The organism is Ktedonobacter racemifer DSM 44963 (genome assembly GCF_000178855.1).
Taxonomy (GTDB): Bacteria; Chloroflexota; Ktedonobacteria; order Ktedonobacterales; family Ktedonobacteraceae; genus Ktedonobacter; species Ktedonobacter racemifer.
In genome coordinates this window covers 2,337,227-2,394,897 of record NZ_ADVG01000003.1, presented here as the reverse complement: position 1 = coordinate 2,394,897, position 57,671 = coordinate 2,337,227, and the positions used below count along the sequence as shown (strand labels likewise).

Genomic DNA, 57,671 nt, shown 5'->3' with positions numbered 1-57,671 from the left:
GTGGGAGCGGCCAACAGGTAGAGCAAGCCGAAGGCAGGCACCACCAGGTAGGCTTCCAGCATCTTGATATTAAAACCGATGCCAACAATCACCGCAGTGAGCAGCAGCCAACGCAAACGTCCGGTCTCCGCTGCCCGCATCACTGCCCACGCCCCGAGGAGCAGGCACAGGGTCAGTGTGCTATCGATGGTAGCATTGCGATTGGTCACCACGCTGATCGGGCTGATGGCCAGAGCAAGCGCTGCAATCAAGCCAGCCACCACACCGAAGTGGCGCCGCACCAGATAATAGAGCAGGAACACGGACAGCACTCCAGCCAGTGCCTGGGGCAGCAGCACGCTGACCGTATTCAAGCCGAATATTTTGGCACTCAGCACCTGGAACCAGAAACCCACCGGGGGCTTATCCAGCGAAGTGAAGCCGCCGGGATCGTAGGCGGCAAAAAAGAAATTATGCCAGTTGTCCACCATACTGCGCACAGCAGGCGGATAATACGAACCGAAGCCATCCTGGCCCAGCCGGTAGAAGTCCATGAGGACAGCGAGGACGAGAATGCCGAAGAGCGCGAGGCGAGGCCCGTGCACGGAAAAGCGCTTCGGTTCTTGTTGTTCTCTCGGATGTTCAGGTTCCGCCTGAGGATGTGTTGTGGATGCCTCAGCCATAGTTTGGTTCTCCTTTCACGTTTGTTGCCTGGCGTTCCTCTCTGTGAGAAAAGGAGATCATCACACCGGGCAACAGCAAGGGATGGATACCTGCTCCCTGCAGACGAGCGGTCCATTCCACTTATTACTCTAGCAGCCTGTTCTGCTGTTTGTCATCGTGGAATCTCCTTTGATAGAAATGTCTGCAGAGGCGGGGATACATTACGGGAGTACATTACGGGAGTAATTTTGACGTGGGCAGAAGAGGGAAGCGATGGTATACTAATGCGGAAACGGAAAAGCATCGCTCATCAAGGAAGGAGGCTCCGTTGTTATGAAGAAGAAATCTCTTATCCAGTCGCCGCTGCGCTGGTTTCTCCTGCTCTGGATAGGCATGACGGTTGCCGCGTGGCTTGTTGGGAGAGATATACAGAATGCTGTTTCTGGCTCGGAGCAGGTTGCCGTGAAGCCCCCCCCGCCCCTCCCGCTCACCCTGCTCTCTCTCCTGCTGATGGCACTGTATAGCTTCTTGCTCTGGAGAGGACTTTCTGACCGGGTACAGCCCCGGTTCTTCTGGCTGTATTTCCTGGTGCAGGGGCTGCTGGTGTTCGCCATGTCTCTGGTGGCAGGACAGCCCAACCTCGCGCTGAATTTCTACCTGGCACTGACACTGTGTGCCTTAGCTATGTCCAAACGCGTTGGCCCTATGCTCCTGATTGCCACGGGCTCTCTCCTGCTCTTTGCGGTCGCGCTGAGCGTGGGCATCCCTTTAGGCGGTTCCTCTGGGAAGGATCTGGTGGCTGCGCACGCGCGCATCCCTTTAGACGTTTCCTTCGGGAATAACCTGGCGGCGGCGGCGCTCTGGTTCAATGTCTGGAGCCTCTCTGATGGGATGACGATCGTCTTTTTCGTGCTCGGTTACCTGGTTTTGTATTGGCAACAATCTCACTCACAAACGCAACTCGAACGGGCGCATCGCGAGTTACAGGCAGCTCATCGCGAGCTTGCTGCCTCGTCCAGGCAAATTGAAACGCTGACCCTGCTCGCCGAACGCCAGCGCATGGCGCGTGAGCTGCATGATACCCTGTTGCAGGGCATGGCCGGGATCATCATGCAATTGAAAGTCATGTCTGCTCAGATGGACCGGCAGCACTATCGCCAGGCGCAGCAAGCGCTTAGCCAGACGCTCTCCAGCGCGGGCACCGCCCTGGTGGAGGCGCGTCACGCCATTCGTGATCTGCGCGCGAAGACCCCTCGCATTGAGCAGTTCGTCGCCTCCGTTCAGGAAGAGATCGCGCATTTTTCCCAGCTGACTGGGATCGAGTGCCACACCGAGCTCGATGATCTGGGACACACCCCTCCGCAGCACTGCGAGCATGTCCTGCGCGTCATGGGAGAAGCGTTAAGCAACGTCGCACGTCATGCCAGGGCCCGGCACGTGAGCGTCGAAGCGAGGGTCATGGAAAAGTGGCTCTCGATCACGGTGCAGGATGATGGCCAGGGCTTTGATCCTGCAAGCTCGGAACTCCACACCGGTCATTATGGGTTGCTGGGCTTGCAAGAGCGCGCGCAGCTGGTCGGGGGAAGCTTGTCGCTCAGCAGTGCGAAGGGAGCAGGAACTACCCTCCGGTTCCGTGTCCCTCTCGCCCCATCAGACCATCCAGCTCTCCTGCGTGAGCGGGAGGGCTCCCCTGCTTTGGGCGGAGAGGAGCAGACGTATGACTGAGAAGATTCGGGTCGTCATCGCCGACGATCACCCGGTGGTCCGCACGGGCCTGCGTATGATGCTTGGGATGGAGGAAAGGATCGAACTGGTCGGGGAGGCCGTTGACGGAGTCGCTGCGATCCACCTGGTCAGCGAGCTGGTGCCCGATGTGGTGGTGATGGATGTGCGCATGCCCGCGATGGATGGATTGGAGGCGATCGAGCAGATTCGTGCGCAGTTTCCGCACATCGCCATCATCGTGCTGACCACCTACGATGAAGACGAACTGATGCTCCGTAGCCTACAAGCAGGCGCTCGTGGCTATTTGCTGAAAGAAAGCGATGTTGAGGTGGTCTTGCAAGCGATTGAGCGCGCTGCTCGTGGCGAGATGCTGGTGCAGCCAGAGACGATCAGACGTGTCCTGGACTATGCGGCGCGTCGGAGCGCATCAGCGCTCCTCCCAGCAGGTAGCATCCACGAGGTCCAACTGACGGAGCGCGAGCAGGAGGTGCTGAGCGCGCTCGCGGCGGGAGAACGCAACAAGGAGATCGGTGCGCGCCTGGGGATTACCCGCCGCACGGTCGAGTCCTATCTGAACAGTCTCTATGCCAAACTGAATGTGGACTCGCGCGCAGCGGCGGTCATGGTGGCGATCGAGCGCGGTCTGCTTCCTCGGCGAAGAGAAGAAACCTGACCGATGATGGGCTACGTTGGGTGAGGAAAGGAAGGTCTCTGCTTGTGCGGCTGCTTCGATTGTGCAGAAAATCGGAGCAGCCTTTTGCTTGAATCACTTTTCTTCTCAAGGAGAAGCGATGCAGTCAAGCAGAGTGAACTCGAAGCGTGTGGCTGGGTGAAAAGCAATGACTGCTTCTTCATAGGCTCAAAGCCCAGGCGCTTCATTTCTTGACCAGTTCTCTAGCAATGGCTGCAGGGTTGGATAACATTCCGGTTTGTCAAAGGTGAAGATCAGTTTTCCACCCAGATCCTGAATGCGTGGCGCAAACTCGAAGCCCAGGAGGCGCATGATTCCAAAAACCTGGTCCGTATACCCCCAGGTATCTGAATAGTGCTCGCGGATGGCCAGGTCGGTTTCGTGATACAGGAGTCCATCCACCATATGAGGCGCGTCACGAGCGGTGGCACTAATGACTTTGACGCGATAGGGGCCGTATTGATCGGACAGATGGGTGTAAAAACTCACCCCCGGCTCGGTTCCATAGCGCAGGTTCACGGTGGCACCAGGGGTGCGCCTGCCGCTTACTTTAAAGCGTTGCCCATCGGAGGAAGACGTGGTGCCATCGCCCCAATACGCCGCGAATGGATGCTGGTGCTGAAAGTTCACCACTTCCGCTAATGCCTTGGTGTAGGTCTCATCACGCATGCACCAGTCCTCAACCCAGCTGATCCGAGCAAACGTCATCCCCACGCACGCCTCGGCCATCTTCGCTGGTCCCAGGTTGAGCGCTTCGCCCAGGAGCGCCGCGAGCAGTGCGGTCTGGTCTTTGGCTGGCTCGCCGGTTTGCAAATGCGTAAAATGGCGCAAGAACGGTGCCCAGGCATCCACTTCCAGCAGGAGATCGGGCAGTTTAACCCGCGGGAGCAGATCGTACGCCTGCCGCGCCAGTCCTTCTACTTCATCGGGCACAGCTTTGGGCAGAGGTGTGATGACCAGTCTGTCCTTGGCCAGGCGGACATCGGGCAACGCGCCGGTGGTTACCAGCTGTTCCACCGTGTGCAACTGCGTCTTGAGTTCTTCTTGGCGTTCTGCGAGATAGGTGGGCCAATCACGCTCAATGGTGATCTCGGTGGTTCCTTCCTGTTGGTATCGCTGCCACTCGGCATCGGGAAGCAGATAGTCTTCCAGGGCTTTGTACTGCCGGCTGCGCGTGATCCAGATATCGCCCGAACGCAGTCCATTGCGCAGTTCAGAGAGGGCGCACAGTTCGTAGGCATGCCGATCGATCGTCTCATCCTTGAGCACATGCGGCTCCCACTTGCCACTGACAAACGCGGTTGGGACCTGCTTGGGAACCGTGCGCTGCCCCGTGGTGTTCAGCTCCTTCAAGACATCGAGGGCCTGCAAGAGCGGCTCGTTCGCTTTGGTACTCTGAAAGGTGAAGGTGGCCACCAGTTCTTTGGTGTATTTGCGAAATTGGTCATAACGGCCCACCAGTTGCTCAATGGTATCCACCTCGGTGGTCGTCATCAGTTGTTCCGCTTCGTCAACGGTACTCACGAACCGCTCCCAGGACAGGACCGACTCAATCGCGGCGTAGGCGTCCTCCGTCGTCTCCTTTGCCGAGATCAGCGCCTTGCCCACGCGGGCATAGAGCCGGACTTTCTCATGAAGCGCTTTTCGGCTCTGTTTGAGGTGGTTCTCGTGTTTGCGCTCGCCTTTTTTCGCGTGCAATCCCAAGAGCTTCTCGTGCATATCGAGGGCCTGGTCCACAAGCTCTTCTTCCGTGGCCAAGAGAAAGGCAACCAGGGTCGCGTCACGGCGCGTGGCGTCAAACTGATTGAGGCGCTGCGCGGTCATGCGCTCGCCCTCGCGCCGCAGTTGTTGCAAACGATTGTGATGGATGCGGGTGAGTACCCCCGGATCGAGATCGAGATCCCGAATCCAACAAAAGCGTTCCACGATCTTGCGAAAGCTGGCAGGAGAGGCATGTCCCGGAGGTTGGCGCAACCAGGTCAGCAGGGTTTGTCGGGCCGGTGTCATCACCGTCACCAGGGCCTGGAGTTGGGTCCGCTGGACGTCGGTGAGATCTTCGGTCAAGATGCGGTAGACTTGGTGTTGCGCTCGACGACGGACCTCCCAGGCGAGCCGTTCCAGGGTCGTGATGCCCGGACTGAGAATCTGGCGCGCACGCATTTCTGACAGGAGTGCTTCAATCAAGGCGATGCCGTTATCGGTGGTGAGAGCAAGCGGCAGCAACCAGGTGGAGAGTTCCCGATACGCGCTCGCCGAAAATGAGCGGAACCCATAGACCAGTTGCAATTCCGCCAGATGCTCGAAGCGCGTGGCTTCCCGGCCTTGCGCATACTGCATGAGGCTGAGCGGATTGACGCGCAGTTGATCGGCCAGATAGGCGAGCAAGCGCGAAGGGAGGTCTTCGCTGGGAGACCAGGTCCGCCCAGGGAAACGGAGATAGGCGAGTTGCACCGTGAAGCCTAATTTATTCTGCGTGCGCCGCCGCTGCTTGATCAGGGCCAGATCCTCATCGGAGAGCGTGTAATAGCGGGCCAGCAATTGATCACTCAGCTCGTCAGGGAGACGCAGCATATGGGTTCGTTGTGCGGGAGATAATAACTCACGGGTCGGCATGGCTCAGGTGCTCATCTCCTCTCTTTTTCTTCTCTTCCATCTGCTGCCTGTTGTCACCGAAACGGGTGAGCTGATTGTACCACATCTTCCACATGCTGATCCAGGGGTCATTCCGCAGGATTCACGAAAAAAACAGGCGAGAATCTGTATTTTCGCCTGTTTTATCTTGAAAAAGCCCATCTTTTTCGCTCAGAGGCCTCGGTGTGCTATACTGCTAACACCGGTAAAAAACAGGCGAAAAAACAGAAACAGGTGAAAAAACATGCTCAGACCCTCGTTCCCCGCTCCTTCTCCCGAAGCCGTTTTCACCCTCTGGCTGGAGGACCTCCAGGGGTATTGTCAACTTGGGAACGTAGCTGAACAATGTGCTAGAATAGCTTCATGAAAACAAATTCCACTGCTCCGAACTATAAAGGCTTTCGCTTCCCACCTGAAATTATTAGCCACGCAGTGTGGCTGTATTTCCGCTTCTCGCTCAGCTTTCGCGATGTCGAAGAGCTTCTGGCACAGCGCGGAATCGTGGTGACGTATGAAACCGTGCGTCAGTGGTGCCTCCGATTTGGACACCTGTATGCCAACGAGTTGCGCCGTCTCCGTCCGAAAACGGGAGACAAATGGTATATGGACGAGGTGTATCTGAAAATCAACGGCAAAACCCACTATTTGTGGAGAGCTGTTGATCAGTACGGCAACATCCTCGATATCCTGGTACAGAACCGACGCAACAAGAACGCGGCCAAAAGATTCTTCCGCAAGCTCCTCAAAAGGTTGCACTATGTCCCCCGAGTGATCATCACCGATAAATTGAAGAGCTATGGTGCAGCGAAACGCGATCTCCTGCCCGGCGTGGAGCATCGGCAGCACAAAGGATTGAACAATCGAGCGGAACATTCCCACCAACCCACGCGGCTACGAGAGAAGAAAATGCGGCGCTTCAAATCAGCCAAGCAAGCCCAACACTTTCTCTCAGCCTTCGGGCCCATCGCTGGGCATTTCCAGCCGCGCAGGCACCGCTTGAGCTCTAGAGAATATCGTGCTATTTTACAGGGCAGGTTCTTGGAGTGGAACGAGATAGCCGCAGGAAAACTCATCGCATAACAGCCAACCCTCCCCAGTATTTCACTGTCTTTAGTATCTCTCCTCTTCACTGTCTTTAGTATCTCTCCTCTTTATAACTCAGCAGTAATCCGCGTTCCTATAAATAAGTTGACAATACCAGCAGGCCTTCCACCTGGCCGGGTCTGATCTGCAATGGGTGGTAAGCGCGTATGCCCTGCTCTTTGGTGGTTTTCTGCTGCTCTGTGGCCGGGCTGCGGACATCTTTAACCGCAAGTCGATGTTTCAGTTTGGGCTGCTCCTGTTCTCTCTTGGCTCGTTGGCAGGGGGCTGGCTACTTCCCCTCTCATTGTCATGATAGCCAGAGCGATCCAGGGATTAGGAGCTGCGATTGTTTCGCCCGCCGCGCTGGCCCTGCTCACCACGACTTTTCCTGAAGAGCGGGAACGCAACTTGGCGCTAGGCATCTTCGGCTCGGTTGCCGGCATTGGCTTTAGCCTCGGCGGAATCCTGGGTGGAATGTTGACCAGCTTGCTCAACTGGCGCTGGGTCTTCTTTGTGAATGTGCCCGTTGGCCTGCTGGCCTTCCTGATTGCTATCTCGCTGCTCCCAAACTCCACAGGGAACAAGAGGCGTGAACCGCTTGACCTGGCTGGGGCAGTCCTGGGAACAGGCGCGATGGCCTCGCTTGTGCTGGCGCTCTCCCGATTGGCAACGCCTACCTCCGGGCTGGCCCAGACCTTGCTTGTTGGATTGCTGGCAGTGATCCTGGTTGTGCTCTTCATCGTCGTTGAGCAGCGGAGCCAGCATCCCCTTGTGCCATTGAGCGTGTTCCGCCTGCGCAATATCTCTGGCGCAAACCTGGCCGCGTTGCTGACCTCAAGTATTGCGAGCCTGCTTGCGTTTGTTCTGCCTCTGTATCTGCACAACGTGCTGGGCTTCACTCCTATTGCCATCGGACTGGCCTTTCTGCCTGCTGGTGCGGGTGGAATCATTGGCGGTCAACTTGCGGGCTGGGCAATCAAGCGCGCCGGGCTGCGCAAAGCCGCGCTGCTGGGTCCAATCCTGATTGCTCTGAGTTGCCTCCTGCTCACGCGCATCACTGCCTCTAGTGGGGCAACATGGGTCATTGTGGGCTACCTCATCTCTGGCATTGGGATTGTTTGCACAGTAGTTACCACAACCATTGCAGCGACATCACAGATGGAGGCAACATTTCAGGGTCTGGCTGCCGGACTAATTAACACCTCACAACAGCTTGGGGGGGCGCTCGGTGCCAGCCTGGCCAGTATGGTTGCTATCTCAGTGGCCCTCGCGGTTGGCGGCAATGAGAAAATTGCCACGACAACGGGCGATCAGGCAGCTCTCTACCTTACCCTGGGACTGGCATTGCTCACGGGTCTTCTCGCAGCTCTACTCATAAAAAACCCGGCAGCAATACCCGCCAGCCAGGATGAGCACAAGCAAGAACTCGACAAGATCGCAAGCTAGCACAATTCAGGCATACCCCGGAGCAGCGTCTGGCTAGCTCCCGGGGTTATACCTGAGCTGAGGAAAAGGCATCCCGCCCCAGAAGCCACAATGGCCAGGACGCGAGGTGGGCGGCAGATGTGGTACAGTTTCTCTAGAGGAGGAGACCATGCAGCATCAGGATCACGTGCAACTTATTCACCAGGGGATTAGCGCCCCTGGCGGAACCTGGGCCGACCTGGGATCGGGGGGAGGAGCTTTTACGCTGGCGCTCGCTAACCTGCTCGGCTCAGGCGCGCACATCTATTCTGTCGATCAGGATAAACGCGCCCTTCAGGAGCAAGCCAGGGCCATGCGGGCGCGTTTTCCCGCTGTGGCCGTTGAATACATCGTCGCTGATTTTACGCGCCTGCTCAATCTGCCGCCACTTGATGGGATACTGCTAGCCAACTCGCTGCATTTTGTACGCCACAAGGGGGCGGTGCTGGACCAGTTACGCTCCTATCTACGCCCTGGAGGGAGCCTGCTGCTCATCGAATATAACGCTGACCATGGCAATCCCTGGGTACCCTATCCGCTCTCCTATCCCACTTGGGAAAAGCTCGCCCAGCAGCACGGCTTCGGCTCAACGCGCCTGCTCGCCACGGTTCCCAGCCGCTTCTTGCGCGAGATGTACGCGGCGTTGAGTATTATGTTTTAATGTGATGCTCCAACGAGCCAAACGTCTGCCGGAGCCAGATCTGACGAAGGTGTTAAGGAGATACATACCAGATCTAATCATTGTCTTTGCAGAAGGGCTTTCCCTTGCATCTTTTCTACTCGTTTTGCTGGTTTGTTTATAAGATAAGCCCTTTGAGCAGGTTGATGTGCGCCTGGTTATGGCGCGTGCTGTGAGCTATCGAATGTCTCGTGCCAAATTGAGGGACTGCCTTTTCACTCCACATTTCTGGCAAATGGAGAGGACATTACCCCTCAAGTTGATGCGCATCGTGTGTTTGAGGCATTGCCAACGACATTCCAGCGTACAGGTGGGGATACAGGGCTACTGATGACGGCGGCATCGGCGATGGCAGTTTTTCAAGGCATCGTCAGAGACTCACATGAGATGATGCATGCTCCGGGACCATGCGGGTTGCCTGGAGGGTATCCGATATATGCCCATGCTCAGGGCATTGATGTTGCCTTACCTCATCAGGTGAGTATGCATCATGCGCTCAAAATCAATCAGGCAGGACTGTATCTGGATGGGATTGAAGATATTGAGGAAGACGGAACCATCGTCTTTACTGATGAGGCGATGATGTTTTACCGAGATATATTAGGCTATGAGTGTGATAAACGTTTCCAAGGAATCATGCTAGATATTGACAAATGGAGATATCTCTGGTAGAGTTTCGTTAGAAAGAATGTTCTTGTGTGAAACGCCAAGAGAGAGGTTCACCGACACGAAGGACGTGTTGTTGGAAAGGGAGAAGGCACCAGATGCAGTTGGTCGAACGACATCTCATTCGTCATCAGGATGCACGCTTTGCCATCATTGATCGGGCAGCTTTTGCCTCCAAAAACCTCTATAATCAGGCCAATTACCACGTCCGGCAAGCCTTCATTCACGAGGGAACCTACCTGCCCTACGCTGCCATCTTCCATCGCTTGAAACAGCATGAGGCCTATTGTGCCCTCCCTCGCAAAGTCAGTAATGCCATCCTCATTCAGCTCCACCACAACTGGGTCAGCTTTTTTGCGCGTGATGGAGGCCTATCGCGAAGATCCCTCCGCCTTCACGGGACGCCCCAAGGTCCCTGGCTATCAAGACAAGACCAAGGGCCGTTTCCTGCTCATCTACGAGAAAAAAGCCCTGGGCAAGAGGGTATTCAAGCGCACGGGCAAGCTGGTCCCATCAGGGCTTCCCATTGAGATAGCAACTCAGATCACCTGGGAAGCCATCCGGCAGGTTCGCATCGTTCCACGCGCTGATGGCTACATGCTGGAGGTCGTCTATGAGCAGGAGATCCAACCGGCTGCGGTCAACCCACAGCTTCGGGCAGCCGTGGATGTGGGCGTCAACGTGCTCGCAGCCATCACCAGCGACAAGCCCGGCTTTGTGCCTCGTCTGGTGAGTGGCAAACCCCTCAAAAGCCTGAATCAGTCCTACAACAAAGAGCGCGCCAAGCAGCAGCAACGCCTCGCGCATGAGAACCGATACACCTCGCGCCAGTTGGATCGTGTGACGACGAAGCGCAATCGCCGTGTGGATGCGTATCTGCACACGGCCAGCCGTCGCATCATTGATCTGCTGGTGGGCGAAGGCATCGGAACGCTGGTGATTGGCAAGAATCCCTTGTGGAAACAAGAGGTGAGTATGGGATGCAGGAACAACCAGCAGTTTGTGCAGCTTCCCCATGCTCGTTTCATTGAGCAGTTGACCTACAAAGCGCATCTGGTGGGGGTCAGGGTCATCCTTCAAGAAGAAAGCTACACCAGCAAGGCCAGTTTTCTGGACGGCGACCCCATCCCACCCTATGAGGCCAACGCTGCTGAGAAGCCGGTGTTCTCAGGCAAGCGTGTGGCTCGCAGTTGGTATCGTGCCAGGGATGGACGCCTCATTCATGCCGATATCAACGGATCCTACAACATCTTACGCAAAAGTAACTCCGACCCTTTGCAAGTGGGGCGAGGAGTAGCGGGAGCCGCAGTTCTCCCCAGACGGCTGGCCGTCTGAACGGATGACGTATAGGCATATTCGCCATCATTTTAAGATACTGTAAGCGCTTACCTCTTTCAGAGGTTGAAGAGAGGGCAATGGAATTACAGGAACGATACCTTGTACTCACACATCGGTCTTCATAATATTGGTATCACTTGGCTCTAGCAGTCTGTCGGAGAGAAGCTAGTGCCTCTGGCTTGGGGTTTGCCTCGAAGTTGGAAGCGAAATTTGGAGTAGCCTGCTGAACCAGGCTGTAGAGAGCTACGATAGCACTCTCTGCCTGGACAGAAAGCAGTCTGTCTTACCGCTTTTCCTGGTAAATGACTTACGAAGTGAGCGGTTTTTGCCCTCAAAGGTTGACATTTGCCCTGAAGGTTGAGCAGTTCAGCCATTGATAGCGGATCAAGCCGCACCACAAGCCAATATGTGTGAAGCGTTTTTGTAAATTCGAGCAGCAGGAACGTCCCCCTAATTCGGCCTGCTCCCGCTCCGGGGACGGCACGCCGCTCTGACTAAAGGGGGAATCAGGGTAAATGAAAACCACCAGTGACCAGGCCGAGGCCTCGACGATCACCCCGGCCAGCTCTGGCAACTTGGGGGACACCACCCCACCCCGCCAGCTCCCCCGTGTGCGTGGCTACGCGACGCGAGCAGTTAGAACTGGTGGCGGGTTTGGCCAAGGCCTATGGCGAATGCGAAGACCTTGGTGGGTTTGACGGAGAACACGAGGTTCGAATCTGTGAGAACTCTTTGTTTGTCTTCATCGTAGAGGTAAAAATAACCGTTGCGTACTTGGTATGGCCAGTCTCCATCCCACTTGGTCGCCCACACCGAGGCTAAGCGTTCGAGCGCGTCCTGGTCGGTGATCCGCACGGCGTCGCCCTCAACCACCACGGTGAGTCCTTCTTTCTGGTTGCAGCCAGTCGTCAGAATGACGTGCGGGTTTCCACGCAGGTTGACAGTCTTCTGTGCTGTGTCGGTAGCGGTAAAGTGGATGGCCCCGTCGTGCCACACAGCCACGAGCGGCGTGACGTGAGGGCGACCGTCGGCCCGCACTGTTGAGAGCCAGAACAGCTCGGCTGCTTCCAGCACCCGACGCGTCTCCTCCCATGGCGTGACCCCTTTTGTGATGGGTTCGTTCATCCCAAGAACTCCTTTCAATTGTTCCGTTTCTCTCGCAGGAAGCGAGAAGATATCAATCCATTCTCTTTGCGCGAAGGAAAACCGGAAAGGCCAAAAACGACGCACGCAAAGTCACACAATTTTGCACAATTGAGCGACCATCCATTTACAGGAAACGAGCCAGAAAGCCCCTGTGCTTTAGCCAGGGGATGAATGGCTCTTCCTTGTTTGGGGAGTAGGGGGGATGGGATGATACGTTGGATCGTACCACATGAGAAAAGCATCAATCGCACGTCGTACTAATTCTGCAACCGGAACACCCTCTTTCTCAGCTTGCTCATACAATTTTTGGTGTTGTTTTTCATTCAGATAAATGTTTGTACGTCTCGCTCTTTCACCTCTTGCATACATCATAGTTTTGATGTATGATTAGAGCATACCGGGAAGGAAAGGAGCAAGGGACCCAATGCTGGTCTACGAATACAAAATTGATGGCACCAAACAACAATATGCCGCCATTGAGGAAGCTATTCGCATTGTGCAATTCATTCGCAACAAATGCTTGCGTTTGTGGATGGATGAGCACGCCACCAGGAATGACCTGCAATGCTATTGCGCTGTTCTTGCCAAAGAATTCCCCTTCGCTTTTTCCCTCAATTCCCAGGCTCGTCAAGCGGCTGCTGATCGGGCATGGTCCGCCATTGCACGCTTCTACGACAACTGCAAACAGAAGAAACCAGGGAAGAAAGGGTATCCCAAGTTTCAGCACGATAACCGAAGCGTCGAGTATAAAGCAACTGGATGGAAGCTGGACCCCGATGGCAAGCATATCACCTTCACCGATGGCTGTGGCATTGGAAGAGTACGATTGATCGGCAGTCGTGATCTGGCGACCCGCCCCATCCCTGCCATCATGCGTGTTCGTCTCATCCGACGTGCAGATGGGTATTATGCCCAATTTTGCGTTCAGGCACAGCGCAAAGTGGAGCATGTTCCCACGGGCAAACAGGTTGGGATCGATGTCGGCTTAAAAGCGTTCTCCACCGATTCCGAGGGCAATACTGTCGAGAACCCCCGTCACTATCGCAAGGCTGAAACACGCCTCAAACGCTTGCAACGCCGCCTCTCACGAAAACAGAAGAAAAGCAAGAACCGCAAAAAAGCCCGCCAAGCGGTAGCGAAAGCCCATCTCAAGGTCCAAAGGCAGCGCGAAGATTTTGCCAGAAAGCAGGCAAACGCGTTGGTGTCATCTCACGATTTCATTGCCTTTGAAGACTTGCAGATTCGCAACATGGTACGAAACAGGCACCTTGCCAAGAGTATTCATGATGCCGGATGGGGACAATTCCTGGCATGGGTCAAGTACTATGCAACTATGCATCACATTCCTGTCATAGCAGTGCTACCACACTATACCAGCCAGAAATGTAGCGCCTGTGGCACGCTGGTCAAGAAAAGCTTGAGTGTGCGTACCCACGTGTGTACAGGATGTGGCGTTGTGCTTGACAGGGATCACAACGCCGCCTGCAACATCTTGCAAAAGGCTCTCAGTACCGTCGGGCAGATGGGAACTGATGCACCATTGAGTGCATAAATCGCTTCTGGACAGGACGACCGCTACTGCCTTTCAGTGATGGGGGACAGCAAGTCACCTGGATGAAGGAAGAATCCCCCGCGATTTATCCGGGGGAGTGTCAATGCCTCATCCGGTTTAGGAAAACTATTAGTAGTTTTTTGCGGTTCAACAATTATGCAGATTCCTCCCGTTTAATGAGTCTGGCATACTCTCGATGAAAGCTCTTGTGTAAAGAAAGAAAAGCCCGTTTCTTTGCGCTCAAAGAGTCTGGGCTTTTCTCAAAGTAAGCTCATCCTTCACCTAAAGTGGGACAGACCTGAACAGTTCCCAAATTTACAGTGCTGGTGCAGGTAAAAGCGTGAAATGCGACGTTCCTGCTGCTCGAATTTACAAAAACGCTTCACACATATTGGCTTGTGGCGCGGCTTGATCCGCTATCAATGGCTGAACTGCTCAACCTTCAGGACAAATGTCAACCTTTGAGGGCAAAAACCGCTCACTTCGTAAGTCATTTACCATTTCCCTCTCCATGCAAACACCATCGACTGCCTTCTCCTTCCTCTTCCTCGTTCTGGTTCCACCTCTGCCCCCCACTTTTGAAAAGCTGGGGGCCCAGAGGTTCATATTGATCAGTTACTTGGCAAGAGAACAGTAATCGCTGGCTCTGGGAAACCCGCGTTCCAATAGCAGGGGGAGGATAGAGTGGCGTCCCCAGGTTTGTCGCAACCGTCATCCTGCCAGTTCATGCTCCCGGTCAGCTTATTGACCGCCACAAGATCAGAATCATATGCTCCGTTCGTAATCGACACAAAGATGGCCTGATTACCACTCACCATGGTGTCCATAACATTACAGCAAGGTATGTTGGCAGAAGGCAAGAGTTGATGCCAAAGGAGAGCTCCATCACTCTCCCGCACAGCCGTTACGCCTCCTCCAAGCTGGCTCCCGGCGTAAATCACCCCATCTGTGGCTGTCGGAAGAAGCGTCCAGATGCTTTCGATAACCGTTGTCCAGAGCTTGGTGCCATTGCTGGCATTGAATGCAAAGAGGTAATCCGCAGCATCACTTGATGGATGGGCGCTGTCACACTCACACCTCCTCCTGTTCACATACACCCTGTTCCCAGCAACTTCGATCAAGGGAGTGTAGGACCCCGTTGTCGATGGACCCAGGGAAACGCTCCAGCGCTGCGCGCCATTGGCTGCATCCAGAGCGTACACGTCTGTATCATCGCCAGGAGACAGATAATCTTCGTCGTCTGAGGTTCGCGCATAGAGCGTCCCATAACCCAGGGCGATGCCATCCAGAATCGGGTGCGCGAAAGCCTGGCACCAGGTCTGCTTGCCATCTCTCGCTCGTATCGCGCAAATGCGAGTGTGATCATCGCTTCCTTGCACTTGTGTATAAAGCATGCCTTGACCCAGTTTCAGATGCAGCGGAGGAGCGAGATCCTCGAAATACAGATGACCCAGAGAATATTGCCACACGATCCTTCCATTCGCCTCATTGAAAGCATACAAGACCGAGTAGGGCCGGGAATCTGTTGGGGAAGCAGTAGCTACAGGAGAAGTGGGAGCAAGAGGTCCAGGAGTGACAGTAGCGGCAGGTGTGAGCGTTGTTGGAGTATTTATGTGTTTAGGAGGAGAAATAATTTGAAAGAATATACTCATGTAGATAATGCCGTTCGCGCCGAGAATGGGTGAAAAATGAGAAGGCTCAAATACTCCCTGAAGCGCTCCCTGAATCTGTGACTGACACCAGCGTATCTGTCCGTGAGAGATATCGACCGCGCAGAGGGCAAGGCTGTGACCATCGCTCCCTCCTCGTTCATTGACATAGAGCAGACCATCTGCATAACCAATGGGGCTGCCGTGAAGCGAGAGATCCGTATGTCCCCGCAGCAGTCCATTCAAAGGATTTAAATCGCAAAGCGTGATATTCGGCCCATTTGAGACAACCATCGTGAGAATCTCTGAGGTTGCGGCCCGATCCAGCGTTGTCGATTGGCAGTCCCCACTTGAACCAAACGCCGCATCATAGGGAGGTGGCGGCACACCTCGGTTGAAAGCCGGGCCACAGGCCAGGCTGCCGACCAACATCAGCCCCAGAGCAGCACAAAACCCAAACCAGCGTTTCGCCTGGGATTTGCGCAGACCATTCTTGATCAGAAAAGTCTCCATTTTGCCCCCTTTTTCTGCTAGTATCACAGATAACGCGGCGAAATGCATGGGGCAAATGACCCATGCGCCGGATCTGAGACAATCTCTATCTCTTGTTTTCCCTCGTTCCTGGACATTCACTGATCAATGATGAACCTCTGGGCCCCCAGCTTTTCAAAAGTGGGGGCAGAGGTGGAACCAGAACGAGGAAGAGGAAGGAGAAGGCAGTCGATGGTGTTTGCATGGAGAGGGAAAAGCGGTAAGACAGACTGCTTTCTGTCCAGGCAGAGAGTGCTATCGTAGCTCTCTACAGCCTGGTTCAGCAGGCTACTCCAAATTTCGCTTCCAACTTCGAGGCAAACCCCAAGCCAGAGGCACTAGCTTCTCTCCGACAGACTGCTAGAAGAAGGGCCAGAGACAGATACGCTCTCAGACATTTGTCGAACCTGTGAATTGTCTCCGGTTCTGTTTGCAGCATTACACAGGAATCCTACTTGTGGTTAGCATGGTTGATACAAAACATGGATTGCACTTATATCATCTGGCTTTGCGCGAAAATCAGGTTGTTGAGAACGATGATACGCGGCAGCTACCAGATTTCTCGCGGTACACGCTTCTGAAGTTAACAAAATCTCTTCTATTTCCTGATCAGTAAGATTGTCATGAACTCCATCTGTGCAGAACACAATGCGATCTCCAGGCTGAAGGGCAACGCAACGCGTTGGAATCGACGAAAAGTCAGACCATCCTACTGCACAGGTAATTTTATTCCTTTTTTCAAAGTGCTCCTTGTCACATGGCGATAAATCGTGTGCGTTTCTGGCTTGCTCAATACGCCAGCTTTCGTCTCTACTCAAGTAGCCTTGTTGAATAGCAAACGAAAAGTAGCCATGATCTTCCGTGAGTCGTTGGAGGGGCTGCCCATTTCGCAAAAGATAGATTCTGCTATCACCAATATGAGCCAAATAGAAGAAGGCCTGAGATTTCAGGACAGAGAGGATGCCAAGTGCGACGGTTGTCGCGGGCCTTCTTTGTTCCGGGGGTAGGGTCAGTGAAGCAATGGTTGTATCCGCGAGATGTATCAATTGCTGCAACAATGCTTCTCTTTCCGTATGCCCAAGCTGACAATCAGTTTCAGGTAAAGCTTCAAAGGCAGAGGAGATTGTCATGGCAGCGAGATGTGAAACCAGAAGATTTCTATCTCTTCCTCCCACTGAATCAAATACCCCAAGCAGACCTCTCTCACCATTCACCAGAACGTAGTCTTCACTTTGAGATCGCTGCTCATGCATTTGATTGGCACTATCAATGAGAAAGTGGTTTAACTGTAAGCTCATCACATGCTGATTCAAATAATTCGTACCTTCCTCTTGTCGCTCACTTCAGAGAAGAAACTTGCGTCTACATTCGCTTTTTATGCACATTTATGATGATGAGTGACTGCACATCTGCACCCAGCTGGATTTTACTAATCTCTCTTTTACAGAGAACGGCCCAGAAAGCCCCGCTCTTTCTAAGGCGGGGATGAATGGGCGTTCCTTTCAGGCTGGTTGGGTGGAGAGGAAGCATCGCTCTTCTTTCGCGCCGTGTTCTCCACAGGATGAAGAACGGTCATCGTCTTTTCTTGTCTCACGCTTGCGCGCGAAGCTCATGGAAGTCAGAGCGCCGGATATGGTATCCTCCTCTTCGACCTACCTGAAGAGCGCGGAGTTGCTTCTCACGAATCCATTTCCGAACGGTACATCGTCGAGTGACCGGAAGAAGCCTGCCCAACTGGAATAGCTGTGTAGGCATGTGAACGTGGAGAAAGACACGAGGGACGGGCAGTAGTCCCCTCTCTTTCTCAAGAGATATTCTGCATTGGAAGGCAAAGCACGTCATGAAGCGAGCCCGCGACACCGACCTTTCTTCTCGAACTCCCTCTCCAGGTCGATTGGAGCCAGGAACGCCAGGTACGTGCGCACCTGGAAGCGGCTCGGTGCCTCTACAACGCTCTGCTTGCTGAAGCCATGAAGCGGCTCCGATGCATGCGCAATGATTCTGCATGGAACAAGGCGCGGGCTCTCCCACGCTCGCACAAACAGCAACGCGCTCAGGCTTTTTCTGCCTTACGCAAGAAGTATCACTTCTCCGAATACGAGCTACACGAGTATGCCAAGCGTGCCCGTGTCTCGTGGATCGCTGATCACATCGAGAGCACCATGGCTCAAACCCTTGCGACTCGCGCCTATCAGGCGGTCAATCGGGTCTGTGTTGGGAAAGCCACACGAGTACGCTTCCGCAGCAAGGGACGTGGCATCGATAGCGTGGAGGGCAAACGTAACGATGTCGGCCTGCGCTTCGTGTGTGATCCCAATGCGGGCGATGGCGGCTTCCTGATCTGGAACCAAGAGGTCATCCCAGCCATCATCGACTGGGGAGACCCAGTGGTGCAGCATGGCATGCGCCACCCCATCAAGTATGTGCGCCTGGTTCGCCGCAAAGCTTCCTCACCACAGGCACAGGGAGCCGATAAAGACAGCAATCGTTATTCCGTGCAATTGGTTTTAGAGGGCCATGCCTTCGTCAAACCGAAGCATGAGGAGGTCGGCAAAGACACGATTGGCCTGGATATTGGCCCATCGACACTCGCTCTTGTCCCTCGTCGAGCAAAGGCGGACCTGGTCACGTTCTGCCAGGAGCTTTCCCCCAATGCCAGCAAAAAACGCCGGTTGCAGCGCAAGATGGACCGGCAAAGACGCGCCACGAATCCCAACAATTACGACGAAAAGGGCCGTGTCAAAAAGGGCAAGGGTCGTCTCAAATGGAGGGAGAGTAAGCGATACCAGGCGACCAGGAGACAACACGCCACGACCGAAAGACGGCTGGCTGCTCACCGCAAGAGTCTGCATGGACACCTGGCTCATCGCATCGCTTCGGTGGGCACCACGATCACCATAGAGAAAACCTCGTTCAAAGGATGGCAGAAGCAGTATGGTCGGAGCATCGGACTTCGCGCCCCAGGGATGTTTGTAGCGCATTTGACTCGCATAGTTGCAAAAACTGGCGGCACCCTGCGCGAAGTTTCAGCCTACCAAACCAAACTCTCTCAGTACTGCCAGAAGTCGGGGCAGTATCACAAGAAGCCACGATCACAGCGTTGGCACCGTTGTGAGTGCGGGTTGGGACCAGTGCAACGTGATCTGTATTCGGCCTTCCTGATTGCCCACCTGGAACCTGAGCAAACAACACCCTCCATCACCCAGCACGTCTGGGAAGGTGCGGAGCCGCGCCTGCGAGCCGTGATGGAGGATCTGCAACAACGTGCGAATGAAGGGGAGCCATTCCCCCCAAGCATGGGCGTGTCGGCTTCTGGCAAAGCTGCCCGTGCCAGAGCGCGTCGGCTGAAAAGTCCTGCCTATCTCCACCAAGAGCCGGTTTCTCCTTCGGGAGAGGCCGGAAACGGTGGGTGAGGAACAGGAACCTCCGTGCATGTATGCCGGAGAGGCCTCAGTACAATTTCCTGTATCCTACTCTTGATGTGCTAAGTCGTCAATATTTATGAAGAAACGCATTCATTTGGCATATCATTCCTCTGTTGTCGACGTACAATAGCGCGTGCCCGATCCATCTGCTGTAGCAGATCAGCGATGGGAGGAAAATGTGCATCATGCTCAAAGATAACGCTTTTTACCTGACACAGTGATACCAAGTATTCAAAAAGGCTGAAAATATCGGGTGGCACAAGCTCGCTGTGTCCATCAACATACCAACCACCTCTCTGATATCCGCCAGCAATATGGACTTGCACGAGATGTGAGAGTGGCATGTGCGCTACAAACTGTCGGGCGTCAAATGCATGATTCGCTGCATTAATGAAGACATTAGTGACATCAAGCAAAATGCCGCAACCTGTTGCCTCGACCAACCGTTGAAAGAATTCGGTCTGACTCATAGGGCTAGAGGGGATTTCCAACATATAGGTAACATTCTCCAGGATGAGTGGTTTCTCTAGATAGTCCTGAAGCATATGAACACGACGAATTACGTGCTGCAATAATTCCTCTGAGAACCATAAAGGCGCAAGATGGCCAATATAGCACCCTGGCGTTTTGGTCATACACAGATGTTCGCTTACACAGATGTTCGCTATAGTAGGGAGCCTTCGTCACATCCGAAATGCGCTTGATGGCTTTGAGGTACAATGTCTCGAGATGCATCATCGATCCTATTGATAAATCCACTCCATGGGGGATGACAGGGAAGTGATCACACAACTCTTCTAATGATCTATAGGCATCTGGGTGTGAGAGATAGTTCTCAGTAATAATTTCCAGAAAATCAATAGCTTATAACAAGAGCACCTGTATAGAGAATGATTCTCTATACAGGTGCTTCTTTATGCGAGCCGATTATCTGCTGTTCCCCCTGAGGGGTGAGCACGGTCAACTGAATGAGTCCGTCGCTGAGTTGCTCCACCTGTCCTGGAGTGGTTCCGGTCAAGACCGTGATCCCCGTTCATCGGGTGGTGAAGAGCAAGATACGAGAAGTTTTTTGTAGGCCAGGGCGCTACACTGCTTCTATGTACAAGCAAGAGGAAACAGCAGTTGATCTACAAGAGAGGAAACTCCATGAGAACAGTCATTTCAAAAGACGGTACTCCCATCGCTTTCGATCAGTCGGGTCAGGGACCCGCGCTCATTCTGGTGGCCGGCGCGCTGACCACACGTGCAGACATGTCTTCCCTATCAGCGCACCTTGCGCCGCACTTCAGTGTATTTGCCTACGACCGACGCGGCCGAGGGGAGAGTGAGGATAGCGTACCCTATGCGGTCGAGCGCGAGGTCGAAGATCTCGAAGCTCTGATCATCGAGGCTGGTGGGCCAGCGTTTGTCTTTGGTCATTCCTCAGGGGCGGCACTTGCTCTTGAAGCAGCCGTACAACTCGGTGAGAACATTCAGAAGCTTGCTATGTATGAGGCCCCATACAATGATGCGAGTGAGGCAAAGCTCGCATGGAAAGCATACATCTACCAACTGACACAAGCGTTAGCCTCTGATCGCCGAGGCGATGCTGTCGCGCTGTTTATGCAGTATGTTGGGATGCCAGCTGAGCAGATAGAAGCCATGCGTCAGTCCCCGGCCTGGCCACGGCTTGAGGCGATAGCGCCGACGCTTGCCTACGACCATACCGCCATCCTGGGAAAAGACGGTTCGGTACCCATCGAACGAGCAGTGCAGGTGCGCGTGCCTACGCTGATCATGAACGGTGGCGCAAGCTATCCCTTTATGTATGAGACGGCGCGAGCACTGAGCAAAGCGATGCCTCATGGGCAGCTGCGTACACTGGAAGGTCAAGGCCACGGCCCCGCTGACGACGTTCTCGCCCCCGCATTGAGAACGTTCTTCCTTGGCTGAGACAGCTCCCTCTCAAGATCAAGTTCTCGACAACAGACTGTCAAGCCTGTCCTTCTCCAATCAAGCCGCCATATCCGTCGTACCGTCACGATTCGTCCGCAAGAACAATATCTTGCCTTGAAACAGAGGCGAGGGCAGGAGAAAACCAAAGATTTCACCCAGATCTACGCCAGGCAAGCCGGGATTGAGGGCACGGTCTCACAAGGGGTTTGCACGATGGGTTTGCGCCGTTCCCGGTATATCAGGCAGGAAAAAACGCACCTGCAACACGTCGCCACAGCCGCTGATCAGAGCGCTCGTTCGCAATATGGCATGGTTTGATGGCCTTCCTCGCGCCCAAACTCGCCGTTCGGCTTTTGCTCGCCTCTACGACGTGGCTTAAAGGGGTTCGCCAGTCAATAACCTCATGCATGAATGCAGAAGCTTGCCCACATCCTAGGACTGGGCTTCAGGGCTGATTGACAGCAGCCCACTACCCCGAAAGGCAGTATAGCGGTTGCGAATGTTGTGAAGTAGGCGGCTGACGCGTTGCCTTGCGGTACGTTTTCATCCGCCCCTTCCCGAACCAGGACGTGCGCGATTTCCGCGCATCCGGCTCTCCGGTTTCTTGTCGTTTCATGGAGGTAGGCATAACGCATCTCGCGCACCGCTCCATCTGCGACAATACTCCCTGCTTCCCTTCCCCTTGTATCAAGCATTACCTTGATCGTTTGAGTACTATGGAAGCTCCGTCGTCATAGGCTCGCACCCGTAGACGATCCCGCATTTGCGCACATCAAACGTTAAGTACGTTTAGGTGCCTCGTTCGTTTCCTTGAACCAGTTCATTACTGGTCGTTCATTGGAGAGAGTATTCCACGCCCGCGCTAAAAAGGCGTGTATTCCAATGACATCGCCACAGGTATGCTGCGCTGAGCCAATGCTTAGACCACTGGAAACTGAGGTTCATCCAGTCTAGGTTTCACCATACGTACAGGACTCGCGGTGCATCACACTACATACCTTCGCGTTTAACCGCTTTTCCGACATGCTATTTTCCTCTTTGAGTTTCCTCGCCAAGTAGGCCGAATGTCCTTGAGGTTATCACTCTCAACCCCATCTTCCTACGGAAGAAATTTAATGTACGCCGAAACGGCGCACTACCGCCGCATTCACATCAGCATGGTCCGTGTGACCGCAGTGAGGGCAGGAGAAGGCATGACGTTTGCGCACCCCACGCAAACCACAGCGAGAACAATTCTTACTCGTGTAGGCAGGGTTCACCTGAGTGACACTCAGCCCACATTCCTGAGCTTTGTTCTCCACACAGGTGCGAATGAGGCATCGTTGCCACAGCGACATTCGACGTCGAAGTGCCTTGCCCCTGAGCTTGCCCTTCTCTGGTTTGGGCATATGCAAGTCCTCAAAGACGAGCACGGCATTCTCAGAGGCAAAGGTGATCAGTTGCTTGGCTGCTTGTTGGGCAAAGGTGCGGGTACGATTGCGTTGTGTGCGACCAAGCCGTTTGAGAAGACGCCGAATACTGTGTGTATCTTTCTTCTCTGCCTTACGGGTCGCATGTTTGCGCTGGAGACGAGCGCGGGTCTTGGCGGTACGTCAGTTTTTGACTTTGATGTTTTTCCCACTCACAAAGAAGGTGCGCCCATCGGGGTCAACTGCGACAAGGGCATTGGTCTCCTCGAGATCAATCCCTACCGGGAGAATCCTTGCGGTTCTGGGGCGTCAAGCATAAATGTGACACGTCCAATGAGCTTGCCATGGCGCTTGGTGACGGTGAGGCTATCAATCTCAACGGCTTTCTCAAAGGTGGTCTCAAAGTCTTGAGGAATGGAATAGGTGAGGTGTTTCCGCCCCGCCACCGTCCAGATGGAGAGGGTGCCATCCTGATGAAAATCAGCGTCGCGCCCACGCTTGCCCACCAGGAACAAAGCACGAGCTTTCTTGAAGAAGAAGGGGCATTGCGCGGGCTTTTTATTTGCCCTGGCGCTGGCATAGGCAGCGAAGACAAGACGAATAGCAGAAATTGTCATTTGTGCCGAGAGCGAACCTTTCACCTGATGGTAACACGCCCGTTGCAAGGCGAGAGCGCCAAGAGGCTTCCCACCATTGAAACACGGTTCAGAGAGGGCATGTTGCACCTCCCGAAACACATCAATGGTGCGCTCAAGGTCGCGATCAGGCGCTATCACAAGAGGAACGGTTCGTTGTATCTGCATGCACGCATTTCACCACTAAACGGTAGAATTGTCAATCTTGCATGTAGTATATGCGGCGATTCCTCCCTACGGCTCAAGCCGAGGGCACCCTTGCCGCAATCCTGGTGGTATCAGGTTCGCTGTAAACGGTAAATTTTCTCTCTGAGGGACGTCCTTCTTAAGGAGAGAAAGCGAGCATTTGCTGATTATTGCATGCGCAATGTAATATTGTTCTGTGTAATCTCCTGCGTATACTGCGTATAAATCAGTCGCAGGACCTCGTTGGCTGGCTGGCCCAGGTAGACCTGGGCTATATTAATTGGTGAGCCCGTTAGCCCCTGCACTTTCTGGGTCAGTGGGCTGATCCCGCCGACCCGCGCAATATACAGATTGGGGTCGCGCGGCCGAATGCACAGATACCTGTAAGCCCCATGGGTATAAGGATAGAGCATATCAATCTCGTACCAGGCCAGAAAGGCACCTTTTACTCCCGGTACTTCTGCTCGTACTGACGGCAACTGCGCAAAACTAATGCCGTGCTGGTCGATCGTCATCATCGGCTTTGGAAAGAAAATCCCCAGCACTACTAGACATATCATCAATATCATTAGCAACAAGGGGACAGTACCGATCGCACTATATACTGCCATACTGGTAGGATCAGTAACATTCGCGGATTTTACGTACACCTGATATATTATCACGCCGATATATACCACAAATACCACAATCATAACGATCAAACGTTTGATCGCCGTGCCTCGATGCGGATAGATCACCAATCCCTCTGCTTTTCTGCTCGGCGGTACATACAGATACTGCTGTGGTTGCTGAGAATACGTTGGAGGATACTGTTGGGGCGGAGGTGGCGGATACTGCATCGGGAAGAACTCCTTTTCAAGCTCGATGAAATTGATCAATGTCATTTTATTGTAGCATACATCCATACCTCGTCTTTGCCATTTGTCAAATATTTGGATCTTACGCACCCTCGATACTGCTGGCGAACCCCTCTCAACGCGGTAAGGAAGCCATACCGCCAGCGAGACACGGATTTCTTCCCTGGACAATGCCTCTCATGCTACCAGAAATGCTGGACAAGAACAGTATGCATGCTACTGGCCTGTCGGTGTTTTTCATCAATTATCTCGACGTGGATTTGGTAATGACAACAACGTATACAACGTATGTTTTTTTAATACGTTCTAAACATTAACGTTAAGACGTTTAAATGACGTTCGTTCCGTTCTACAAGCCACGTTAAACGCTACGTCGTTTACGTTAAAGACGTTTCAACGTTACGTGAGTCGGCTTCTCAGCTAGTTCCAGGTTATCACGTCGAGATAAGGTCAAAAACACACTGACAGGCCTACTCTGCATATCTTGAAATCTCTATCCTGAGCTTGACCTGCTCCAATCTTTCCCCGTCTATTCCATAGACCTCAATCTCGAAGGAGCTTTCGGCAGGGAAGAATATTTTCCGCTTCTGTCCTGGCCGTAACACCATCCCTCGACCACGTACCTTTTTGGGAATCTCGCCACGACCATTCCTCGCGCATACTCTCACCTCTGACTTCACGGCATTCTCAAAGAGAAACCAGCGAGGCAAACGAATAGTGTGAGACCCCCCCTTCTCCGTAAGACGAATGATGGTGGGATTCAGCCAACGGGACAGTCTAATGTAGATGAGCATCCCTGCTAAGACTGGGGCTAAAACACATCCTTCCAGTTTCCTTCTGATGTTCTGCTTCATACTCTCCCCCTCTCTGTATTAGTAACGAATGAGGATCTGGATGCGACGATCTACGAGATACGAACACTGGGCGGATTCCCTGGCAGTTCTGAGTTATTGTATCACTGAAGCCGATAGCACCGCCTTGGATGGCTCCGAGCGGCATCGGTACGTTGAACCTCGTGATGTGCAATCAACAGTCACACAGTGCAGCTCCAGCCCAACCCCAAAGGCAGCTTCTCGGTCCAAACAGCCTCTCAGATCCTTGACTCCTGGATTGGAGTACTGCTAGTATTGTGAAAAAAGAAGGAGAATAAGCATGGAGAGCCATCGCGAAGTCTTTCCTCCCCCTCTTGCTCCCCTACGCGCTCCCACGACGAGAGAAGAAGTCCATTTTCTGGCAGCAGTCGGCACGGCAGCACTTTCGGTGTTGCAATACCATCCTCAACGCGACACGAAGACGCAACGAGTTTGTATGCTCGCCCTAGCGCTGATGAGAGAGCCAGCAGCATTGCGGCTCTTGGACGAGTATCAACAGGATCAACGGCAGACAGTGCAGGATGAATACATGAAATTGCAAAGAGGATTGAAGCGCAGGCCGTGGCCGAACTGGTTGCAGACAAAGGTACGCAGAACGTTAGGGGCAGATATCTTTACCGTGGGTGAGTTACCCTCGTTGAAGGGGATTGAAGCGCTCGCTCATGCGCCTGATTACACAGGGCGGCTTCATTTCTTTTCCTCTGCTCCTGCCTGTAAAAAGGGGGACCTGGCATTTCTGACACAAATGCCGGGACTCAAGGAAGTAATCATCGACTCCTGGCCCTCTACCGACCTCTCCGCGCTTACGTGCCTGTCACCACTCACCAGCCTCTCGATACAGGGGAGCGATTTGACCGATCTTTCCGGGTTGAAGGCATTCCCACACCTGAAAGCATTCAGACTCTGGAGCGGGACTCTGAGCGATCTTTCTTCACTGCCAGCACACGCCAGTTTGGAGCATTGCAACATTTCCTGCTGGAAGCCTGTTGATCTCTCTCAACTGTCGATCCTGCCTCAGCTAAGGGAACTGACAATCGAGGGCAACTTTGCTGCCACGACGTTATCAGCGCTGCTAGATCTGGAGCGGTTGACGCTTACGCGCATCAGAGAGAGGAGTGCGCTTCCCCCTCTTCCATCGTTTTCACATCTGTCCGCACTCAGGCTCTCACACTGGGAAGGGCTGAAAGATCTTTCAACGCTCCCTCTGTTGCAAGGGCTGCGGATGCTGGAGTGTCGCTATTGCAAACAGCTCAACGACCTCACCCCTTTGGCCGAGATGCAAGAGCTGAGGGCGCTCTCGTTGCAGGGGTGCTCTGAAATAAGCGATCTTTCCCCGCTGGCAAACCTACGGAGATTGCAGTCGCTGGAGCTTCCGTTGTGGGGGAAATTTCGGGATATTTCACCACTGGCAAACTTAGGAGCATTAAAAGAACTTCATTTCGGCATGCAGCAATATCACAAGGTAGACCTGTCGCCTCTCGCGCAATTGCGCGAGGTAGAGACCATGACCATCGATGATTGCAGAGAGACGGAGGATTTGTCGCCCCTAAGTGGATTGACCCGCTTGACCGAACTCAATCTGAAGGAGTGTCAGGCCGTGGAGGATTTGTCGCCCTTGGCGGGATTGAGCGCATTGCACACGCTTCGATTGTCGTCCGCCGATGCAGTGAAAGATCTGTCACCCCTGGCCGGGTTGAAGAAATTGAGCATCCTGCGTTTGACATACTGTAAAACCGTGACGGATTTCTCCCCACTGGCACAGTTGACGGAACTGACCTACCTGGACCTGACATTCTGTCAACAGTTGGATGAGGAAGATCTGGCAATGCTCGCTTCGCTTAAGCACCTGACTTATCTTAACCTGTGGAAATGCAAGCGACTGCTCAACCTCGACGCGCTCCTCTCATTCCCCGCGCTTGAGTTGGTGGTACTGGAACCGGACAGGAGTGAAGACCCGACAGTCGAGATCTTGCGAAGCTGTGGAATCGTGAAATACTCAGACTGACTCCCAATCTCTCCCGAGCGGACGATGCTTTCCTGCCTGGGCAACAAGCCCGTCTGAAAGGCTCGGGCATGCATTGGTTGCGCAGCTATTAACGCCCGTTTTAATTTGACCAGGAACAGGCACATAACTCATTTGTCGCTGAGCGGGAGTAGGGGGATCGCAATCCAGATCTGTGGCTTGTGCATGGTACTCGGCTCAGCGACTCGTCTGTTATCCTGAGCCGGTTATGTGGGCGCAAAATTACGCGAGCGCTGACACAGCGGGGCACCGCCCCAAAGAGTACTCCTCTGATTGGTGTCGGGTGCGGGCGTACCGTCAGCGACAAGCGATGAAGCACTGGCAACACTGCAGATCGATCGTGCTGTAGGGGAAAGTCGCCTGATTCGTGATTTCCTCTTTTGGGATCGTGCGTTAGAAGGAAGGAGGAAGGGATACACCTTCAAAACGATTACTAAAGGATAGACTATTTTTTAGTGCAAAACGCCGACTTGTTAGATTTGCCTGGATGGGTAGTGCAAGCAGTCAAGGATACGGATGAGCACCTCCTCATTGAAGCAGAGCTTGTAGAGGTGTCTTTTGCATACCCACTCTGTGGCAGCACCAGGCCACCGTATCATTTTGGTTCAAGGTCGCGTACCGTTTTCGATCTGCCTATTCGCATGAAGCCGGTGCGCTGCTTGTCCATAGGCGTAGATATCGCTGCCGGGACTGCTCTGGCACCTTTCTCGACGAGCTTCCAGGTGTTCACCTCTGCCATGATGCAACTGAGCGCCTAGTTCGCTACATCGAGGTTCACGAGCTCCAACTCACCAGCACCTTTGCGGGCTTAGCTTCGACGCTAGACATGGGTGAAAAGATGGTACGCATGATCTTTCATGCCGAAGCCGCACGCCTGGAGCAGGAATATGTTATCCCAACCCCTCGATGGCTGGGTATCGACGAAATTTACGTCGAAGACCACATTTATTGTGTGCTCACTGACATTGAGCACCGTTACATCGTGGATTTGCTTCCAAAGCGTGATATGGAGTCTGTCAAAAAGTGGCTAAGTCGGCTCCCAGGCGCGGATCGAGTGGAATGTGTCACGATGGACCTCTGGAATCCGTACAGATTGGCAATACAGGCAATACTACCGAAAGCAAGCATCATTGCGGATAAGTATCATGTAGTACGGCAAATCAATGAAGTTGTGGAAACGGTACGCAAATCGCTGCGCGAGACGCTTTCTCCATCTCAAGCAAAGCAATTGAAGCAAGATAGAAAAATTCTGTAACTACTCAGGTTCCCCATGCGACAGGGAAAGGGGAACCGGCTCATCCCAGAAAAAAGTGCGCTTGCTTGTTTCGACAACAATGCTCGGTTTTGATATACTGATCTTCAATCCGCAGAAAAAGCGTTTGAGGAAGACCTGAGGACAGGAAAGAAGGACATGGCCAGTTATTTAGAGCGTTATCTCCAAGGTGAGTGTATCCAAGTCTGGGCTGAACTTGTCGCGCTAGGTGATCAGATACAGAACGAGCCAATCTACTCCGACGCTTGGGCAGCGGCCTGCGAAACCATGCGACGGGTTCGGCAGAACATTGAAAGAATGATCCCTCGTTTGCGAGCACTTGGCTACGTCTTTCTCCACGATCAGCTCCCCAAGGACAGAGACTTCTCCGTGCAGGCGCTTGCTTGGATCCAAGCAATTCCACCAGTACGTACCGAACCTCCTTCAAATATCGTTGTGCAGTTAGGTGTTTTGGAGCGTGAAGTAGGACTCCTTCCCCTTTCCTTGCGAGCCTTCTATCAAGAAGTTGGCGGGGTGAACTTCATGGGTTGGGATGAAGAGGCGAAGATCTTTGATCCGTTGGTTGTCTTTGCGTTTGATCGGGAACTGGTTGAGGAACCGCTTGAAGAGCCACCAGAGGATAGCGATGACTGGGCCGATGGGTATAGAGAAGAAGAACAGCCGCTCCCAGAGGAATACTATCATGTGGTTATTGCTCCCGATTTGTATCACAAAGCGAATATGAGTGGTGGCTCCCCCTATGAAATCCGCATTTCGAAGACCGCCACTGCCGATGCAGTCTTGCTCAATGAAGAGCATCACACGACCTTTGTCAACTACTTGCGCCTCTGTTGCTTGCATGCGGGGTTCCCGGCACGTGAAGCGATGCCATCCTTACTTGCTACACATCTCGATGAGGTACAAAGAGACATGATACCTTTCTAAGTATCATCACATGACTTTTACGAGAGAAAAGCGAACTATCAGGGGAACTGCTCAGGTCCCTGGTTCCCAGGCGATGGAAAATGGGGACCCTTCAAAGACCGCTGTCATGGCAGCAAGCATGGAGCGGCCCTGCTTCCTCATCGTCGAGAGATAGCTGCGAATGACACAAAAAGCCGTGGCCCCTTCGGCACTGCGAAAGGTCCCAGAAATCTTTTGCTGAACTTTTATCATCCGAAGATCTCTCTCCGCCTGGTTGGGGCTTATAGGCACCGCGAGATCGTCCAGGAAAGCGAGTACCTGCTCGGCCCGCGCAAGAAGGGCATCTAGAAGATTTTTCGCGTCATCTTGTTTGCGACGACCGGTTTTTTTGGGGGCAGAAGCATCTGGAGGGGGAGCAAGCATGCGATGGAGGGCAAAACCCTGCTGGAGAATCTCGAAATACCGAAGCACCAGAGCATCGCGTTCCCCTTGAGGAAGCCGATGCGCACCGGTCACGCGAAAACGGGCCGTGATGTGGCTCATCGACCGCAACAGGTCATGCATCTGTTGCGCCCAAGGTTGATGGTCGCGCTCGGCGATCAACAGGCAATCGCGTAACAGGTGCGCTCCACACACGCTATGCGCACACCCGTAGTGATCGTAGCTGCTCAATCGATCATGGATCGCTCGCCCCGAATACTGTGGTAAAATCCCAATGGCATCCATCGCCTTCTGACCTCGTTGGCGATGCCAATGGTAGAGGGTCAACCACTGGGTGGCATTGACGTGAAACCAATGCAGTAACCCCTTGACTCGCCCCCCCGTTTCATCAACATGGTCCAGCTTTTGTAACAGCAGCAATCTCTTGAGGATATGCATCGTCGGACCAAGCGTGCGAGCCGCCTCCTGTGTCCAGTTCGCCAGCGTCCCGTCGGAGAGCGGACACCCCAAGAGATCCTCAAGCACTTCCCCAATGCGCTCCATCGGCAGCAATTGATACTGCGACAAATAGACCGCCAGCGCTTGCACTCGTGGCCCATATTGGGCGGGCGCATTCACCCCAACCGGAAAGCTGGCTGCCGTCAGATGGTGACACACGGGACAGTCAATGACCTCCACTTGGTGTTCGGTGACCTCCAGACGCAGGACAGGCAACTCATGGATTTGTCGACGTTCTTTGACCTGTCCCGCCGCTTCTCCTAGCTCGCAGTGGCAGGCTTCGCAATGACTGGGTCGATGCGTGATTACCTGATCAGGCGTCTCCACGAGTGGAAGCGCATGTCCGCGGTGACCTGGTTGCCCTCCCTTTGGCTGGCTGCTCGTGGGACGCGGCATCTGTTTGCGCGAGGGACCATCGCTGGACGGAGGCTTGCTACTGTTATGGCTATCTTTCGCCAGCCGTCGCTCTAACTCTTCAATACGCAGAAGCGCACTCAGCAGCAGCCCCTCGAGTTCCTCAATGCGCCGGTCTTTTCGTGCAACCTCTTCTTTGAGTTCTGCGTGTTCTTTTCTCAGTTGTTGGGCTTCTTCTTCGGTCATGCTTGTAGTTTATCAGCTTTGTCCAGCCCTCCCCAAGGAGACCTGAGTAGAAGCCATAACATTTGTCAAGTCCCTTTTTGGGGGGATTTCTTCTCGCTTGACGGGAAAAGACACAATCTCTCCCCCGAGCGCCTGGAAACCTTCCAGGTGTAACCCCACCGCATTCCCTCGGGGGGTGGGGGGCGCATCCAATAGGTGAGCTAGCCGCGCGGCTAGCTCACCTATTGGATGCCAACCTTGTTCGCATCGTAGAGATCCTGGGTCTTGAGCAGGTGAACACCCACGATGATCATTTTTCGCATCACGGCAACCAAAGCCGTCCCTTTTTTCAAGCCACGATCCACCAGACGCTGATAGTAGTCCTTGAAGGGAGAGTGTTTCTCATGCAGCGAGCGCAAGGCAGCCAGGTAGAGCAAGCGACGAACTCGTCCGCTCCCCCGTTTGGAGAGCTTGCTTTGTCCTTTCCATTTCCCACTCTGCTTCACCTGGATATCCAACCCAACGTAGGCCACGACTTGATCCATATGGGCAAAGCGCTGCACGTCCCCCAATTCGGCTCGCAGCACTGCAACGGTCAGTGGTCCAAACTCGGCAACAGCCAGCAAGCGCTTGGCCTGGGGATCATTGGTCAGCAGCTGATCAATTTCTTGCTCAAGCTGAGCCAGATTGATGAGCGTATGCTCCAGCTGATCACACACAATCGACATGCTTTTCGAGCGTGCCATCACCGCCACCCCGCTGGCAATCGAGGTCTGAGCCAAGGCGAAAAGAGCTTGAGCAGTTGGGCGGCCATAATGGTGAGGAGCCAACTCATGCAAGAGGTGAGACAGCTGCTCGACCCCGGCGTCCACGACCGCCTGAGCACTGGGATAGCGCTTCAGGACTGCCAGAGCGGTGGGGCGTGTTGGGTCGGCAAACACCTGCACGAACTCAGGAAACAAAACGACCAGAAGCGCATGCAGTTCGTTTTTGTAGCGGACCACATCCTCACTGAGTTGTTGTTGCAAGCGAAGCAGTTCGCGGTAGGTCCCAGTGTGCTCATCGGGCAAGTAGCCAAAGCGGGCTTCCCCACTGAGCAAGACGCGTGCGATGGTGCCGGCATCCAGTTGATCCGTTTTGGCACGCAGGCCTCGCTGCTGCGCAAAGGCATGCACTTGAGCCGGATGCAACAGACAAAGCCGGTATCCAGCCTTGAGCAGGGCCTGCGAAAGATTTTCTCCGTAACGCGAGGTCGCCTCTAATCCAACGAGAATCGAGGAGGGATCGCTCTTGAGGCTCGCGAGTTTCTCAAAGAGCCAGTCAAAGCCCTCTCTCGTATTGGCAAAGGTGCTTGGTTTGAAGACCTGCCGTTTCTCAGGAGTCAAACAGCACATGGCGCAGGTTTGACTGCCAATGTCGATTCCAACCACATACCGAAGAGATGCCGGTTCTGGCGGCGTCGGGACAACATTGCTGTTGGACATGATCAGCCTTCTCCTTTCTCATGGAGTTGGTTCTCGCATGCATCCATGCTCCACCCAGGTCGTCGCAACAGGAGTCCTGTCCTTTCAGGAGAAGCGAGAACTCACGCTGGATCGGCAGTCATCTTCTCTGCGACAAACGCTGCAACAAGCCCAATGGTCGTTTGCCATCCTGATGGACAGAGAGCCGTCTACTCAAGGCGGTCACCGTTAGGGTCAACAGGCCGCATGTCACGACAAAGGCTCTCCTGTTGGTTCCATCGTCGAGAAGAGATGAGCTTTTGCCTTCTCTCTTCTCTCCTAACAATTAGTATATGAGTTACTAAATTCTTCTCAATCGCGAAAAAGACTTGACCGATCAGCAGCGCTTCATTCTCGAATCGTGGACCGGCTTCAATCCCCTGCTCCATGACTTATTCCAGGTCAAAGAACAGTTTTTTCGCATCTACGACGCTGGCTCTGCGCAAGATGCCTACGAGCGCTATCAGACCTGGCAGCAGCAAATTCCACCCACATTGGCCGAGGTGTTTCAGCCGCTCCAGCAAATCCTTTGGTGTACGACGGACGCGCCCACTGCGGCGGTCCATAGACAACAGGAGCTAGCTCGGAGGGTCGATAGACCGGATCAGGCGCCGCCTCCGCAGACTCACCCACTGATGCGGGAGCAAATTCCGTCGTGCGCATGGGCATGGGATGGAGTGCATGCCCCAATTCCCGGGCGGTGCGTTCCAGACCCATTGCGCGAGGATTTGCCAGAACTCCTGGCCCCAAGCAGTACGAGAACACCAGCGATCAGGATCTTGCTCCTGATCTTCATCAGAGAGCACGCACTCGAACGCTCCCCGGTGCAGGTAGAGGTCCACGACATCGGCAGGGGTGAACGCTTCTCCTGGCAGGGCCGTGTAGAACACCTCGTAGACCACCTCGCCGCGCGTGGTACCAACCTTCGCCTCGGCTTCAGCCGCCGGATGTGTGGCGACAATGGCCCGTGTACGTGGCCCTGCTGGGGTTAAAAGCACATCGGGGCAGTCAAAGAGCGCCCTGCTGGTTCCCGTTTCGGGATGGATCGTCTGCTGGTCTGGGGGCAGCGAGAGTTTGGCCTGGATTTCTGGGAAGTCGAGGAGGCTGTAGTCCTTGCCCCGTATCACATACGAGAGTCCAGCCAAATCGGCGACAATGACTCCATTGCCGTATTGGCCGTCCAGACGGACCACCGCCCGGCTTAGGGGAAGAGATTGAGCTTTCACATACCCACTGATCATCTTCACCGCCTGTCGCAGTTCTCCCCGGTAATCACCATTGCCTGCTCCCGACGCCCCCGAAAACGTGCCGATCCACTGGTGCGTATGGGCTTGGAGAATGGTCGTGCACGTCCGGACGACTTCCCCTCGCTTCCGTCCTGTATAACCAGGAGCGCAGATCTCGTTCAATCGGCGTTGTGCTGCTGGGAGATCAGGGGTGAAGCGCAAGGCGCGTTGGCGAGCAGTTTGTCGGGTCCCTTCGATATCAAACACCAACCAATAGGTGCCTTGCCGACCCCACAGCCCCCCCTGGTTTCTCCTCCTTCTCCAGTGGCCGAGCGAGTAGGTCTTCAAGAAACAGCGAGCGCAACGCCTCGATAGGAGCTTGCGAAAGCGCAGCAAGAAAGCGAGAGAGCGTTGAACGAGCAGGTAAGCGATCTCGTCCGAACAGGGCCATAAACATGTTGGCAAAGGGCTGCACTCGCTCATAGAAGAACGCCTCCAGCGTGTGTTCGCCACTGATCGCATAGCCCAGGAGTACGACCGCAAAGTCAAGAAGGTCGTAATGTCCAAATCGGCGCCGTGCAAAGCGCACACGCTCCTCAAGAGCCGACAGCACACCCAGATGCCGAAGATAATGCGCGATCACGGTTACCTCTCCCATCCAGGAAGGAGCGAGCTGAGGGCATGGATTGCGGCGTGATCTGGATAGTTACAGAGAAAGAGCCAGAAAGCCCCCGTGATTTATCCGGGGGATGAATGGCTCTTCCTTGTTTGGGGTGTGGGAGGCATGGGTTGATAGGTTGGGTCATCCCAGGCTAAAAAACTATCAACCGCACGTCGTACTAATTCCGCTATTGCTACCCCTTCCTGTTCGGAACGCTGACGAAGGCGTTCCATTTGTTTCTCTGTTAAATACAAATTTGTCCGTTTCATGTTTTCTCCCACAATTGACATACAGCAATGAGTGTTGTATACTCTAACATAGAAAGAGGAAAGGAGCAAGGGCGCAATGCTGATGTATGAATACAAGCTCGATGGTACCAAAGCACAATACGCGGCGATTGATGAAGCCATTCGCATTGTGCAGTTCATTCGTAATAAGTGCCTTCGTCTTTGGATGGATGACCATGCCAACAAAAATGACTTGCAATGCTATTGCGCCGTTCTTGCCAAAGCATTCCCCTTTGCTTCCTCTCTCAATTCCCAGGCACGTCAAGCGAGTGCTGACCGGGCGTGGTCTGCTATTGCTCGCTTTTATGACAACTGCAAACAGAAGAAACCAGGAAAGAAGGGATATCCCCGTTTTCAGAAAAATAACCGTTCTGTGGAGTATAAAACAACAGGATGGAAATTAGAGCCAGACGGGCGACATATTACCTTCACGGATGGGTGTGGCATTGGCAAACTTCGTTTGATTGGTACACGAGAGATTGAAACCTTTCCAGCCAAGCAGATCAAGCGAATCCATCTTGTGAGACGCGCCGATGGATACTATGTCCAGTTTGCAGTGCAGGCAGAACGACACGTTGAACACGTCCCCACAGGGAAACAGGTAGGGATTGATGTAGGCTTAAAAGCGTTCTATACGGATTCTGAAGGGGGAACTGTTGAGAATCCCCGTCACTATCGCAAAGCGGAAAAACGCCTCAAACGCTTGCAACGTCGCCTCTCGAAGAAACAAAAAAAAAGTCAGAATCGCAAAAAGGCACGCAAAGCTGTTGCCAAAGCGCATTTGAACGTCCAAAGGCAGCGTGAAGATTTTGCCAGGAAACAGGCAAACGCGCTTGTCACATCTCACGATCTGATTGCCTTTGAAGACTTGCACATACGCAACATGGTGAGAAACAGACACCTCTCAAAGAGTATCAGCGATGCTGGTTGGGGTCGTTTTTTGCACTGGGTGAACTACTACGCTGCCTTGCATCAGATCCCTGTCATGGCAGTCTCACCCCAGTTTACCAGTCAAAACTGTTCAGCGTGTGGCACGCTCGTCAAGAAAAGTTTGAGCGTGCGTACCCATGTCTGTACTAACTGTGGAGTGATCTTAGACAGGGATCAGAATGCGGCGTTGAACATTTTGCAAAAAGCGCTCAGTACCGTAGGGCATACGGGAACTGATGCACCTGTGAGTGCATGAAACGCTTCTGGACAGGATGGCCTCTACACGTCTCAGCAATGGGACGCTGCAAGCAACCTGGATGAGAGAAGAATCCCCCTGGATTTATCCGGGGGAGTGTCAATGGAGAATGCGTCATACTGAATGCGTATCCATCTTCTCTGGGAAGAGATCTCTTGAGGTCTTCCATGAAACAGATATATTTCTCCTGGCTTTTGCCTGTCCCTTTTCGTGTTCAGTCAGAAACGTTCCTCTCAGCAATCGTTCACCAGCCCTGAAACGCAAGTTGGGAGTTGTCATGACTGAGACCAATTCGCGAACTAAAACGCAACAAAGCACTCTCAATTCCCATCCTTTTCACCCGGGTTGCATATTTAGTTCGCTCCTCTCTTCTGGCCTTTCAACTTACGCAAATGCCCAGCCTCATCATAATAGCGCTTTCGCGTATCCGGGAAATACAGCAACCACAGTCCTCTCGGCCGGAGATCCTCCACCTCCACCTCAAAATACAAGTCAGCCCCTGTTTCGAAGACCAGATGGGCCACTCCTTCATTAAAGGGGTCCTCCCAACGGACCTGATACGCCAGTTGACGTTCCGTACAAGCTATTTCTGCCTCCTCTAAAGAAAGGCCGGGATGGAGTATCCAGGGATCTAATTGGATCTTTTCTCCACCAGAGGGAAGACACTCAAATAGATAATCCAGGTGTAGGGCCTCCAAATTTTTCTCCTCATCAAAGAACAGTTCCACACCACCGTAGCGCCAACACTTAGAATATCTCCAGGGAGCATCCTCTTTGCACTGCCAATGCTCGCGTTGCGAAAGAACAGCGTAGTCATCTGGCGGACCCAGGATGGCCTCTATTTGTCCACATGCCATTCCCAGGTGGAGAGGACCAAACGCCCCTGTTCGGAAAAACTCATAGAGTGAGATGGAAACTGTCATAGAGAATTGCTCTTATTTCTTTGGAGCGATATCTATATACCAGGATGTTAGGCGAACTTCGACCATGACCAAGCCGCTCTCGTTAGAGTTGATGGCATAGAGAGAGCTCCGCTCCTCCTGCACTGAAAGGTTGCGCGCCTGGATTGGAAGAATTAACCTCCACCTCCACCTCCACGAGATACGTACACATTGACCGTCATGTTCATATGTGGAGTGGTTGTGCTCGTGATATGGTAGTTCCCCTCCACGTCAAAGACCACGCTTACGGTCTGATCTGGTTGAATTACCAGCCCGTAATCGAGTTGGGCGGGATCACTCTTCCCAGGCTGGCAGTTCTGGTTAACTCCCACACAGAGAAACTGCGTGACTCCATTGGCGAGATTATGAAAATAGATCGCGTCTCCTGTGTTGATGGAGACAGAGGTGCGAGTGAAACCGGTGCTGGTCAGGCCGATGTCGGGATTAATAAGGATAGTCCAGAAAAGGAGAGCGCCGATGATTGCCAGGATTGTCAGGAAAAACAATCCTCTGTTCAGCTTGCCCATGAACGACCCTTGTTCAGCTTTGGCAAGCGCCCTGAAGAAGATCAACAGCCCGAACGTGAGCGCACCTATGATCAAGAGTGCGCCGATACTCAGCGTCTGCACCTGGAAGAAGAAGGCTGGGGGTTGAGCCCGGAAGTGCAGGACGGACAAGATGGTGAGTGTGCATGTGCCAATGAGTAAAAGGATTACCAGCCAGGTGATTCTCCTATCTTGGGCGCAAGTCCGCTGGTTCCTATTATCTTGGGGATACAGGCTCTTGAGGTTGCTCGGGTTGTATTCATTGTCAGGATGGTAGGGATCGTTGGGACTGTTCTGCGGATACTGGCTCTGCGGGTCACTCGAGTTAAACATCGTTGTACTCTTTCTCGCCCGTGCGGGACGCTTCACGTGTCGGTATTGTCAACTTAATTACAATTGTAGAGCTTATAGAAGAGAAACAGACCTCAAAGTGGGGATTGTGCCCTGTTTCTTGCCCTTGTTTATTCGAGAATTATGGCTGATATGGCATCGAAGTGGTGAAAGCTCATCAACAAAAAAATTTAAGTTGACAATACCCCTTCATCTCTTGCGCCAGGAAAAGTCGTCTCGGGTCGGCATCCATGCCAAGCGTCTCAAAGCCAGTTGGGACAACTCTTATCTCTTGCGCGTTCTTGATGGGGTTATTTAGATGCGATTGCCCTGTTAGGGAAAGGGGATGCAGGGCTCTCCCTGCCGGAGCGCGAGGTGCCCTCGCTCACTTTTCCTCTTTCCCAAAGAGGTGCCTTGAGAATGCACTAAGTACACTCATGGAAAATTTTTGGGATGAGTCCCGTTTATCAAGGGCACCCAATGCCAAAAAAGTTACTTGATTGTATTTAGGGATGAAGCTGGCCGTAGATATAGAGGATTGACTGCGAGCAAACAAAGACTTTGCCGTCAGCAACGACCGGGCGAGTGAACTTCTGGTAACTATCCAGGCCATCGCGAGCAACATTCTGCTCACTGTTGTACAGTTCTCTGTTCAAGTTGGTGGCATCATAGGCACGCAGGATTGCGGAATCTTGAGGGTTACAACCTCCACCGTGACAAAAGGCTGGCTGGAGCGCCCAGAGAATCCCTGTGCCGGCTTTGTCTCCGTCACTGGAGACAGCAATACCCGCTCCTGGATAACCGTACGTGAGCGATGTGTGCATCACTGGGGTCAGATTGAGTTGACCATTGGTCAGTTCAAAGGCTTTGATCGTGTCTCCCTGTCCAGTGTCTGCATTGGCTCCGGAAACATAAATATACTGCTTTCCACTGGGCGTGCTCCAATACACGGGTGCCATAAAGAGGCCTGGAAGCAATGCGATCTGGCTCTCCTGCACAATCCGATCAACATTGGTCTGCTGCTCCTGCGGAGAGGCGCATGACAATCCCGGAACCTCAACAAACCCACCCGGATCGTCGCGATCTACCAAATAGAGGCGCCCGCTCTTGCTGACACCCAGCATGAGATGCCGATGCCGACCCGTCTGATCTGGTAACAGGAGGTTGCCACTGGAACCCAGGTCATAGTCCCATTCCTTCAGACATTGTTGATTAAATGGAGTAAAATAATCAATTACTGAGAATTTTCCATTTATCAGGCGCAATTTGAGGAAAGAGTCACCATAGCTGGTGCGCCCGTTGAAGGGGCCATTGCTGACAATGGGATAGACATTGCCCTCGGCATCAACCGATAGTCCTGTTGTACTCTGCCATACACTGCCAGGATTCCCTGTTTCCAGGTCGTTTCCCTTGTTTTTGCCAGACGGAGCAGTATTTACATCAGCGGTTGTATTAAATGCATCGATTAATTTGAGGGTATGCGCGTCAAAAGCCATGACCCACCCGTGTTCAGCTGCGCCACTCAGTTCCAGACCCATCCAACCAGCATAAATCACCCCTTGAACCAATGCCAGACCGGTCCGCTGATACGTCGTCGCGGGACGGAAGCCCTCTGGATTGATCAGCGCGGGACTACCAGGACGTGGTTGACCATTGGTGATGTCGAGAGCATGCAGATGTTGGGACTGGAGCGAGTCGTTGGTAATAACATAGAGTGTTCCTTCACCCTGCTGTTCGAGAGCAATCACTGGCGTTCCATAAATGCCAGGGGCATGCTCACTCAAGCCCAAATTAGTTTGCCAGAGCGGACCCGTGGCATTCGCTCCTCCATCAGCATCAAAGGCGTAGACACGATCGGCGGTCGTTGCAACATACACCACGTTGTGGCTCTTTCCCCCGATTCGAACATTGGATACATAGAGCGGTTGAGCCTGAATGCTCCCTATGACAGGGAACGAGGAGAGCATGCCAAAGGTGTCTTTATTCAGATTTGCCGTTGTAAGCCTTGTCTCCTGTCTATTCTGCCCAGTGCGCTGCATGTCATAGCTGGCTGTAAGCACGTTCTTCTTACCAGATTGATTGGAAGAAGCGGTTGACAGCTGGAATGGAACCGTTACTTTTAAAATAACTGCCCCAATCACTATTACCAGAACCAGCCAGATAATACGCAGACGTACCAACTTCGCGAGAACACTTCGGGGAGAGCTGTGCATTGCTTCCATGTTCTCCTTTTCATAAAGGATGAGAATAAAAAATAAAGTAAACGATAACCTAAACTTATCCTGTCAAGCGTACCTGATTTCCCCTTGTGTGTCAATGTTTGCCGCTTTTTCGCCAGGGCAATCGCATCTAAATAAACTCATCAACAAGAAAGAGGAGGTGATAAAATAGGTCAAAAAAGCAGGAGACCAGAAGATGGGAGGGTACTGTCAAGATATCATATGCCGAAGGCACACCACCCTCTATGAAAACGGGCTACAATGAACCCCGAGGGTATTGTCAACTTGCTGAGAGGCTAAAATGTCTGGTAGACTAATCATTATGAAAACACAAGCATCTGCCCCCGTCTACAAAGGTTTTCGCTTTCCGGTTGAGATTATCAGCCATTGCATCTGGTTGTATTTCCGTTTCTCGCTGAGTTTCCGTGATATTGAAGAGCTTATGGGGCAACGTGGGATTGTATTGACCTACGAAACCATCCGGCAATGGTGTCTGAAATTTGTCAAGAAGAAAGCAGAGAGATCTTCATTATCCGTAATCTGACTTCCTTCGCCAAAAAGGTCTTGATGCGCGCGGAGGCAAGCAATTTGACCGTTGACGAATGAGCGACGGTTACACTGGTCACCAAAGGTGTAAGGCGATCATACATCTCCCAGGCGTTCGTGCTTGCTTCCAAGACGACCGCATCGGATGGAAACAGGTGTTCGCCAGGCCCATGCCCAGAACGCCTCAAAGCCGAAACGGCGTGGTGTCAGCACAACGTTCTGGTGGCCATCAACAGCTCCGACAACCAGATATGTGCGGTGGAGATCCAGGGCGACAAAACGCGTCACCCCGGCGAATCAGAAACGGAAAGCATGGAACGTTCCCTTCTTTTGAAAAACACAGTCTCAACAGAGCCATTATGAGGCACGTGTTTGTGGGCAAGAGATGAGCATTCACCGATACGAGCTCTGAAGTCTTCTCCAGTCTCAGTTGAGAGATCCGGGTGGGCAACCAAACAATGGTACGAGTTCCTACGTCTCATGCCGAAACCTCGGTTGGCCCAAACACCACATTCCCCAGAGGCGTTCCCACCTTCTCTACAGAAGGAGGATACCACCCACGTGCCTTCACCACAACATTCTAACAATGGTGTCTCAAATTTGGCCAGACGTACGCCAATGAGCTGAAACGTCGTCGTCCGAAAACGGGGGACAAGTGGCATCTGGATGAAGTGTACCTGAAGATCAATGGCAAAACCCACTCCCTATGGCGAGCTGTGAACCAGGAGGGCGATGTCCTGGATATCCTCGTGCAAAGCCGACGCAACAAACACGCGGCCAAGAAGTTTTTTCGAAAATTACTCAAAGGGCTCCAATACGTCCCACGGGTGATCATCACGGACAAGCTGGCCAGCTATGCCGCCGCAAAGAAGGAAATCCTATCGAGTGTTGAGCATCGCCAACACAAGGGGTTAAATAACCGCGCGGAACGTTCGCATCAACCGACGCGGCAACGCGAGCGCACCATGCGGCGCTTCAAATCCCCTGGCCAAGCCCAACGGTTTCTCTCCGCTTTTGGGCCGATCTTGGATCACTTTCGGCCGAAACGGCATCGTCTCACGGCTAGAGATTACCGCGCCCTCATGCAGGATCGCTTCCAGATGTGGAACGAGGTGATCGGCGGGAAAGTTGCTGCCTAACACCATACTCTCCTCTCCAACCCTCCGCTTCTTCCCTCCTCTTCTCCCTTTCCCTCAAAAAACTCTTCCATTTCTTCGTCAAGTTGACAATACCCCCTCAAAAGCTGCCGGACCATTCTGCTGAAACTCTTGCCGCCATCGACTGAGAACAGAACTGGGGGGATTGACACCTTGGGGTCTGGATTGCTCGACAAGGCTCTCTCGAAAACGTTTTTAGACAGCAGTGACCACTGGATACATCGGATCACTCGTTCCGTAGCTCCAAAGCTGTTTTCCGCTGCCCGCCTGCAAGACAAAGAGCGTCGATGGCCCAAGGATCTGCGTTACAACGGCATACGCCTGATTCTGAGAAACGGTGACAGAGAGGCCAACGGGAAGTGGAGATGGAGATGAGTGCCAGACTTCCGCGCCAGTTGCCCGATTCAGAGCGATTACTTCTCCCGGTGTGCGCTTTGATCGTGAAACAGTCAGATAAAGTGTTTGCTGGTTTACTGTGAAAGTGGAGAACACTTCTCCGCTAGCAGGCGTGTATCGTTTCAGTACATGCCCATTGCTAGCCTGCAGCGCAACTACGTCACCGGACACACCGGGTAGAGTGAATTCTTTCAAATAGAGCACCCCATTGTCCAATACTGGTTGAGATGCATACCCAGGCGCGCCCTGATACGTCCATGACGCTACTCCTGTGTTTGCGTTCAACGCGACAAAAGGCGTGTTTACGGCGCCCCATCCTATCCCCACGTAAAGAGTATTATTCGCCAGGATAGGCATGGTCATTGACTCGCCATGGCTCCAATAACGCCAGACCAGGCGCCCCGTCCGAGGGTTCAGTGCTACCAGATCGTCCACAGCATGAATACCCTCCACCCGGCGGATTTCGAGATAGACCTGACCTTGCACGATAATCGTATGTGTCTGTCCTGTCTGATAATCTATCTGATTATAATAAGCCATATCTCCGTCGTCTGGTTGGTATTGCCAGAGTTGGTGCCCATCGCTGGCGCTTAAAGCAAGCAAGGCCTTCCCATTGCTCAGATACAGAACATGATCCGCAACCGTTGCGAGCGAGAGCTGACCTGCGAGAGAGACCTTCCAGAGTTGGTGCCCATCGCTGGCCCCCAGGGCGACAACAAATCCCTGATATGCGGAAGGGGAACCAGGAGAGGAGGGTGAAGAAGGTGGAGAATCGATATTCCCAGTAAAAGTATACGCACTGATATAGATCACGCCATTGGCAAGAGTCAGCGGATCTCCCAGCGTAGAAGCCTCTTTCCATCCCCAACTCCACTGCACCGTGCCATTTGCCAGGCTCAATGCCTCCAGGGTATAGGTGAATCCATTCGGGGTGTATCCGACCGGTGTCTGCGTAAGAATATAAACGAGGCCATTGGAAACCAACGGGGCAAATGCAGTTATGCCTGTCCGATACGTGTTTCTGCTTATCTGATGACTGTACAAGTCTGTCTGATACCGCCAGATCTGTTTGCCAGTATCTTTATCAAACAGGGCTACGAAGGCTGGTCCTGTAACCAGAACATCGTTAACTGAACTGGCGCTTGTTCGGATGAAAAACCACACGCCAGATCCCAGGAGCAAAGCCACTGTCAATGAGAGAATGATTACCCAGATCAAGTGCAATTTGATCCAGCCAGACACTCGATGCATAGAGAACAGTTTCCTTTCAGATCATCTGGTATTTGTTTATACGTTCAATCGAGAGTTTGCCTCACACAATCAGTGCAAAGATCATCAAGCTTCTCATGCCCATGTGCGTTCAAAGAGATCCCTTGATCCATGCTGGCGGAAGCGCGCCCCACCCCATGAATCATCCCTCGTTTTTTTGCACAGGTCCCATGCTTCCTTTTTCTTGGGGGATTGGGTTGTCAATCCCAGGATTCTGCGGGCGAAACGGGCACAACGCTTGGGTGGGCAAGCGACCTGGAGAAACCTGGCCTTTCAGCGTGAAACGACCCGCAGATTGGTCTCATTTGGTAAATGACCTACCATGTAAGCAACTTTTGCCCTCAAACATGAGCAGTTGCCCTCAATCTTGAGCAGCGCAACCATTGGTAACGGATCAAGCCGCTCCACAAGCGAATGGTTGCAAATCGTTTTTGTAAATGAGGAAGGAGGAAAGAGATCCTTCATTTTTCTGTTACGCTGTAAAAGCTGAGTAGCAAAAACCTTGGGTTTCTTGAGATGTATCCATGCATCGAGGGGCAGCCAACGCTCTTCATTTACGTGCGAGAAAGGCATAGAGCGTTAGCCAGCAGATATGAGCAATCGCCCACACGGTCCTCATACGCTCCAATTTCCTTCCTGAATAATAACTGCGTGTGGTTTCCTTCCCCCCTCAACACCGATGCGAGGAGGAAACAGACGTGTCCCGGAACCCGCGTACAGGCTGTAAATTTTGGAATTCCGTGGGTCTCCCGCTGGTTTGGTGAAGGATGAGCTTTTGTGAGAAGCAGATTGACACCATGTGATAGAGTGCTCCAGAAAAATGATCTTTCGTTGCTACTTCAATAGGAGCCATGTGTTGATTGGAGTGTCATCCCTTCTCTCTCTCTTCCCGAAGGGCTACATGTTGAGCGGATAGAACTGAAAGGAGACCTCCTGATCATTGCCATTGTTTCCGTTCTTCCCTCCTCTTGTTGCCCACGCTGCTCTCAAGCATCATCTCAGGTCCATAGTTGGTATCAGCGGAGGCTGCGAGATGTTCCTTGTGCAGGCCGTCGGGTCGTCCTTCATCTCTCTGTCCGCAAGTTCTTTTGCCGCAATCCTGACTGCGCTCACAAAATTTTTACAGAAAACGAGCCAGAAAGCCCCCGTGATTTATCCGGGGGATGAATGGCTCTTCCTTGTTTGGGGTGGATTGGGTGGAGTTGGCTGATAGGACGGATCGTACCACATAAGAAACGCATCCACGGCACGCCGTACTAATTCTGCAACTGGAACACCCTCTTTCTCGGCTTGCTCATGTAATTTTTCGTGTTGTTTTTCATTCAGATAAATGTTGGTACGTCTCACTCTTTCACCTCTTGCATACATCAGAACTCTGATGTATAATTATAGCAGAGTATGAGGAAAGGAGCAAGAGGCGCAATGCTGATCTACGAATACAAGCTTGATGGCACGAAGGCACAATACGCCGCCATTGATGAAGCTATTCGCAGTGTGCAATTCATTCGCAATACGTGTTTGCGTCTCTGGATGGATGACTACGCAACCAGGAATGACTTGCAACTGTATTGCGCCGTCCTTGCCAAAGAACACCCCTTTGTCTTTTCGCTCAATTCTCAGGCTCGTCAAGCCAGTGCGGATCGGGCGTGGTCTGCCATTGTACGCTTCTATGACAACTGCAAAAACAAGAAGCCGGGCAAGAAGGGGTATCCCTGCTTCCAGAAAAATAACCGCTCTGTGAAGTACAAACAAACGGGCTGGAAACTTGACCCTGATGGCAAGCACATCACCTTCACTGATGGCTGTGGGATTGGTCGTTTGCGTTTGATTGGGAGTCGTGATCTTGCTACCCGCCCCATCCCCGCTATCACGCGTGTTCGTCTCATTCGGCGTGCAGACGGCTATTATGCTCAGTTTTGCATCCAGGCACACCGAAGGGTAGAGCATGTTCCCACTGGCAAACAGGTCGGGATCGACGTTGGTTTGAAGGCGTTCTCTACCGATTCTGAGGGAAACACCATCGAGAATCCCCGCCACTACCGCAAGACTGAAAAACGCCTCAAACGCTTGCAACGTCGCCTCTCACGCAAGCAGAAGAAGAGCAAAAACCGAAAAAAACTAGGACGGCAAGCCTGATCTGAAGAGACTTTGTTCCAATGAAGCAAGATAGACCTGTGGATCACGACGAAAGCGAAGTTGCTTGCGACGGCCCTCGTGGCGATAGTCGAGCGTCTGACGCAGGGCACGCCAGGAGGTGACATCGGAGGGGTGAAGTTCAGATGCCGAAACGGAAATGATTCGACTGGCTCCTGCGGCGACCACGCGCACTGAGCCGCGCACCACCAGGATCGGGGACGCCCGCTTCCGTCCCGTAACCCGTCGCTCCACGTGGCGTGCCGTACCGAAGAACTGCTCCAGATCATTGTTGGTCCGAGGCAAATCTTTGACTTGGTAACACTGAAACAGTCCCTCCCCATAACTGGCGGTCACTTTGCAGAAGTGGGCGACTACTGGTGCAAGAGTGCCAAGTTGCTCCTGCTGCTTTTTCATCGTCGTAAGCAACTGCTCATAAGCTTGCTTGAGTGCAGTCACCTCGCGTTGTTCGGTATTGGCAAGCAGGTGGGCCGCCTGATGCACCCACGCATAGGCTTGTTGAATGGCAGGCCAGAGGTTCTCAGTAGCTGTCAGTCCAGCTTGTACGAGTTGTTGGAGATGGCTGAGTTCGTTAGGAAGCCCCTTTTTTCCGCGACCCGTTTGATGGAGTCGTCGATGACCCGGAGTCGCTCTTCTAACTGAAGTCCATCGGCATCTAGAGGTGGTTTCCCGTCATCAGTGAGCGCACTCCTGACTGCTAGGCAGTAGCCGCGGACGGCCTCAGCTTCCTCATCTGTCCGCCCTTCCAAAGCCCGCTCAATCGGACGCACCCCACGCATGTGCTTTTTGAGTTCTTTCTTGGCATGGAGGTCTGCGGCAGCAATCGGTTTGGCGGCCTCACGCAGGTAATGAAAGTGGCATAATTGGTGAGGAATACCCGGCAGTGCGCTCGCCACCGCGTTGCGGATGGAACGTTGCCCATCGGTGATCACTCCTGCAATGCGGATGTCGAGCTGCTGGCACACACTTGCTGCTTCCTCCAGCAGCGGAACCAGATCCTTCTCCGTTGCCCCCAACAGACTCCGTGCCACGAGCACCTCTCCTGAACAGCAATCGCGCAATACCCACAACACCTCGTGTCCGACATCCGGCTGCAATCCATCGAGCGCCAGAATGACTTGCTTCTGGTCTTTGAGCCGCTCACGCAGCCGTTTGTGGTCGGCCAGGTACAACGCGATCAGCTCTTCATAGCGATAGAGCTGATTGGTGACGGTGCGCTGGGCCACCTGGATTCCTCGGCGCATCAGTTCCTCGTGAATTTGCGGGATACTGCTTTGCTGCTGATAGCGCAGGACACCGACCAGGGCGATCACATCCAAGCCAAATTCTCCATGGGGCAACGCCCATCTGCCCTCTTCTTCTGGTCTCGTCGGCTGATGAAAACGCGGACATGCGGTGTTTCGACAGCGATAGACCTGGAGAGTTAACTGCGTGACTCCTTGTAAGGTCGTCACTGTCCGGTGACTATGATGCCCCATCCGCATTCAGCTCCCGCACTCTCGACAGATAATCTGAAGCGGTGCATTTACCACCTGTCGGGTGGATGGTGGACGCGCTTGCTTTCTTGCCACAGAGGACCTCCTACTCAACCTTCCTCTCATGCCTTGATACATCGTTGCCGGCATCTTCCCAGCTCGCTCCCTCTCATTGCATGACGGAAAACATCTCAACCAATTTTTACGATTTCTTCGCCTCTTAACAGAAGTGCCTCGTGATCCTTCAGCCGCTTCACCTTCACATGAAAACCCCTTTCAAATATCTGGAGTCGCTCTTCTATGGACAATTGACCTGGAAAGACATCTGCTCTATCAACGTGAGGCATGAAGAGAAACGAGAAAAGTCCCAGCGCGAAAGTATTTTCTAATTTCGTAATGGTTCGTAATGCCGGCGTAAAATGCTGAACAATTTCAAGATGAGGACCCAGAACGATGGCGCCAGCACTGACTCCCACGATCATCCCTCCGCTGGCCGCCTTCCTCGTAATAACCTCATCAGCTCCAGAATTTCTCAAGTGCTCCAGCAAATAAAAAGGATTGCCGCCTCCAATGTAGATAATATCGTATTCTTTTAATTGTGACACGTTGTCACATTCTATGTCTATTACATCTGTTGTTTTAAAACCCCATTTTATAAACTGATTTTTTGCTTCTATGATGAATGGATGCTTTCCTTTGAGATTCACGGCCGCCGTTGGAATAAAGGCGACTTTTTGAGTGAGGGGCGAAACGGGAAATAGCCTGAAAAATGCCTGCTCAATCGCTTCGGTTGCAAACCCTTTTGAAGTGAGGAGGATGCGTTTCATAGAAAAATTCTCTCTATGCCCTTTTTGTTCATTGCTTGAGTACAATTCTTTTGATTGTCATGCGACCATTCTATCAGGGATTTGACATCGAACCCCTACAGGATCTAGTCTATCACCTTCAGATCAGGTTTGCTATCCTTGTTTTTTTGCGCAGGTAATTCTACAAATAGTCACATTACCAAAGTTTGGTAATCTTGAGCTACTTAAGAGCGGAGAGCGTCTTTTCTTTGTTCTCGAACGCGAGTACTGATTCTCACCCACGTGATTCCCTCTCTCGCCCTTCAATCGTTTCGGGACATCTGCTCTCCTCCCTCGCCAAGACGTCCTAACATCTGGTTTTAAAAGCGCATTGACATATCAAATACAATTTACTACAGAACATTGAAATTACCTTTTAAGGGGGGGGTAATGTTGCATGCAAGAATGGAATGCATTGATTGACAAATTTACCAAAGTTACTGATCGATTGGGTATGCCAATTGATACTGATATTTTTGAAACTGTTGTGGCTTTGAATGCTCTAGGCATTACCACAACTCAATCTTGTGGCGGTCATATTGACGAAAGAGGCTTCTTGTTACCATGGGTTGATATCGAAATGAGGAACCCTACGAGTAGAGAATTACACAAGCAATACATCATTGTGAGCGACGAAGTTGATAAATTACAGCGAGAAGTGAAGGGACTCAGAGAAAAACAAGTCGATCTCTCTGTGATTGAAGAGGCTCAGACCCGTGTCAATGAGAAGTATGAGGAGAGACACCTCCTCAACATCCAGATACGAATGCAACAATGTGCGATGCGCGATAGGTTGGTTGATTGCCTTTCACGATTCTACGAAGGCCGTGTCGTCTCGTTTGATCGAAGACTGATACTCCACCGCTTAGGCAATAGTCGAACACGTATGGAAAACCAGGGCGCTCATGATTTTTACTTGGGGGCTCCTCTGGATATACAGCAACAAAAGCTTGCCGAGTACCAGGAAGAGATGCGGGATTTTACCCGTTTTCTCAAACACATCTACTTTTCTCAACGAACGGAAAATCCGCTGCCATAAATTGCAGTCTATGAAATCTCCTCTTGAGAGACCTCCTCTGTTGTAGCTCTTTGTGCAAGATAGTTGCGCAAACCTTCTATGGCTATTTTCCGCATACTGCACCAATCTTTTTCTTCCGGCGACATCTCAGCGAATGTCTTTTCGTGCCCATCTGGTTGAAATATGGCATCCTCCCCAAAGCCATCAGTACCTCGTGTCGGCACGACTGTTCCAGCGAGAGATCCTTCAAAAAAGTGGACATTACCATTTTCTTCGGCATACCCAATGCATGTTCTCGCCGTTGCTCTTGTGCTCTTGAAGGTTTTCCGCCAGTGCATAGATTCCTTTAATCCCTATGGCCTTCACAAACCATTTCACCAATGGTCCAGGCAACCCATTCATCGCGTCGAGAGACAGTGATGTATCCTCTACGATGAAGGAACCCGACTGGTGCTTTTTAGCCTCCATAAGCTTCGCAAGGATGATCTTATGCGCATCAATCTCCTGAATTTCTGGAAGCTCCATATCGATACCTTGGATTGCTGGTATCAATGCCCTGACCTCACGGAGTTTCTCCTTGTTTCCTGTAATAAACAGTATTTTATCCATGCGCATCCTCTTGCTTGTCAAGTTGTAAATAGAGTAAGATCAGATAAGATCTTACTACACCTGGCGGTAAAAAGACAGCTAGCAAAGAACAAGGAAAGACTTTTCGACCACCTTGAAAACAAAGGGAGTGCATTATCTAGCGGCCATCCGTCTTGACCATAAACCAGATCCGACTTCTCGAGAAGAGTTTGTTGACCAAAGTGAGAAGGTAGAATTTGCTATGAAGTCGAAAGAGCTAAAGGGCACTATCCGAGTCACGCAACCGCCAATGTCTTATTTGGTAGCTGGCAGGCTGGCACGAGGTTCTGATACCGTAGAGCAGCCCATCTTTGAAGCAAGAAGAGAGCTACAATGTATTCGTTGTCACAGAATTCTTTCTGTAGGTGAACATTTCACGAAGCAACGAAGCCCTCATCTCGGGCTGAAGAACCGAAAGCAGCACCCTTGTTGTCAGCAATGTTACCCGTTTGAAGAAGTTATGGACACAAGGCCGCCCATTTGTTCTTGATTCGATAGGTGTTCTCTTGGCGAGGAAGAAACAACTGATGAACCCAAGGGCTTATGAGAGCAAGCGTTGTCTGACACAGAAGGAGGGTATTGTCAACTTAAATTTTTCTCTTGACGAGCTTTCACCACTGAACCTTCATTTGAGGCCTTTCAGAGGGCTTTCTTCTGAGAAGATTTTGGGCCGGTGCCCCACTTTTCTCCAGAATTTCTGGCAATAAACTTAACAATTATCTTTAAGTTGACAATACTTGCTCAAGCCGGGAAAGTCCGCGACCGCCGAGGAATTGATCGCGCATTGCCGGGCAAAGATTGCCGGCTATAAGGTGCCGCGCTCGCTCGAACTTATGGACGAGCTGCCCAAAAACGCGGCGGGCAAAATTCTCAAGCGCAGCCTGCGCGAGAAACACTGGCAGGGGCACACTCGTGACACTCCGCGTCGGCTAAAGCCGAGCAGCTTCTGACACTGTGCCGTAGTCGGATTCGTGAGATATGTGGCGTAGCCACTACTCAAAGTGAATCCGTAGTTGGGACGCAATATCTGAGAGGGGCGCGCCCATCCGGCGCCTTCCTCTCTGGGCGGTGCCATGCCCGTTGGCATGATCTCCACGCCTTGCCGCAGGGAGAGATGGTCCCAGCTGGCGTTTGGCATCCTGGGAGATCCCAACACCTGAGCCTTTCGGCTCCCTCTTCGCACGTCGCGTCAGAGCATGAGGCTTTTCCTTCAAAGGTGCTTGCGTACGCTCGATCAAGCGCTGTCCGACTCTCAGGCTGGCATTTCTGTCGGCATGGTCGCGCATCTGGCACTGTGGACAGAAGCAGAGGGCGGCGCCGGGAGTATAGCCCTCCTGGGGTTGTCCCTGGTTGTAGCGCACGACCAGGCCATGACAACGATGGCATTCCCGGCTGGTATTGCGCGGATTGACACTGGTCGTGATGATACCGCCTGCATTCCACGCCTTATACTTTGAGTAGCGGAAGATGCGCCCCTTCATCCAGAAGGCGCGTTTCCTATTGCTACGGCGGGAATATTTGCCCTTCTCTGGTTTGAGAGTCCCCAGGTGTTCAAAAACCAGTATGCTTGCTCCGTTCTTTCGAGCGAACTGGACAATGCGGCTGCTCACCAGGTGCGCGATCTGTTCGTCCACGTGCCTGATTTTGGCCCAGAGGTCGGCATTGTCCTGTTCGTTCTCGGCAATGATGCCAGTCTGAGATCGGTTGCGTGCAATACGTCCAAGCAGTTGCTTCCTACAGCCCGATACCGCTGTGCCATTCCCAATGAAGGAAGTAGCCAGGATGGTGCCGTCAACGGTCTGGACGCTGCACACAGCGAGATGCTTGTCGAGATTGAGATCCACCGCGCAGAGACGTGTATCGGCGGCGGTGAGTTGCTCTCTGACGTTTGCGGGCGCCTCGAATGTCTTTTCGAGAGGGGTATGCAACCACCAGCGATCTCCCTTGCGCACGAGTTGCGGACTGCCCATCAGATCACCATCAGGGAGATCGCGACCGAGCGTGTGTAGTTTGAGCCAGGACCAGCACGAGCCGGTCCAGACTTTGAGCATGATAGAATGGGTACAACGCTCGCGCCAAAGGCTTGCGTAGAAGGGAGCTGACTTCTTCCAGGATCGGGGCGGGACTGGTGGCCGCACCCTGAACGGCCTCCTCTTGCCCTTCTTCGTTTGTTTGGCTTCGTGTTTCTCCTTCCGTGCTCGCCATGTTTTGAGAGAGGAGAAGAAGGAGCGAGCCGAGCCGAGCGCGGCATTGATAGCAGCGCGTCGGAACATCGCAGGGATATCTGGCGCGAGATCGGTGAGCGGCATGATCGGATGGGGGTTGGACTCCGTTGTATGCGTGAGTTTCTCCAGGGCCGTGAGGGCCTCCTTCTTTTTGAGGGTAAGAAGACCTTCGTGTGCCTGGATGACTTCAAAATAAAAGGCCACGACCCGATTGAAGAGGACCTGATTTGCCGCGAAGTAGGCAGCATACTGCGGCGGATAGTGTAACGCTTGTCTGATGGTTTTCGTGGCTTTTGCCATGTTCAGTCCCTTCTCTCGCAAAATATATTGTATCTCTCTTCGAGAATACCAGACTGATGTGAAATTGTCAAACATACGTTCTATAGAGTACGCTCTTTTATAAGGGCTCAAGCCCAATAACACGCCTGACCACGGTCTAAAGAACCGTGGCTTGCGGCGGGCTAAAGCCCTATCCATGTCAAGTGAGAAGAGTGATCTCTTCAAGAAAGGCAGATGTGTCTCATGATTGAAGCGGAGACATACAACACATTGAGACAGGCGGTACGCGAAGTCTGCCAGCGCTTTCCTGTGAGCTACTGGCGAGATTTGGACCAGCGTCGAGTCTATCCTGAGGCTTTTATACAGGCCATGACGGAAGCCGGGTTCCTCGCGCCTCTGATCCCGCAGGAGTATGGAGGGCTAGGGCTTGGCCTGGCCGAAACATCGGTGATTCTGGAAGAAGTCAATCGTTCTGGAGGCAACGCCGGAACGGTTCATGCCCAGGTCTATACGATGGGAACCTTGCTCCGTCACGGATCTGAGGAGCAGAAGCGGCGCTATCTTCCCGAGATTGCGCGCGGAACGCTGCGTCTCCAGGCTTTTGGGGTAACGGAGCCAGAGGCCGGAACCGATACGACGCAGATCAGCACCATCGCAGTGCGCGATGGTGACCACTACGTGATCAGTGGGCAAAAGATCTATATTTCGCGTGTCCAGCATTCAGACCTGATGATCCTGCTTGCCCGCACAACTCCACGCGAGCAGGTGCGCAAGAAGACCGAGGGGCTGAGCGTCTTCCTCATGGATCTCAAGGAGGCGCTGGAGGGAGGACTGACAGTGACGCCGATCAGGACTATGCTCAATAACGAGACCAACAAGCTCGAATTCAACCAGGTCAGGGTACCCGTCGCCAATCGGATCGGCGAGGAGGGACGCGGTTTTCGCTATATCCTCGATGGGATGAATGCCGAGCGTATTCTCATCGCGAGCGAATGTGTGGGAGATGGACGCTGGTTCATCGAACAGGCCACGGCCCGTGCCAAAGAACGCATCGTCTTCGGTCGCCCAATCGGGCAGAACCAGGGGATTCAATTCCCGCTGGCCCAGGCCTATGCTCACGTCGAGGCCGCCGACCTGATGCGCTGGCGAGCAGCCACCCTCTTCGATCAAGGGAAGCCGTGTGGCGCCGAGGCAAACATGGCGAAACTGCTGGCTGCGGACGCTTCGTGGGAGGCCGCCAACGCGGCACTGCAAACGTTCGGAGGCTACGGACTGACCTCGGACTATGACATTGAGCGCAAGTTTCGCGAAACCCGCCTCTATCAGGTTGCCCCGATCTCCACCAATCTGATCCTGGCCTATCTGGCCGAGCATACCCTCGGCTTACCGAGGTCATACTGATGCTCCCACTCGAAGGTATTACCGTGGTCGCTCTTGAGCAGGCGGTAGCAGCTCCCTTTGCGACGCGCCAACTGGCTGATCTCGGAGCGCGGGTGATCAAGATCGAGCGCCCCGAGGTTGGAGATTTCGCCCGTGGCTATGACGCGAAGGTCAACGGTATGGCGAGCTACTTTGTCTGGCTGAATCGCTCCAAAGAATCGCTCACCCTGGATCTCAAGCACCCCGCGGCACAGGAGATCCTGCATCAAGTACTCTCCGGGGCGGATGTCTTCATCCATAATCTCGCTCCCGGCGCCGTTGAGCGGCTCGGTTTTGGCGTGGACGAACTGCACAGGCGCTACCCGCGCTTGATTCAATGTAGCATCTCCGGCTATGGGACGTCTGGACCCTACGCGGAGAAGAAAGCCTATGATCTCTTGATTCAGTGCGAGACGGGCCTGCTCTCCGTCACCGGGACACCGGAAGCGCCGGCAAAGGTCGGGATCTCCGTCGCCGACATTTCAGCGGGCATGTATGCCTACAGCGGTATCCTCCTGGCACTCTATCAGCGTGCACACACGGGTGAAGGCGTCCATTTCGAGGTCTCGCTCTTTGAGTCTCTGGGCGAGTGGATGGCACAGCCGGCGTATTTCGCCGCGTATAGCGGCAATCCACCGCCGCGTACAGGCGCCAGCCATGCTAGTGTTGCTCCCTATGGTCCCTTTCGGACCCAGGACGAGAAAACCATCTTCCTGGGCGTGCAAAACGAGCGGGAATGGCAGGCGTTCTGCGAACGAGTCCTTGAGCAGCCCGAACTTTCGGCTGACGAGCGCTTCTGTACCAATACCAGGCGAGTTACCAACAGAGAGGCGCTGGATACGACGATCCTGGGGGCTTTCTCGCGGTTGACCGCCGAACAGATTACCGTCCGGCTTGAAGAGGCCCGGATTGCTACCGCGCGCCTGAATTCGCTCCAGGAGTTTTGGGAGCATCCCCAACTCCAGGCCCGTCAGCGCTGGCGCGAGGTCGATTCGCCGGTCGGGCAGATGCGCGCCTTGCTGCCTCCCATCACCATGCAAAACGTCGAGCCACGCATGGACCCCATCCCGGCGGTGGGAGAGCATACCGAGGCAATCTTGCGTACCCTGGGCTACTCGGAAGAGAGAATCGCGCAACTGCATACAGAGGCAGTCATCTAAGGGCCTGCTTGGCGTGCACGCGATTGAATGTGTGGAAAAGAGGAATCAACAGTTCGCCAAAAGGTAGGAGAATGTATGCAAAGAATAGCAAGTGGCATACATTTCTTTCCCATTGACATCAGAGAAGAAATGTTCTAAAATAGACATGCATGAAAGGCCTTAGAATACAAAAGGTGATCTGAAAAATGATTCGAGCCCACAAAATTCGTCTTCATCCCACTGATGAGCAAAAAGTGTACTTTGCCAAAGCAGCAGGTGTTGCGCGATTTGTGTGGAATTGGGCGCTCGCGGAATGGATCCGGCAATATGAAACTGGGGAGAAGCCCACAACGTTCAAGCTCAAGAAACAATGTAACGAGATTCGGCGCGAGCAGTTCCCTTGGACGTGGGAAATTACCAAGAACGCCTCGGATCAGCCGTTCCTGGACCTGGGCAAAGCCTTCAAGGCCTTCTTCGAGGGAAAGGCACGAAAACCCAGGTTCAAGAGCAAAAAGCGCAGTAAACCAAGCTTTTATCTGGCGAATGATCAGATGGAAGTGGGCGATCACCGCGTGTGGATACCCAAACTCGGTTGGGTCAACATGGCCGAGAATCTCCGATTCAAGGGAAAGATCACCGGGGCGCGGGTGACACGTACTTCGGACTGGTGGTTCATCGCTATCACGATGGAAGTCCCAGATGAACAGCCCACCAAACGCTCTGCAGCCGTTGGGATCGATATGGGCTTGAATCGACTGGCAACCTTGAGTACTGGTGAGGAATTTGAGAACCAAAAATATCTCACCACGGCCCTCAAAAAGCTGCGTCAGGCCAACAAGCGGCTGCATCGGCGGAAACCTGGTTCAAAGAACCGGGAGAGAGCCCGTCGCCAGGTGGCACGGCTCCACTATCGCATTACCTGCCTACGAGATGATGCGCTCCACAAACTGACGACCAAGCTTGCCACGTGTTATGGGATCGTCGGTATCGAGGATCTCCATCTCAAGGGGTTGCTCAAAAATCGCAAGTTGGCTCGCTCGTTCTCCGATGCCGCACTTGGCAAACTGGTGAACCTGCTCACCAGGAAGGTTGAACAGCGTGGCGGGCAGGTGGTGAAGGTGGGACGCTTTTTCCCTTCCAGTAAGACCTGTCATGCTTGCGGCTGGAGGTGGGAAGACATGCAACTCTCTAATCGGGTCTTCCTGTGCCAGAACCACCAATGCGCATACCATCTCTTCCCTCAGGACAGGGATGGGAATGCCTCGTTGAACATCCTGTACGAAGCTCTTCGCTTGATCGGGCTCAGTGATCAAGTCGTCGGCGGCACTGGCTCGGACGCGACGTAAAACTCGGCTGTGGACTTGGTGTAAGACCAAAAGGCGCACAGTGCCTGGAGGCTGCGAAGATTGAAACAGCAACAACAAAATTCTGTGTGGATGTGTGCTTGCATACATTTGCATATGAAAATTGGAGCAGATGATTTACCGATGAAAGAACAGAAAAAGAGCTGGTCTGGACGCTTCTACGAAGACTTTGAGGTCGGAGATATCTACCAGCACCCGCTGGGGAGAACGGTCACAACCAAGGATAATCTCTGGTTCACGCTCCTGACTCAGAATACCGCGCCCGTCCACGTCGATCATCAGTACGCGTCCCAGACCGAATTCGGCAAGCCGCTGGTGAACTCCACTTTCACCCTTGCCCTGGTAACCGGGCAGAGCGTGCTGGCCAATCTCAGTTGGGATGAGATCCAACTCCCCTCGCCGGTCTTCGAGGGGGATACGATTTATTCTCAATCAGAGGTCCTGGACAAGCGTGAATCGCAATCACGCCCGCATGCTGGCATCGTAACCGTGAAGACCACCGGCTACAATCAGCGAGGGCAAGTTGTGATCACCTTCAAACGGACGGTGATGGTCTACAAACGGGACCATGCCCCGCAGATTGTTCGCATACAACCAGGAGAAGCGCAATGAACCTCTACATAGAAGAGGTGGAGCCCACGAAGGCCCTCGCGACCTTTCTAGCAGACCTCCGCTATGAAGACCTGCCGCAACCGGTGATTGAGCGCACGAAGGAACTCTTTCTCGATTGGCTTGCCTCGGCCCTGGCCGGACGTAGTGCGCGCCCGGTTCAGATTCTCGAACGCCTGGCGGCTCATATGGGGCCAGCAGACGGGCCAAGCGAGATCCTGGTCTCGCGCCGTCGCACGTCCCCGCTGTTTGCGGCCCTCGTGAACGGGGCGGCCTCCCATATCGTGGAGCAGGACGATGTGCAGAATGAGGCAGTCTTTCATCCGGGAACAGTCGTGTTTCCTGCTGTGCTGGCTGGCGCGCAAGATATCGGAGCACCGGGGCGGGATCTCCTGCTTGCTGCTGTCGTCGGCTACGAAGCGGGCGTCCGCGTCGGAGCCTTCCTTGGTCGTTCCCACTATCGCGTGTTTCACACTACCGGAACGGCTGGAACCCTTGGTGCCGCCGCCGGGGTGGCCCATCTGCTCAAGGCTGACCCTCAGGTGATGATTCACGCGCTCGGCTCAGCCGGGACCCAGGCGGCCGGCCTCTGGGAGTTTTTGCGCGATGCGGCTGACTCGAAGCAGCTTCATACCGCCAAAGCTGCCGCCGACGGCCTGCTCGCTGCGTATCTCGCGCGCGATGGTTTCACCGGAGCCCGGCACATTCTGGAAGGCAAACAGGGCATGGCCGCCGGGATGTCAAGTGACGCAGACCCACGCAAACTCACCGCTGGACTCGGTGAACGCTGGGCGGTCCTGGAAACGTCTTTCAAGTTTCACGCGTCGTGCCGGCACACCCATCCCTCGGCTGACGCGCTGCTCCAGGCGCTGCAAGAGCATCAGCTCACTGCTGAGAGAATCGCCCATATCCGGGCCCACGTCCACCAGGCCGCCATTGATGTGCTGGGACCAGTGAACGATGCCCGGACGGTCCACCAGGCCAAATTTTCGATGGGATTCGTGCTCGCGCTGATTGCCCTGTACCAGCAGGCCGGGATCGGAGAGTTTACCGAGGAGGCGCTGCAAGATCCACGCATCCGCGAGGTTCTGGGACGTGTCGAGATGGTCTTTGACCCCGAAATCGACGCCGCCTATCCCCGGCAATGGATAGGCAAGGTGGAGGTAGAGACAACGGATGGCGAGGTGTTTACCTCCCGCGTAGATATTCCAAAGGGTGATCCTGGGAACATACTGACGCGGGCGGAGCTTGAAGACAAAGCCAGGAGGCTGGCTGCCTATCGTCAGGGCGCATCTGCCGAGGAGATCGAGGCGCTCATCACCCTGGCCTGGACGCTTGAGAATCAGGCGGACATACGCGATCTCTTGCCGCGCGAGGAGCTCGCATGATCAGGGAGTCACGGTAAAAAGAACAAAC

General features: G+C 53.3%; 47 protein-coding genes and 8 pseudogenes (1 of these 55 cut by a window edge). 29 read left to right on the top strand and 26 right to left on the bottom strand.

Annotated features, from left to right (window positions below; genetic code table 11):
- A protein-coding gene (locus KRAC_RS39545; RefSeq protein WP_007917082.1) for a glycosyltransferase family 39 protein crosses the window boundary here: on the bottom strand, window positions 1-662 show its start. 1,393 nt of this gene lie to the left of the window's left edge; the window shows 662 of its 2,055 coding nt (coding positions 1-662); it begins with the start codon at window positions 660-662; its stop codon lies beyond the left edge, outside the window.
- Between the two features lie 313 nt (window positions 663-975).
- Between KRAC_RS39545 and KRAC_RS39540 the strand changes: the two genes are divergently transcribed.
- Complete coding sequence (locus KRAC_RS39540; protein ID WP_007917077.1) at window positions 976-2,367, top strand: sensor histidine kinase; 1,392 nt, start codon at window positions 976-978, stop codon at window positions 2,365-2,367.
- The gene (locus tag KRAC_RS39535; RefSeq protein WP_007917076.1) at window positions 2,360-3,040 is read left to right on the top strand and encodes a response regulator transcription factor; all 681 of its coding nucleotides are present in this window, start codon (window positions 2,360-2,362) and stop codon (window positions 3,038-3,040) included. The genes KRAC_RS39540 and KRAC_RS39535 overlap by 8 nt, the downstream gene beginning before the upstream one ends.
- Window positions 3,041-3,226: 186 nt before the next feature.
- Here the strand turns inward: KRAC_RS39535 and KRAC_RS39530 are convergent, their stop codons facing one another.
- Window positions 3,227-5,671, bottom strand: a complete 2,445-nt coding sequence (locus KRAC_RS39530) for a Tn3 family transposase (RefSeq protein ID WP_007917075.1) — start codon at window positions 5,669-5,671, stop codon at window positions 3,227-3,229.
- Window positions 5,672-6,052: 381 nt separating this feature from the next.
- Between KRAC_RS39530 and KRAC_RS39520 the strand changes: the two genes are divergently transcribed.
- From KRAC_RS39520 to KRAC_RS39500, 5 genes and pseudogenes are all read left to right on the top strand, one after another.
- Window positions 6,053-6,769 (top strand): IS6 family transposase, encoded by a 717-nt coding sequence (locus KRAC_RS39520; RefSeq protein ID WP_007917073.1) that lies wholly within the window; start codon window positions 6,053-6,055, stop codon window positions 6,767-6,769.
- 157 nt (window positions 6,770-6,926) lie between these two features.
- A pseudogene (locus KRAC_RS39515) lies at window positions 6,927-8,218 on the top strand (MFS transporter).
- A gap of 148 nt (window positions 8,219-8,366) precedes the next feature.
- Window positions 8,367-8,897, top strand: a complete 531-nt coding sequence (locus KRAC_RS39510) for a class I SAM-dependent methyltransferase (RefSeq protein ID WP_007917072.1) — start codon at window positions 8,367-8,369, stop codon at window positions 8,895-8,897.
- Window positions 8,898-9,245: 348 nt separating this feature from the next.
- On the top strand, window positions 9,246-9,587 hold the full coding sequence (locus KRAC_RS39505; protein ID WP_157507587.1) for a hypothetical protein: 342 nt from the start codon (window positions 9,246-9,248) through the stop codon (window positions 9,585-9,587).
- A 92-nt stretch (window positions 9,588-9,679) separates the two neighbouring features.
- Window positions 9,680-10,916 (top strand): annotated as a pseudogene (locus KRAC_RS39500) (RNA-guided endonuclease InsQ/TnpB family protein).
- 334 nt (window positions 10,917-11,250) lie between these two features.
- On the opposite strand, the gene KRAC_RS72240 reads toward KRAC_RS39500, so the two are convergent.
- From KRAC_RS72240 to KRAC_RS67230, 3 genes are all read right to left on the bottom strand, one after another.
- Entirely contained in the window at window positions 11,251-11,508 is a 258-nt protein-coding gene (locus tag KRAC_RS72240) for a hypothetical protein (protein ID WP_007917070.1), read from the bottom strand.
- 47 nt (window positions 11,509-11,555) lie between these two features.
- Complete coding sequence (locus KRAC_RS39495) at window positions 11,556-12,044, bottom strand: pyridoxamine 5'-phosphate oxidase family protein (RefSeq protein ID WP_007917069.1); 489 nt, start codon at window positions 12,042-12,044, stop codon at window positions 11,556-11,558.
- A gap of 177 nt (window positions 12,045-12,221) precedes the next feature.
- Window positions 12,222-12,434, bottom strand: a complete 213-nt coding sequence (locus tag KRAC_RS67230; protein ID WP_075164473.1) for a ribbon-helix-helix domain-containing protein — start codon at window positions 12,432-12,434, stop codon at window positions 12,222-12,224.
- 55 nt (window positions 12,435-12,489) lie between these two features.
- Between KRAC_RS67230 and KRAC_RS39490 the strand changes: the two genes are divergently transcribed.
- Window positions 12,490-13,617, top strand: a complete 1,128-nt coding sequence (locus tag KRAC_RS39490) for an RNA-guided endonuclease InsQ/TnpB family protein (RefSeq protein ID WP_007917066.1) — start codon at window positions 12,490-12,492, stop codon at window positions 13,615-13,617.
- Between the two features lie 611 nt (window positions 13,618-14,228).
- Here the strand turns inward: KRAC_RS39490 and KRAC_RS39485 are convergent.
- Together KRAC_RS39485 and KRAC_RS39480 are read right to left on the bottom strand one after the other, a co-directional pair.
- Entirely contained in the window at window positions 14,229-15,779 is a 1,551-nt protein-coding gene (locus tag KRAC_RS39485) for an outer membrane protein assembly factor BamB family protein (protein WP_007917065.1), read from the bottom strand.
- A 479-nt stretch (window positions 15,780-16,258) separates the two neighbouring features.
- Complete coding sequence (locus KRAC_RS39480; RefSeq protein WP_040445725.1) at window positions 16,259-17,110, bottom strand: PP2C family protein-serine/threonine phosphatase; 852 nt, start codon at window positions 17,108-17,110, stop codon at window positions 16,259-16,261.
- 675 nt (window positions 17,111-17,785) lie between these two features.
- Here KRAC_RS39480 and KRAC_RS39475 point away from each other — a divergent pair.
- Window positions 17,786-19,210, top strand: coding sequence for a hypothetical protein (locus KRAC_RS39475; protein WP_040445724.1), 1,425 nt, complete (start codon window positions 17,786-17,788; stop codon window positions 19,208-19,210).
- An 86-nt stretch (window positions 19,211-19,296) separates the two neighbouring features.
- Here KRAC_RS39475 and KRAC_RS39470 read toward each other — a convergent pair whose 3' ends face one another.
- Window positions 19,297-19,881: an MbnB/TglH/ChrH family RiPP precursor modification enzyme gene (locus KRAC_RS39470; RefSeq protein ID WP_274532171.1), complete on the bottom strand. Its 585-nt coding sequence runs from the start codon at window positions 19,879-19,881 to the stop codon at window positions 19,297-19,299.
- A 31-nt stretch (window positions 19,882-19,912) separates the two neighbouring features.
- Window positions 19,913-20,074: pseudogene (locus KRAC_RS80035) on the bottom strand (multinuclear nonheme iron-dependent oxidase); the annotation flags it as partial.
- A gap of 294 nt (window positions 20,075-20,368) precedes the next feature.
- Between KRAC_RS80035 and KRAC_RS39465 the strand changes: the two are divergent.
- Both KRAC_RS39465 and KRAC_RS39460 read left to right on the top strand, forming a co-directional pair.
- Window positions 20,369-21,154 (top strand): alpha/beta fold hydrolase, encoded by a 786-nt coding sequence (locus KRAC_RS39465; RefSeq protein WP_007917057.1) that lies wholly within the window; start codon window positions 20,369-20,371, stop codon window positions 21,152-21,154.
- Between the two features lie 117 nt (window positions 21,155-21,271).
- The gene (locus KRAC_RS39460) at window positions 21,272-21,475 is read left to right on the top strand and encodes a transposase (protein WP_040445722.1); all 204 of its coding nucleotides are present in this window, start codon (window positions 21,272-21,274) and stop codon (window positions 21,473-21,475) included.
- Between the two features lie 794 nt (window positions 21,476-22,269).
- On the opposite strand, the gene KRAC_RS67220 is transcribed toward KRAC_RS39460, so the two are convergent.
- From KRAC_RS67220 to KRAC_RS39450, 3 genes are all read right to left on the bottom strand, one after another.
- A complete protein-coding gene (locus KRAC_RS67220) occupies window positions 22,270-22,674 on the bottom strand; it encodes a zinc ribbon domain-containing protein (protein WP_083815020.1) in 405 nt (134 codons plus the stop codon).
- A gap of 170 nt (window positions 22,675-22,844) precedes the next feature.
- A complete protein-coding gene (locus KRAC_RS39455; protein ID WP_040445721.1) occupies window positions 22,845-23,369 on the bottom strand; it encodes a hypothetical protein in 525 nt (174 codons plus the stop codon).
- A 185-nt stretch (window positions 23,370-23,554) separates the two neighbouring features.
- A complete protein-coding gene (locus tag KRAC_RS39450; protein ID WP_007917053.1) occupies window positions 23,555-24,229 on the bottom strand; it encodes a hypothetical protein in 675 nt (224 codons plus the stop codon).
- A gap of 1,170 nt (window positions 24,230-25,399) precedes the next feature.
- Between KRAC_RS39450 and KRAC_RS39440 the strand changes: the two genes are divergently transcribed.
- From KRAC_RS39440 to KRAC_RS39425, 4 genes are all read left to right on the top strand, one after another.
- Complete coding sequence (locus tag KRAC_RS39440) at window positions 25,400-27,124, top strand: leucine-rich repeat domain-containing protein (protein ID WP_007917048.1); 1,725 nt, start codon at window positions 25,400-25,402, stop codon at window positions 27,122-27,124.
- A 473-nt stretch (window positions 27,125-27,597) separates the two neighbouring features.
- Window positions 27,598-27,900, top strand: a complete 303-nt coding sequence (locus KRAC_RS39435; RefSeq protein ID WP_040445720.1) for a hypothetical protein — start codon at window positions 27,598-27,600, stop codon at window positions 27,898-27,900.
- Window positions 27,901-27,989: 89 nt separating this feature from the next.
- Window positions 27,990-28,397 (top strand): transposase, encoded by a 408-nt coding sequence (locus KRAC_RS39430; RefSeq protein ID WP_052568946.1) that lies wholly within the window; start codon window positions 27,990-27,992, stop codon window positions 28,395-28,397.
- A 156-nt stretch (window positions 28,398-28,553) separates the two neighbouring features.
- On the top strand, window positions 28,554-29,339 hold the full coding sequence (locus tag KRAC_RS39425; protein WP_007917046.1) for a hypothetical protein: 786 nt from the start codon (window positions 28,554-28,556) through the stop codon (window positions 29,337-29,339).
- A gap of 51 nt (window positions 29,340-29,390) precedes the next feature.
- Here KRAC_RS39425 and tnpC read toward each other — a convergent pair whose 3' ends face one another.
- Complete coding sequence (tnpC, locus tag KRAC_RS39420; RefSeq protein WP_007917045.1) at window positions 29,391-30,857, bottom strand: IS66 family transposase; 1,467 nt, start codon at window positions 30,855-30,857, stop codon at window positions 29,391-29,393.
- Window positions 30,858-31,078: 221 nt separating this feature from the next.
- Window positions 31,079-32,320: an IS110 family RNA-guided transposase gene (locus tag KRAC_RS63405; RefSeq protein WP_007912989.1), complete on the bottom strand. Its 1,242-nt coding sequence runs from the start codon at window positions 32,318-32,320 to the stop codon at window positions 31,079-31,081.
- A gap of 37 nt (window positions 32,321-32,357) precedes the next feature.
- Between KRAC_RS63405 and KRAC_RS72230 the strand changes: the two genes are divergently transcribed.
- Window positions 32,358-32,531, top strand: coding sequence for a hypothetical protein (locus KRAC_RS72230; protein ID WP_007912987.1), 174 nt, complete (start codon window positions 32,358-32,360; stop codon window positions 32,529-32,531).
- A gap of 136 nt (window positions 32,532-32,667) precedes the next feature.
- Window positions 32,668-32,805: pseudogene (locus KRAC_RS80030) on the top strand (hypothetical protein); the annotation flags it as partial.
- A 111-nt stretch (window positions 32,806-32,916) separates the two neighbouring features.
- On the opposite strand, the gene KRAC_RS76855 reads toward KRAC_RS80030, so the two are convergent.
- From KRAC_RS76855 to KRAC_RS67215, 3 genes are all read right to left on the bottom strand, one after another.
- Window positions 32,917-33,831 (bottom strand): hypothetical protein, encoded by a 915-nt coding sequence (locus tag KRAC_RS76855; RefSeq protein ID WP_040445718.1) that lies wholly within the window; start codon window positions 33,829-33,831, stop codon window positions 32,917-32,919.
- Window positions 33,824-34,207, bottom strand: a complete 384-nt coding sequence (locus tag KRAC_RS39400; RefSeq protein ID WP_040445717.1) for a hypothetical protein — start codon at window positions 34,205-34,207, stop codon at window positions 33,824-33,826. The genes KRAC_RS76855 and KRAC_RS39400 overlap by 8 nt, the downstream gene beginning before the upstream one ends.
- 95 nt (window positions 34,208-34,302) lie before the next feature.
- The gene (locus tag KRAC_RS67215; RefSeq protein ID WP_007917043.1) at window positions 34,303-34,494 is read right to left on the bottom strand and encodes a ribbon-helix-helix domain-containing protein; all 192 of its coding nucleotides are present in this window, start codon (window positions 34,492-34,494) and stop codon (window positions 34,303-34,305) included.
- A 76-nt stretch (window positions 34,495-34,570) separates the two neighbouring features.
- Between KRAC_RS67215 and KRAC_RS39395 the strand changes: the two genes are divergently transcribed.
- Complete coding sequence (locus KRAC_RS39395; RefSeq protein ID WP_007917042.1) at window positions 34,571-35,698, top strand: RNA-guided endonuclease InsQ/TnpB family protein; 1,128 nt, start codon at window positions 34,571-34,573, stop codon at window positions 35,696-35,698.
- Window positions 35,699-36,051: 353 nt separating this feature from the next.
- Here KRAC_RS39395 and KRAC_RS39390 read toward each other — a convergent pair whose 3' ends face one another.
- The 3 genes from KRAC_RS39390 to KRAC_RS39380 all read right to left on the bottom strand — a co-directional run bounded on the left by KRAC_RS39390 (window position 36,052) and on the right by KRAC_RS39380 (window position 39,736).
- Window positions 36,052-36,621: a hypothetical protein gene (locus KRAC_RS39390; protein WP_007917041.1), complete on the bottom strand. Its 570-nt coding sequence runs from the start codon at window positions 36,619-36,621 to the stop codon at window positions 36,052-36,054.
- 152 nt (window positions 36,622-36,773) lie between these two features.
- Entirely contained in the window at window positions 36,774-37,517 is a 744-nt protein-coding gene (locus KRAC_RS39385) for a cupredoxin domain-containing protein (RefSeq protein ID WP_007917040.1), read from the bottom strand.
- A 503-nt stretch (window positions 37,518-38,020) separates the two neighbouring features.
- On the bottom strand, window positions 38,021-39,736 hold the full coding sequence (locus KRAC_RS39380) for a PQQ-binding-like beta-propeller repeat protein (RefSeq protein WP_157507585.1): 1,716 nt from the start codon (window positions 39,734-39,736) through the stop codon (window positions 38,021-38,023).
- Between the two features lie 319 nt (window positions 39,737-40,055).
- Between KRAC_RS39380 and KRAC_RS72220 the strand changes: the two are divergent.
- A pseudogene (locus tag KRAC_RS72220) lies at window positions 40,056-40,235 on the top strand (IS6 family transposase); the annotation flags it as partial.
- Between the two features lie 628 nt (window positions 40,236-40,863).
- A pseudogene (locus KRAC_RS39370) lies at window positions 40,864-41,418 on the top strand (IS6 family transposase); the annotation flags it as partial.
- 213 nt (window positions 41,419-41,631) lie between these two features.
- Here KRAC_RS39370 and KRAC_RS39365 read toward each other — a convergent pair.
- Entirely contained in the window at window positions 41,632-43,083 is a 1,452-nt protein-coding gene (locus KRAC_RS39365; RefSeq protein WP_007917037.1) for an outer membrane protein assembly factor BamB family protein, read from the bottom strand.
- An 888-nt stretch (window positions 43,084-43,971) separates the two neighbouring features.
- On the opposite strand from KRAC_RS39365, the gene KRAC_RS80025 reads away from it, so the two are divergent.
- The gene (locus KRAC_RS80025; RefSeq protein WP_083815063.1) at window positions 43,972-44,268 is read left to right on the top strand and encodes a transposase family protein; all 297 of its coding nucleotides are present in this window, start codon (window positions 43,972-43,974) and stop codon (window positions 44,266-44,268) included.
- Here KRAC_RS80025 and KRAC_RS67205 read toward each other — a convergent pair.
- A complete protein-coding gene (locus KRAC_RS67205) occupies window positions 44,254-44,469 on the bottom strand; it encodes a ribbon-helix-helix domain-containing protein (RefSeq protein ID WP_236601625.1) in 216 nt (71 codons plus the stop codon). The genes KRAC_RS80025 and KRAC_RS67205 overlap by 15 nt on opposite strands.
- A 54-nt stretch (window positions 44,470-44,523) precedes the next feature.
- On the opposite strand from KRAC_RS67205, the pseudogene KRAC_RS39355 reads away from it, so the two are divergent.
- Window positions 44,524-45,234 (top strand): annotated as a pseudogene (locus KRAC_RS39355) (RNA-guided endonuclease InsQ/TnpB family protein); the annotation flags it as partial.
- Here KRAC_RS39355 and KRAC_RS69570 read toward each other — a convergent pair.
- Together KRAC_RS69570 and KRAC_RS39345 are read right to left on the bottom strand one after the other, a co-directional pair.
- Window positions 45,220-46,739, bottom strand: a protein-coding gene (locus KRAC_RS69570) for a transposase (protein ID WP_085954425.1) whose coding sequence is annotated in 2 segments (ribosomal slippage) — window positions 45,220-45,839 and window positions 45,839-46,739 — 1,521 coding nt in all. Because the reading frame shifts where the segments join, the coding sequence is not laid out codon by codon here. The pseudogene KRAC_RS39355 and the gene KRAC_RS69570 overlap by 15 nt on opposite strands.
- A gap of 182 nt (window positions 46,740-46,921) precedes the next feature.
- On the bottom strand, window positions 46,922-47,557 hold the full coding sequence (locus tag KRAC_RS39345; RefSeq protein WP_007917030.1) for a Type 1 glutamine amidotransferase-like domain-containing protein: 636 nt from the start codon (window positions 47,555-47,557) through the stop codon (window positions 46,922-46,924).
- A 415-nt stretch (window positions 47,558-47,972) separates the two neighbouring features.
- On the opposite strand from KRAC_RS39345, the gene KRAC_RS39340 reads away from it, so the two are divergent.
- Window positions 47,973-48,614 (top strand): hypothetical protein, encoded by a 642-nt coding sequence (locus KRAC_RS39340; protein WP_007917028.1) that lies wholly within the window; start codon window positions 47,973-47,975, stop codon window positions 48,612-48,614.
- Window positions 48,615-48,622: 8 nt separating this feature from the next.
- Here the strand turns inward: KRAC_RS39340 and KRAC_RS80020 are convergent.
- Window positions 48,623-49,202 (bottom strand): annotated as a pseudogene (locus KRAC_RS80020) (non-canonical purine NTP pyrophosphatase).
- Between the two features lie 755 nt (window positions 49,203-49,957).
- Between KRAC_RS80020 and KRAC_RS67195 the strand changes: the two are divergent.
- The gene (locus KRAC_RS67195) at window positions 49,958-50,170 is read left to right on the top strand and encodes an AMP-binding enzyme (protein ID WP_075164466.1); all 213 of its coding nucleotides are present in this window, start codon (window positions 49,958-49,960) and stop codon (window positions 50,168-50,170) included.
- A 42-nt stretch (window positions 50,171-50,212) separates the two neighbouring features.
- Here the strand turns inward: KRAC_RS67195 and KRAC_RS39325 are convergent, their stop codons facing one another.
- The gene (locus tag KRAC_RS39325) at window positions 50,213-51,745 is read right to left on the bottom strand and encodes a zinc ribbon domain-containing protein (RefSeq protein ID WP_007917021.1); all 1,533 of its coding nucleotides are present in this window, start codon (window positions 51,743-51,745) and stop codon (window positions 50,213-50,215) included.
- Window positions 51,746-51,967: 222 nt separating this feature from the next.
- Between KRAC_RS39325 and KRAC_RS39320 the strand changes: the two genes are divergently transcribed.
- From KRAC_RS39320 to KRAC_RS39300, 5 genes are all read left to right on the top strand, one after another.
- Window positions 51,968-53,125 (top strand): acyl-CoA dehydrogenase family protein, encoded by a 1,158-nt coding sequence (locus tag KRAC_RS39320; RefSeq protein WP_007917020.1) that lies wholly within the window; start codon window positions 51,968-51,970, stop codon window positions 53,123-53,125.
- The gene (locus tag KRAC_RS39315) at window positions 53,125-54,303 is read left to right on the top strand and encodes a CaiB/BaiF CoA transferase family protein (protein WP_007917018.1); all 1,179 of its coding nucleotides are present in this window, start codon (window positions 53,125-53,127) and stop codon (window positions 54,301-54,303) included. Before KRAC_RS39320 ends, KRAC_RS39315 begins: the two co-directional genes overlap by 1 nt.
- Window positions 54,304-54,488: 185 nt before the next feature.
- Entirely contained in the window at window positions 54,489-55,628 is a 1,140-nt protein-coding gene (locus KRAC_RS39310; RefSeq protein ID WP_007917017.1) for an RNA-guided endonuclease InsQ/TnpB family protein, read from the top strand.
- Between the two features lie 141 nt (window positions 55,629-55,769).
- Complete coding sequence (locus KRAC_RS39305) at window positions 55,770-56,258, top strand: MaoC family dehydratase (protein ID WP_040445712.1); 489 nt, start codon at window positions 55,770-55,772, stop codon at window positions 56,256-56,258.
- Window positions 56,255-57,643: an MmgE/PrpD family protein gene (locus tag KRAC_RS39300; RefSeq protein ID WP_007917013.1), complete on the top strand. Its 1,389-nt coding sequence runs from the start codon at window positions 56,255-56,257 to the stop codon at window positions 57,641-57,643. The genes KRAC_RS39305 and KRAC_RS39300 overlap by 4 nt, the downstream gene beginning before the upstream one ends.
- Window positions 57,644-57,671: the final 28 nt, after the last annotated feature.

Bases quoted from the DNA above. Each gene is read 5' to 3' on its own strand.
- KRAC_RS39540 (WP_007917077.1), top strand. From the start codon at position 976: ATGAAGAAGAAATCTCTTATCCAGTCGCCGCTGCGCTGGTTTCTCCTG.
- KRAC_RS39535 (WP_007917076.1), top strand. From the start codon at position 2,360: ATGACTGAGAAGATTCGGGTCGTCATCGCCGACGATCACCCGGTGGTC.
- KRAC_RS39530 (WP_007917075.1), bottom strand. From the start codon at position 5,671: ATGCCGACCCGTGAGTTATTATCTCCCGCACAACGAACCCATATGCTG.
- KRAC_RS39520 (WP_007917073.1), top strand. From the start codon at position 6,053: ATGAAAACAAATTCCACTGCTCCGAACTATAAAGGCTTTCGCTTCCCA.
- KRAC_RS39510 (WP_007917072.1), top strand. From the start codon at position 8,367: ATGCAGCATCAGGATCACGTGCAACTTATTCACCAGGGGATTAGCGCC.
- KRAC_RS39505 (WP_157507587.1), top strand. From the start codon at position 9,246: ATGACGGCGGCATCGGCGATGGCAGTTTTTCAAGGCATCGTCAGAGAC.
- KRAC_RS39495 (WP_007917069.1), bottom strand. From the start codon at position 12,044: ATGAACGAACCCATCACAAAAGGGGTCACGCCATGGGAGGAGACGCGT.
- KRAC_RS67230 (WP_075164473.1), bottom strand. From the start codon at position 12,434: ATGTATGCAAGAGGTGAAAGAGCGAGACGTACAAACATTTATCTGAAT.
- KRAC_RS39490 (WP_007917066.1), top strand. From the start codon at position 12,490: ATGCTGGTCTACGAATACAAAATTGATGGCACCAAACAACAATATGCC.
- KRAC_RS39485 (WP_007917065.1), bottom strand. From the start codon at position 15,779: ATGGAGACTTTTCTGATCAAGAATGGTCTGCGCAAATCCCAGGCGAAA.
- KRAC_RS39475 (WP_040445724.1), top strand. From the start codon at position 17,786: ATGCGCAATGATTCTGCATGGAACAAGGCGCGGGCTCTCCCACGCTCG.
- KRAC_RS39465 (WP_007917057.1), top strand. From the start codon at position 20,369: ATGAGAACAGTCATTTCAAAAGACGGTACTCCCATCGCTTTCGATCAG.
- KRAC_RS39455 (WP_040445721.1), bottom strand. From the start codon at position 23,369: ATGCAGATACAACGAACCGTTCCTCTTGTGATAGCGCCTGATCGCGAC.
- KRAC_RS39450 (WP_007917053.1), bottom strand. From the start codon at position 24,229: ATGCAGTATCCGCCACCTCCGCCCCAACAGTATCCTCCAACGTATTCT.
- KRAC_RS39440 (WP_007917048.1), top strand. From the start codon at position 25,400: ATGGAGAGCCATCGCGAAGTCTTTCCTCCCCCTCTTGCTCCCCTACGC.
- KRAC_RS39430 (WP_052568946.1), top strand. From the start codon at position 27,990: ATGATCTTTCATGCCGAAGCCGCACGCCTGGAGCAGGAATATGTTATC.
- KRAC_RS39425 (WP_007917046.1), top strand. From the start codon at position 28,554: ATGGCCAGTTATTTAGAGCGTTATCTCCAAGGTGAGTGTATCCAAGTC.
- tnpC (WP_007917045.1), bottom strand. From the start codon at position 30,857: ATGACCGAAGAAGAAGCCCAACAACTGAGAAAAGAACACGCAGAACTC.
- KRAC_RS63405 (WP_007912989.1), bottom strand. From the start codon at position 32,320: ATGTCCAACAGCAATGTTGTCCCGACGCCGCCAGAACCGGCATCTCTT.
- KRAC_RS72230 (WP_007912987.1), top strand. From the start codon at position 32,358: ATGCATCCATGCTCCACCCAGGTCGTCGCAACAGGAGTCCTGTCCTTT.
- KRAC_RS67215 (WP_007917043.1), bottom strand. From the start codon at position 34,494: ATGAAACGGACAAATTTGTATTTAACAGAGAAACAAATGGAACGCCTT.
- KRAC_RS39395 (WP_007917042.1), top strand. From the start codon at position 34,571: ATGCTGATGTATGAATACAAGCTCGATGGTACCAAAGCACAATACGCG.
- KRAC_RS39390 (WP_007917041.1), bottom strand. From the start codon at position 36,621: ATGACAGTTTCCATCTCACTCTATGAGTTTTTCCGAACAGGGGCGTTT.
- KRAC_RS39385 (WP_007917040.1), bottom strand. From the start codon at position 37,517: ATGTTTAACTCGAGTGACCCGCAGAGCCAGTATCCGCAGAACAGTCCC.
- KRAC_RS39380 (WP_157507585.1), bottom strand. From the start codon at position 39,736: ATGGAAGCAATGCACAGCTCTCCCCGAAGTGTTCTCGCGAAGTTGGTA.
- KRAC_RS39365 (WP_007917037.1), bottom strand. From the start codon at position 43,083: ATGCATCGAGTGTCTGGCTGGATCAAATTGCACTTGATCTGGGTAATC.
- KRAC_RS67205 (WP_236601625.1), bottom strand. From the start codon at position 44,469: ATGTATGCAAGAGGTGAAAGAGTGAGACGTACCAACATTTATCTGAAT.
- KRAC_RS39345 (WP_007917030.1), bottom strand. From the start codon at position 47,557: ATGAAACGCATCCTCCTCACTTCAAAAGGGTTTGCAACCGAAGCGATT.
- KRAC_RS39340 (WP_007917028.1), top strand. From the start codon at position 47,973: ATGCAAGAATGGAATGCATTGATTGACAAATTTACCAAAGTTACTGAT.
- KRAC_RS39325 (WP_007917021.1), bottom strand. From the start codon at position 51,745: ATGGCAAAAGCCACGAAAACCATCAGACAAGCGTTACACTATCCGCCG.
- KRAC_RS39320 (WP_007917020.1), top strand. From the start codon at position 51,968: ATGATTGAAGCGGAGACATACAACACATTGAGACAGGCGGTACGCGAA.
- KRAC_RS39315 (WP_007917018.1), top strand. From the start codon at position 53,125: ATGCTCCCACTCGAAGGTATTACCGTGGTCGCTCTTGAGCAGGCGGTA.
- KRAC_RS39310 (WP_007917017.1), top strand. From the start codon at position 54,489: ATGATTCGAGCCCACAAAATTCGTCTTCATCCCACTGATGAGCAAAAA.
- KRAC_RS39305 (WP_040445712.1), top strand. From the start codon at position 55,770: ATGAAAGAACAGAAAAAGAGCTGGTCTGGACGCTTCTACGAAGACTTT.
- KRAC_RS39300 (WP_007917013.1), top strand. From the start codon at position 56,255: ATGAACCTCTACATAGAAGAGGTGGAGCCCACGAAGGCCCTCGCGACC.